The 51,883-nt window shown below is 45.6% G+C and carries 81 protein-coding genes (2 of these 81 only partly in view); 61 read left to right on the top strand and 20 right to left on the bottom strand.

Annotation, left to right across the window (positions count from 1 at the left end):
* Positions 1-2: a 2-nt sliver of a nucleotidyltransferase domain-containing protein gene (locus DLD82_RS08235; RefSeq protein WP_109940636.1), read on the top strand. The gene continues 319 nt to the left of window position 1, outside the view; only 2 of the gene's 321 nt are visible here; its start codon lies off the left edge, out of view; the stop codon is cut by the window's left edge — 2 of its three bases fall inside, at positions 1-2.
* Between the two features lie 686 nt (positions 3-688).
* On the opposite strand, the gene DLD82_RS18545 is transcribed toward DLD82_RS08235, so the two are convergent.
* A complete protein-coding gene (locus DLD82_RS18545; RefSeq protein ID WP_181391325.1) occupies positions 689-844 on the bottom strand; it encodes a hypothetical protein in 156 nt (51 codons plus the stop codon).
* A gap of 52 nt (positions 845-896) precedes the next feature.
* On the opposite strand from DLD82_RS18545, the gene DLD82_RS08225 reads away from it, so the two are divergent.
* Entirely contained in the window at positions 897-1,469 is a 573-nt protein-coding gene (locus DLD82_RS08225; protein WP_109940634.1) for a hypothetical protein, read from the top strand.
* Between the two features lie 716 nt (positions 1,470-2,185).
* Complete coding sequence (locus DLD82_RS08220; RefSeq protein ID WP_109940633.1) at positions 2,186-2,740, top strand: hypothetical protein; 555 nt, start codon at positions 2,186-2,188, stop codon at positions 2,738-2,740.
* Positions 2,741-2,765: 25 nt separating this feature from the next.
* Here DLD82_RS08220 and DLD82_RS08215 read toward each other — a convergent pair whose 3' ends face one another.
* The 6 genes from DLD82_RS08215 to DLD82_RS08190 all read right to left on the bottom strand — a co-directional run bounded on the left by DLD82_RS08215 (position 2,766) and on the right by DLD82_RS08190 (position 6,794).
* Complete coding sequence (locus tag DLD82_RS08215; protein WP_109940632.1) at positions 2,766-3,509, bottom strand: MIP/aquaporin family protein; 744 nt, start codon at positions 3,507-3,509, stop codon at positions 2,766-2,768.
* A 4-nt stretch (positions 3,510-3,513) separates the two neighbouring features.
* The gene (locus DLD82_RS08210; protein ID WP_109940648.1) at positions 3,514-3,720 is read right to left on the bottom strand and encodes a DUF2180 family protein; all 207 of its coding nucleotides are present in this window, start codon (positions 3,718-3,720) and stop codon (positions 3,514-3,516) included.
* Between the two features lie 10 nt (positions 3,721-3,730).
* Complete coding sequence (locus DLD82_RS08205) at positions 3,731-5,230, bottom strand: DUF2193 domain-containing protein (protein WP_109940647.1); 1,500 nt, start codon at positions 5,228-5,230, stop codon at positions 3,731-3,733.
* A 208-nt stretch (positions 5,231-5,438) separates the two neighbouring features.
* Positions 5,439-6,137, bottom strand: coding sequence for an ABC transporter substrate-binding protein (locus DLD82_RS08200; RefSeq protein WP_109940631.1), 699 nt, complete (start codon positions 6,135-6,137; stop codon positions 5,439-5,441).
* Between the two features lie 52 nt (positions 6,138-6,189).
* Positions 6,190-6,543 (bottom strand): hypothetical protein, encoded by a 354-nt coding sequence (locus DLD82_RS08195; RefSeq protein ID WP_109940630.1) that lies wholly within the window; start codon positions 6,541-6,543, stop codon positions 6,190-6,192.
* A 47-nt stretch (positions 6,544-6,590) separates the two neighbouring features.
* Entirely contained in the window at positions 6,591-6,794 is a 204-nt protein-coding gene (locus tag DLD82_RS08190; protein ID WP_109940646.1) for a hypothetical protein, read from the bottom strand.
* 108 nt (positions 6,795-6,902) lie between these two features.
* Here DLD82_RS08190 and DLD82_RS08185 point away from each other — a divergent pair, with 108 nt between their 5' ends.
* Together DLD82_RS08185 and DLD82_RS08180 are read left to right on the top strand one after the other, a co-directional pair.
* Entirely contained in the window at positions 6,903-7,718 is an 816-nt protein-coding gene (locus DLD82_RS08185; RefSeq protein WP_109940629.1) for an amino acid kinase family protein, read from the top strand.
* 64 nt (positions 7,719-7,782) lie between these two features.
* Entirely contained in the window at positions 7,783-8,052 is a 270-nt protein-coding gene (locus tag DLD82_RS08180; protein ID WP_109940628.1) for a SemiSWEET family sugar transporter, read from the top strand.
* Between the two features lie 9 nt (positions 8,053-8,061).
* On the opposite strand, the gene DLD82_RS08175 is transcribed toward DLD82_RS08180, so the two are convergent.
* From DLD82_RS08175 to DLD82_RS08160, 4 genes are read right to left on the bottom strand one after another with little or no spacing between them, the layout of a single operon-like run.
* The gene (locus tag DLD82_RS08175) at positions 8,062-9,177 is read right to left on the bottom strand and encodes a putative sulfate/molybdate transporter (RefSeq protein WP_109940627.1); all 1,116 of its coding nucleotides are present in this window, start codon (positions 9,175-9,177) and stop codon (positions 8,062-8,064) included.
* Positions 9,167-10,258 (bottom strand): ABC transporter ATP-binding protein, encoded by a 1,092-nt coding sequence (locus DLD82_RS08170; RefSeq protein ID WP_109940626.1) that lies wholly within the window; start codon positions 10,256-10,258, stop codon positions 9,167-9,169. Before DLD82_RS08170 ends, DLD82_RS08175 begins: the two co-directional genes overlap by 11 nt.
* Before the next feature lie 8 nt (positions 10,259-10,266).
* Positions 10,267-10,953, bottom strand: coding sequence for an ABC transporter permease (locus tag DLD82_RS08165; protein ID WP_109940625.1), 687 nt, complete (start codon positions 10,951-10,953; stop codon positions 10,267-10,269).
* Between the two features lie 37 nt (positions 10,954-10,990).
* Positions 10,991-11,914, bottom strand: a complete 924-nt coding sequence (locus DLD82_RS08160) for a substrate-binding domain-containing protein (RefSeq protein ID WP_109940624.1) — start codon at positions 11,912-11,914, stop codon at positions 10,991-10,993.
* Between the two features lie 285 nt (positions 11,915-12,199).
* On the opposite strand from DLD82_RS08160, the gene DLD82_RS08155 reads away from it, so the two are divergent.
* On the top strand, positions 12,200-13,930 hold the full coding sequence (locus DLD82_RS08155) for an ATP-binding protein (protein WP_109940623.1): 1,731 nt from the start codon (positions 12,200-12,202) through the stop codon (positions 13,928-13,930).
* 115 nt (positions 13,931-14,045) lie between these two features.
* Positions 14,046-15,770, top strand: a complete 1,725-nt coding sequence (locus DLD82_RS08150) for an ATP-binding protein (protein WP_109940622.1) — start codon at positions 14,046-14,048, stop codon at positions 15,768-15,770.
* Between the two features lie 442 nt (positions 15,771-16,212).
* Here DLD82_RS08150 and DLD82_RS08140 read toward each other — a convergent pair whose 3' ends face one another.
* Complete coding sequence (locus DLD82_RS08140; protein ID WP_109940620.1) at positions 16,213-16,818, bottom strand: hypothetical protein; 606 nt, start codon at positions 16,816-16,818, stop codon at positions 16,213-16,215.
* A gap of 17 nt (positions 16,819-16,835) precedes the next feature.
* On the opposite strand from DLD82_RS08140, the gene DLD82_RS08135 reads away from it, so the two are divergent.
* Both DLD82_RS08135 and DLD82_RS08130 read left to right on the top strand, forming a co-directional pair.
* Positions 16,836-17,177 (top strand): PD-(D/E)XK nuclease domain-containing protein, encoded by a 342-nt coding sequence (locus DLD82_RS08135; protein ID WP_109940619.1) that lies wholly within the window; start codon positions 16,836-16,838, stop codon positions 17,175-17,177.
* 153 nt (positions 17,178-17,330) lie between these two features.
* Positions 17,331-18,491 (top strand): tyrosine-type recombinase/integrase, encoded by a 1,161-nt coding sequence (locus DLD82_RS08130; RefSeq protein ID WP_109940618.1) that lies wholly within the window; start codon positions 17,331-17,333, stop codon positions 18,489-18,491.
* Here the strand turns inward: DLD82_RS08130 and DLD82_RS08125 are convergent.
* Genes DLD82_RS08125 through DLD82_RS08120 form a run of 4 tightly spaced genes read right to left on the bottom strand, consistent with a single transcriptional unit; the run spans position 18,488 to position 19,216 of the window.
* Positions 18,488-18,658 carry a DUF2080 family transposase-associated protein gene (locus tag DLD82_RS08125; RefSeq protein WP_219968318.1) on the bottom strand — a complete coding sequence of 57 codons (171 nt, stop codon included), beginning with the start codon at positions 18,656-18,658 and terminating at the stop codon, positions 18,488-18,490. The two genes, DLD82_RS08130 and DLD82_RS08125, sit on opposite strands and share 4 nt — an antisense overlap.
* A gap of 13 nt (positions 18,659-18,671) precedes the next feature.
* A complete protein-coding gene (locus DLD82_RS19325) occupies positions 18,672-18,806 on the bottom strand; it encodes a hypothetical protein (protein WP_281267995.1) in 135 nt (44 codons plus the stop codon).
* A 51-nt stretch (positions 18,807-18,857) separates the two neighbouring features.
* On the bottom strand, positions 18,858-19,004 hold the full coding sequence (locus tag DLD82_RS18540; RefSeq protein ID WP_181391324.1) for a hypothetical protein: 147 nt from the start codon (positions 19,002-19,004) through the stop codon (positions 18,858-18,860).
* Between the two features lie 20 nt (positions 19,005-19,024).
* The gene (locus DLD82_RS08120; protein WP_109940616.1) at positions 19,025-19,216 is read right to left on the bottom strand and encodes a hypothetical protein; all 192 of its coding nucleotides are present in this window, start codon (positions 19,214-19,216) and stop codon (positions 19,025-19,027) included.
* A gap of 220 nt (positions 19,217-19,436) precedes the next feature.
* On the opposite strand from DLD82_RS08120, the gene DLD82_RS08115 reads away from it, so the two are divergent.
* Both DLD82_RS08115 and DLD82_RS18925 read left to right on the top strand, forming a co-directional pair.
* Positions 19,437-20,573 carry a tetratricopeptide repeat protein gene (locus DLD82_RS08115; protein ID WP_181391323.1) on the top strand — a complete coding sequence of 379 codons (1,137 nt, stop codon included), beginning with the start codon at positions 19,437-19,439 and terminating at the stop codon, positions 20,571-20,573.
* A gap of 1 nt (position 20,574) precedes the next feature.
* Entirely contained in the window at positions 20,575-20,817 is a 243-nt protein-coding gene (locus DLD82_RS18925) for a hypothetical protein (RefSeq protein WP_109940614.1), read from the top strand.
* 6 nt (positions 20,818-20,823) lie between these two features.
* Here the strand turns inward: DLD82_RS18925 and DLD82_RS08105 are convergent, their stop codons facing one another.
* Positions 20,824-21,033, bottom strand: coding sequence for a hypothetical protein (locus tag DLD82_RS08105; protein WP_109940613.1), 210 nt, complete (start codon positions 21,031-21,033; stop codon positions 20,824-20,826).
* A 265-nt stretch (positions 21,034-21,298) separates the two neighbouring features.
* On the opposite strand from DLD82_RS08105, the gene DLD82_RS08100 reads away from it, so the two are divergent.
* Both DLD82_RS08100 and DLD82_RS08095 read left to right on the top strand, forming a co-directional pair.
* Entirely contained in the window at positions 21,299-21,571 is a 273-nt protein-coding gene (locus tag DLD82_RS08100; protein ID WP_109940612.1) for a ribbon-helix-helix domain-containing protein, read from the top strand.
* Between the two features lie 75 nt (positions 21,572-21,646).
* A complete protein-coding gene (locus tag DLD82_RS08095) occupies positions 21,647-21,844 on the top strand; it encodes a ribbon-helix-helix domain-containing protein (protein WP_109940611.1) in 198 nt (65 codons plus the stop codon).
* Between the two features lies 1 nt (position 21,845).
* Here DLD82_RS08095 and DLD82_RS08090 read toward each other — a convergent pair whose 3' ends face one another.
* The gene (locus tag DLD82_RS08090; RefSeq protein ID WP_109940610.1) at positions 21,846-22,775 is read right to left on the bottom strand and encodes a zinc-binding metallopeptidase family protein; all 930 of its coding nucleotides are present in this window, start codon (positions 22,773-22,775) and stop codon (positions 21,846-21,848) included.
* Positions 22,776-23,222: 447 nt separating this feature from the next.
* Positions 23,223-23,486, bottom strand: coding sequence for a ribbon-helix-helix domain-containing protein (locus DLD82_RS08080; protein WP_109940608.1), 264 nt, complete (start codon positions 23,484-23,486; stop codon positions 23,223-23,225).
* 260 nt (positions 23,487-23,746) lie between these two features.
* Here DLD82_RS08080 and DLD82_RS08070 point away from each other — a divergent pair, with 260 nt between their 5' ends.
* From DLD82_RS08070 to DLD82_RS07935, 32 genes are all read left to right on the top strand, one after another.
* The gene (locus tag DLD82_RS08070) at positions 23,747-23,986 is read left to right on the top strand and encodes a hypothetical protein (protein ID WP_109940606.1); all 240 of its coding nucleotides are present in this window, start codon (positions 23,747-23,749) and stop codon (positions 23,984-23,986) included.
* Positions 23,980-24,135 carry a hypothetical protein gene (locus DLD82_RS18530; RefSeq protein ID WP_181391320.1) on the top strand — a complete coding sequence of 52 codons (156 nt, stop codon included), beginning with the start codon at positions 23,980-23,982 and terminating at the stop codon, positions 24,133-24,135. Before DLD82_RS08070 ends, DLD82_RS18530 begins: the two co-directional genes overlap by 7 nt.
* Positions 24,136-24,450, top strand: a complete 315-nt coding sequence (locus DLD82_RS08065; protein ID WP_109940605.1) for a hypothetical protein — start codon at positions 24,136-24,138, stop codon at positions 24,448-24,450. It begins immediately after the preceding gene.
* Positions 24,447-24,989: a hypothetical protein gene (locus DLD82_RS08060; RefSeq protein ID WP_109940604.1), complete on the top strand. Its 543-nt coding sequence runs from the start codon at positions 24,447-24,449 to the stop codon at positions 24,987-24,989. Before DLD82_RS08065 ends, DLD82_RS08060 begins: the two co-directional genes overlap by 4 nt.
* Positions 24,986-25,276: a hypothetical protein gene (locus tag DLD82_RS08055; RefSeq protein ID WP_109940603.1), complete on the top strand. Its 291-nt coding sequence runs from the start codon at positions 24,986-24,988 to the stop codon at positions 25,274-25,276. Before DLD82_RS08060 ends, DLD82_RS08055 begins: the two co-directional genes overlap by 4 nt.
* Positions 25,239-25,598, top strand: a complete 360-nt coding sequence (locus DLD82_RS18235) for a hypothetical protein (protein WP_146199731.1) — start codon at positions 25,239-25,241, stop codon at positions 25,596-25,598. The genes DLD82_RS08055 and DLD82_RS18235 overlap by 38 nt, the downstream gene beginning before the upstream one ends.
* Positions 25,595-26,467 carry a hypothetical protein gene (locus DLD82_RS08045; protein ID WP_109940601.1) on the top strand — a complete coding sequence of 291 codons (873 nt, stop codon included), beginning with the start codon at positions 25,595-25,597 and terminating at the stop codon, positions 26,465-26,467. Before DLD82_RS18235 ends, DLD82_RS08045 begins: the two co-directional genes overlap by 4 nt.
* Before the next feature lie 201 nt (positions 26,468-26,668).
* Positions 26,669-27,115, top strand: a complete 447-nt coding sequence (locus tag DLD82_RS08040) for a hypothetical protein (protein WP_109940600.1) — start codon at positions 26,669-26,671, stop codon at positions 27,113-27,115.
* Complete coding sequence (locus DLD82_RS08035) at positions 27,112-27,351, top strand: hypothetical protein (protein WP_109940599.1); 240 nt, start codon at positions 27,112-27,114, stop codon at positions 27,349-27,351. Before DLD82_RS08040 ends, DLD82_RS08035 begins: the two co-directional genes overlap by 4 nt.
* Positions 27,341-27,652 (top strand): hypothetical protein, encoded by a 312-nt coding sequence (locus DLD82_RS08030; protein WP_109940598.1) that lies wholly within the window; start codon positions 27,341-27,343, stop codon positions 27,650-27,652. The genes DLD82_RS08035 and DLD82_RS08030 overlap by 11 nt, the downstream gene beginning before the upstream one ends.
* Complete coding sequence (locus DLD82_RS18525) at positions 27,649-27,807, top strand: hypothetical protein (protein WP_181391319.1); 159 nt, start codon at positions 27,649-27,651, stop codon at positions 27,805-27,807. Before DLD82_RS08030 ends, DLD82_RS18525 begins: the two co-directional genes overlap by 4 nt.
* 57 nt (positions 27,808-27,864) lie before the next feature.
* Positions 27,865-28,200 (top strand): hypothetical protein, encoded by a 336-nt coding sequence (locus DLD82_RS08025; RefSeq protein ID WP_109940597.1) that lies wholly within the window; start codon positions 27,865-27,867, stop codon positions 28,198-28,200.
* Positions 28,197-28,766: a hypothetical protein gene (locus DLD82_RS08020; protein WP_109940596.1), complete on the top strand. Its 570-nt coding sequence runs from the start codon at positions 28,197-28,199 to the stop codon at positions 28,764-28,766. The genes DLD82_RS08025 and DLD82_RS08020 overlap by 4 nt, the downstream gene beginning before the upstream one ends.
* On the top strand, positions 28,763-28,987 hold the full coding sequence (locus DLD82_RS08015) for a hypothetical protein (RefSeq protein WP_109940595.1): 225 nt from the start codon (positions 28,763-28,765) through the stop codon (positions 28,985-28,987). Before DLD82_RS08020 ends, DLD82_RS08015 begins: the two co-directional genes overlap by 4 nt.
* Positions 28,988-28,992: 5 nt before the next feature.
* Complete coding sequence (locus DLD82_RS08010; RefSeq protein ID WP_146199730.1) at positions 28,993-29,244, top strand: hypothetical protein; 252 nt, start codon at positions 28,993-28,995, stop codon at positions 29,242-29,244.
* Complete coding sequence (locus DLD82_RS08005; protein WP_109940593.1) at positions 29,241-29,462, top strand: hypothetical protein; 222 nt, start codon at positions 29,241-29,243, stop codon at positions 29,460-29,462. The genes DLD82_RS08010 and DLD82_RS08005 overlap by 4 nt, the downstream gene beginning before the upstream one ends.
* Before the next feature lie 248 nt (positions 29,463-29,710).
* Complete coding sequence (locus DLD82_RS08000; protein WP_109940592.1) at positions 29,711-30,154, top strand: hypothetical protein; 444 nt, start codon at positions 29,711-29,713, stop codon at positions 30,152-30,154.
* On the top strand, positions 30,151-30,405 hold the full coding sequence (locus DLD82_RS18520) for a hypothetical protein (protein ID WP_181391318.1): 255 nt from the start codon (positions 30,151-30,153) through the stop codon (positions 30,403-30,405). Before DLD82_RS08000 ends, DLD82_RS18520 begins: the two co-directional genes overlap by 4 nt.
* Positions 30,402-30,851 carry an HAD family hydrolase gene (locus DLD82_RS07995; protein ID WP_109940591.1) on the top strand — a complete coding sequence of 150 codons (450 nt, stop codon included), beginning with the start codon at positions 30,402-30,404 and terminating at the stop codon, positions 30,849-30,851. Before DLD82_RS18520 ends, DLD82_RS07995 begins: the two co-directional genes overlap by 4 nt.
* Positions 30,851-31,039 carry a hypothetical protein gene (locus tag DLD82_RS07990; RefSeq protein WP_109940590.1) on the top strand — a complete coding sequence of 63 codons (189 nt, stop codon included), beginning with the start codon at positions 30,851-30,853 and terminating at the stop codon, positions 31,037-31,039. Before DLD82_RS07995 ends, DLD82_RS07990 begins: the two co-directional genes overlap by 1 nt.
* Positions 31,036-31,434, top strand: coding sequence for a DUF1064 domain-containing protein (locus DLD82_RS07985; RefSeq protein WP_109940589.1), 399 nt, complete (start codon positions 31,036-31,038; stop codon positions 31,432-31,434). The genes DLD82_RS07990 and DLD82_RS07985 overlap by 4 nt, the downstream gene beginning before the upstream one ends.
* A complete protein-coding gene (locus DLD82_RS19550) occupies positions 31,428-31,613 on the top strand; it encodes a winged helix-turn-helix domain-containing protein (protein ID WP_109940588.1) in 186 nt (61 codons plus the stop codon). Before DLD82_RS07985 ends, DLD82_RS19550 begins: the two co-directional genes overlap by 7 nt.
* A gap of 61 nt (positions 31,614-31,674) precedes the next feature.
* Positions 31,675-31,815: a hypothetical protein gene (locus tag DLD82_RS18515; RefSeq protein ID WP_181391317.1), complete on the top strand. Its 141-nt coding sequence runs from the start codon at positions 31,675-31,677 to the stop codon at positions 31,813-31,815.
* A 1-nt stretch (position 31,816) separates the two neighbouring features.
* On the top strand, positions 31,817-32,557 hold the full coding sequence (locus DLD82_RS07975; RefSeq protein WP_109940587.1) for a hypothetical protein: 741 nt from the start codon (positions 31,817-31,819) through the stop codon (positions 32,555-32,557).
* Positions 32,558-32,561: 4 nt separating this feature from the next.
* Positions 32,562-32,882: a hypothetical protein gene (locus tag DLD82_RS07970; protein WP_109940586.1), complete on the top strand. Its 321-nt coding sequence runs from the start codon at positions 32,562-32,564 to the stop codon at positions 32,880-32,882.
* Entirely contained in the window at positions 32,879-33,136 is a 258-nt protein-coding gene (locus DLD82_RS07965) for a hypothetical protein (protein ID WP_109940585.1), read from the top strand. Before DLD82_RS07970 ends, DLD82_RS07965 begins: the two co-directional genes overlap by 4 nt.
* 340 nt (positions 33,137-33,476) lie before the next feature.
* Positions 33,477-33,659 carry a hypothetical protein gene (locus tag DLD82_RS07960; protein ID WP_109940584.1) on the top strand — a complete coding sequence of 61 codons (183 nt, stop codon included), beginning with the start codon at positions 33,477-33,479 and terminating at the stop codon, positions 33,657-33,659.
* Positions 33,659-34,135 (top strand): helix-turn-helix domain-containing protein, encoded by a 477-nt coding sequence (locus DLD82_RS07955; protein WP_109940583.1) that lies wholly within the window; start codon positions 33,659-33,661, stop codon positions 34,133-34,135. The genes DLD82_RS07960 and DLD82_RS07955 overlap by 1 nt, the downstream gene beginning before the upstream one ends.
* A complete protein-coding gene (locus DLD82_RS07950; RefSeq protein ID WP_109940582.1) occupies positions 34,122-35,408 on the top strand; it encodes a phage terminase large subunit in 1,287 nt (428 codons plus the stop codon). The genes DLD82_RS07955 and DLD82_RS07950 overlap by 14 nt, the downstream gene beginning before the upstream one ends.
* Positions 35,408-36,913: a hypothetical protein gene (locus tag DLD82_RS07945; RefSeq protein ID WP_109940581.1), complete on the top strand. Its 1,506-nt coding sequence runs from the start codon at positions 35,408-35,410 to the stop codon at positions 36,911-36,913. Before DLD82_RS07950 ends, DLD82_RS07945 begins: the two co-directional genes overlap by 1 nt.
* Positions 36,914-37,591 carry a minor capsid protein gene (locus DLD82_RS07940; RefSeq protein WP_109940580.1) on the top strand — a complete coding sequence of 226 codons (678 nt, stop codon included), beginning with the start codon at positions 36,914-36,916 and terminating at the stop codon, positions 37,589-37,591.
* On the top strand, positions 37,588-37,881 hold the full coding sequence (locus tag DLD82_RS07935; protein WP_109940579.1) for a hypothetical protein: 294 nt from the start codon (positions 37,588-37,590) through the stop codon (positions 37,879-37,881). Before DLD82_RS07940 ends, DLD82_RS07935 begins: the two co-directional genes overlap by 4 nt.
* 2 nt (positions 37,882-37,883) lie before the next feature.
* Here DLD82_RS07935 and DLD82_RS18510 read toward each other — a convergent pair whose 3' ends face one another.
* On the bottom strand, positions 37,884-38,054 hold the full coding sequence (locus tag DLD82_RS18510; protein WP_219968317.1) for a hypothetical protein: 171 nt from the start codon (positions 38,052-38,054) through the stop codon (positions 37,884-37,886).
* Positions 38,055-38,162: 108 nt separating this feature from the next.
* On the opposite strand from DLD82_RS18510, the gene DLD82_RS07930 reads away from it, so the two are divergent.
* From DLD82_RS07930 to DLD82_RS07855, 16 genes are all read left to right on the top strand, one after another.
* On the top strand, positions 38,163-39,260 hold the full coding sequence (locus DLD82_RS07930; protein ID WP_109940578.1) for a hypothetical protein: 1,098 nt from the start codon (positions 38,163-38,165) through the stop codon (positions 39,258-39,260).
* Positions 39,260-39,703 carry a hypothetical protein gene (locus DLD82_RS07925; RefSeq protein WP_109940577.1) on the top strand — a complete coding sequence of 148 codons (444 nt, stop codon included), beginning with the start codon at positions 39,260-39,262 and terminating at the stop codon, positions 39,701-39,703. The genes DLD82_RS07930 and DLD82_RS07925 overlap by 1 nt, the downstream gene beginning before the upstream one ends.
* Position 39,704: 1 nt before the next feature.
* Positions 39,705-40,553 carry a hypothetical protein gene (locus DLD82_RS07920; RefSeq protein ID WP_109940576.1) on the top strand — a complete coding sequence of 283 codons (849 nt, stop codon included), beginning with the start codon at positions 39,705-39,707 and terminating at the stop codon, positions 40,551-40,553.
* Positions 40,554-40,561: 8 nt separating this feature from the next.
* Positions 40,562-40,975, top strand: a complete 414-nt coding sequence (locus DLD82_RS07915) for a hypothetical protein (RefSeq protein ID WP_109940575.1) — start codon at positions 40,562-40,564, stop codon at positions 40,973-40,975.
* Entirely contained in the window at positions 40,972-41,544 is a 573-nt protein-coding gene (locus tag DLD82_RS07910) for a hypothetical protein (RefSeq protein WP_109940574.1), read from the top strand. Before DLD82_RS07915 ends, DLD82_RS07910 begins: the two co-directional genes overlap by 4 nt.
* Positions 41,544-41,858, top strand: coding sequence for a hypothetical protein (locus DLD82_RS07905; RefSeq protein WP_109940573.1), 315 nt, complete (start codon positions 41,544-41,546; stop codon positions 41,856-41,858). Before DLD82_RS07910 ends, DLD82_RS07905 begins: the two co-directional genes overlap by 1 nt.
* Entirely contained in the window at positions 41,859-42,404 is a 546-nt protein-coding gene (locus tag DLD82_RS07900; RefSeq protein ID WP_109940572.1) for a hypothetical protein, read from the top strand.
* A complete protein-coding gene (locus tag DLD82_RS07895; RefSeq protein ID WP_109940571.1) occupies positions 42,401-42,832 on the top strand; it encodes a hypothetical protein in 432 nt (143 codons plus the stop codon). The genes DLD82_RS07900 and DLD82_RS07895 overlap by 4 nt, the downstream gene beginning before the upstream one ends.
* 9 nt (positions 42,833-42,841) lie before the next feature.
* On the top strand, positions 42,842-43,621 hold the full coding sequence (locus tag DLD82_RS07890) for a hypothetical protein (RefSeq protein WP_109940570.1): 780 nt from the start codon (positions 42,842-42,844) through the stop codon (positions 43,619-43,621).
* Positions 43,618-44,082, top strand: a complete 465-nt coding sequence (locus DLD82_RS07885) for a hypothetical protein (RefSeq protein ID WP_109940569.1) — start codon at positions 43,618-43,620, stop codon at positions 44,080-44,082. Before DLD82_RS07890 ends, DLD82_RS07885 begins: the two co-directional genes overlap by 4 nt.
* Positions 44,083-44,248: 166 nt before the next feature.
* Positions 44,249-46,891, top strand: a complete 2,643-nt coding sequence (locus DLD82_RS07880) for a phage tail tape measure protein (RefSeq protein WP_109940568.1) — start codon at positions 44,249-44,251, stop codon at positions 46,889-46,891.
* Complete coding sequence (locus tag DLD82_RS07875; RefSeq protein ID WP_109940567.1) at positions 46,888-47,208, top strand: hypothetical protein; 321 nt, start codon at positions 46,888-46,890, stop codon at positions 47,206-47,208. The genes DLD82_RS07880 and DLD82_RS07875 overlap by 4 nt, the downstream gene beginning before the upstream one ends.
* A gap of 99 nt (positions 47,209-47,307) precedes the next feature.
* Complete coding sequence (locus DLD82_RS07870) at positions 47,308-47,670, top strand: hypothetical protein (protein WP_109940566.1); 363 nt, start codon at positions 47,308-47,310, stop codon at positions 47,668-47,670.
* Entirely contained in the window at positions 47,667-48,047 is a 381-nt protein-coding gene (locus DLD82_RS07865; protein ID WP_109940565.1) for a hypothetical protein, read from the top strand. Before DLD82_RS07870 ends, DLD82_RS07865 begins: the two co-directional genes overlap by 4 nt.
* A gap of 12 nt (positions 48,048-48,059) precedes the next feature.
* The gene (locus DLD82_RS07860; RefSeq protein ID WP_109940564.1) at positions 48,060-50,777 is read left to right on the top strand and encodes a DUF2341 domain-containing protein; all 2,718 of its coding nucleotides are present in this window, start codon (positions 48,060-48,062) and stop codon (positions 50,775-50,777) included.
* Positions 50,778-51,883, top strand: partial view of a hypothetical protein gene (locus DLD82_RS07855; protein ID WP_109940563.1) — the 5' portion only. It continues 316 nt past the right edge of the window; 1,106 of the gene's 1,422 nt are visible here — the first part of the coding sequence; its start codon is at positions 50,778-50,780; its stop codon lies beyond the right edge, outside the window.

Genomic DNA, 51,883 nt, shown 5'->3' with positions numbered 1-51,883 from the left:
GAAGCAATTTTTTTAGATGTCCAGCATCAAGGATAATGATGATTTTCGTAACTCGGGCCTCTGTAACACTTGTAACAGTTGTAACAGTTCTAAGGAAGAGACCCCTGATATTTTTTTTATTTTGAATGATAATTTCTCTCCATCCGGATTAGAAAAAATACCTTTCATTCTCATTCTTCTGTATTAGAATAGAAAAATTATTAGATTTAAATTCTATCTCAAAATGTCTTTTTTCGGTCTGAATACTATTATTTGCATGTATTTGAAAATTACTCTTTACTATTTACCGGATTGCTATAGATGATAAATAAAAAAACCCCGGGTGTGTTCACTAGAACTGTTACAAGTGTTACAACTGCTAAAAATCATCAAAATCAAATATTGGGCACAATTATCAAACTATTTCCATATTGGGGGGTATATTGTAAATTTATTCGTAGACCGGGTCCGGAAAAGATCCAGATGTCACTCTTTTTTGATATACTTCAAATGGAATATTCCTTAAACTGATTCACTCCATTCAATAATTTGTGCTGCAATATCTATCGCTACTTCCGGAGATGTCTATCCGGAATAGTGTCATCATATAGTGCCCTCCCTTCAGACATTGCCTGGGATAATACTGTTTCCGAAACCTTGTCTTGGGTCCCCCGTAGCATATACCATACTATCAATTCCATGTCCGGAGTTATTCTTCTGGCAGCTGGAGCCCGATCATTTCCATTCCCAGATGTTTCACGGTATCATCAATAACCATGATATCAACAAAAAAATCCGGTGTCTCTTCCCCATTTGCAATCCTTCTATCCTCAACTAACCTGGGAATTTCATGATATACCTGCATTCTCCATCAGGATAGTAGATTTATTATCTCCCCTTATCTAATTGTTAATTATATGGCTACCAGAGGTTTTTTGATTATTCTATATATTAGTCTTATTACTCTCATATCTGTCTGTTATGCGGATGAATCTCCCGGGTATAAGATACTAATAGAGGGAGGAGAGAGCGTCCTGACAGAGAATAAAGATGGGAGTATGAATCTCACGATACAGAATGTAATCCCGTATGCAGCAATTTTTGATGAACCGGGATACATTGTTCTCTTGGAAATGGTATTACCTGAAAAAAATACTACTATGAATGCCGGGGTGATTTTTAGTAATCCGGATGGGGACAACATTTCACTTGTTAAAGTTTCAAATCCGGATTATTCTGCTGATACGATGAATCTGTCCTTTGTCATTCATCCTCTGGAATTTTATGAGGGAAATATTCTTGCTGATCTGAAAGGACAGTCAGATAGTCTGAACCCTGATATCCCCGAAAAAGAACACACCACCAGAATTTTTATTGAAAAAGAAATTACTGTCTCTGAAAATTATCATAATCCTGATAGGTGTATGGATGATTGTGAAAGATATAATGAAAAATCTACCCGGATCTTTTGTGAGATGAACTGTATGTAATAGGTACCGAAATTCCGGATTACTTTTTTTCTCTCATATTTTTAGGCGTTTTGTATGTTTCCATGGGTAACTACCTTTATTCTCTTCTGAATAATATTTTTGGCCGACTTACAAAGAAAGCAATCTCTATTTGAAATAATTGCAGATAGTGGGGAGTGAAAACCATCCACAAATCGTTATAAATGCCGCCTAATCATAAATTATCCTGTATTTTGGCCTCTATGTGGGTCTCCGGGCGGTTTAACGGTAGTATCAACGGCAAAAATCATTAAACTCCCCAATTCTACCGAATTATTACGTTATTTTTCGATTGTGGGTCATAATGTGGATTTATTGGGTTTCATGGTCCGGAAAAAATCCTTTCATAGAAGGCCTGTATTGCTAGATCTTTTAAAAGATGATACTTTATATGGATAAGATTTATAGATCAATAGCGGCCATTGGCTGAATTCGTTTACTTTTGATTTAGACAAATTCAAGTGTAATTTGGCCTTATTTTTTGAGATGAGTTCTGTCTCATCCTGATATTGATTATATGAGGTTTAAATGTAAAAATACCCGAAATATGGATGGATAAATGAGGGTAACGTTAGGGTTCTTTGTTCCCAATTGATAGAATCATATTAACCTGTGAAACTCCCCTGTATCGATCCATCGATTATGATAATAAGTCCATAACATCAGATTTTTGACCTTTCACAATCATAGTAAAGGCAATGAGTGAATACTGGCTGAAAGGACTATTTGGCTTATTTCTTCTGATTTCTTTCATATGTTTCTCCGGTGCTGCTGAACCCACCGGATACCTGGTTTATGTGCAGGGTGGGGAGAGTAGTATTGTGGAAGGGACAGATGGCATGTATGAGATAACCGTTCAGGATATCATTCCATTTTGCACAATCATTGATGAAGATGAACATTTTTTGGCTGGGACAAAGCATCTTGTCAATGAATCGTTCCCGATGGATGCAGCACTTATCCTGAGAGGTTCTGATGGAAAGGTGGCATCAATGGTTGAGATAGTCAATCTCTCTATTGATACAAAAGTAAATACCATTACCTTCCGTGCACACCCCCTGGAGTATTATTCCGGAGAACTTCTCAAACCCTTCTCCAGTGAACAGGGAGAGCTTGATGCAGCAATTGAAAGAAAAACAAACCTGACTGCTCTCTATCTTGAAATAATGGATAAAACTCCTGAAAATTTTTGGAGTCCACCTTTTCAGTGTTGTTATGAAGGCCCTCAAGGCCAATGCTATATAAAATGTTAATTTTTTTGTTCATCCGAAAAAAAAATTATTCTTCTTTAGACACCCAGTCATAAAAAAGAGCCGCACAAACTGCACCAAGGACCGGACCAATTACATAAATCGGGAAAAATCCCCAGAGATTTGAACCGCCAAGAAGCAGATCTCCCAGGTACGGACCAAAGGTTCTTGCCGGATTCAGAGATGCACCTGAAATATTCCCTAAAGTAGTTATGATCCCGGCAACGGTCAGACCAATCACAATTCCGGCAAATCCAGGTGTTGCATTCCGGTCAACTGCTGCTCCCATGATGGCGGTCATCAGGAGAAATGTTCCGATGAATTCAACTCCAATTGCCTGCAGGTAGGATATTCCCGGAAAAGGAGTTGTTGCTCCAAGACCTCCGATGGTTACTGCATCCATACCGACCGAGGCGGCAAAGAGAAGACTTCCAAGCGATGCACCGATAATCTGGGCAAATACGTAATAGACCATGTCTCCGGTTGGAAACCTTTTCGTCGCCCAGAGGGCGATACTGACCGCCGGATTGATGTGTGCTCCTGAAACCCTTCCAAGTCCGTAGATAACCGCTGCGATGGTAATACCAAATGCAAGCCCGATGGCAATCCAGTCTCCAAGACCCCCAAGAGCTCCGATGCCTACATTAAATGGTGTGGATGTCTTCTCCCCGGAGGCAATCATAAGGGTAATAACCGCTGCTCCGGCACCAAAATAAACCAGAAACAAGGTCCCGATACATTCAGCAACTGCCCGTTTTACTAGAGTTACCATCTCTTTACCTCTTTAGTGCTGTCCTGCACTCTTCGCACAAAATCCGGGGAATTTTTCCTTTCGTCTTTGTAGCCGGGAAGGGATATCCCCCCTCCCAGACCTGGGTATCTTCGCGGATAGCATGCTCCATACAAAGACCCATACCACAGACGATGCAGATTCCTACCGCTTCTGTATCTTTTCCGGCTTTTGCACAGACATAACATTTCATACCTGCTACCTCATACCGCTTCACGGTACTGACAGTATTCATGTCTGAAATCTACACAGGAGGCCGATGCACAGCCTTTACATATCCTGGCCGGAGCTGCCGCAACATCTTTTTTCAGAGCTATGATGTTTGTCATGAGCGTTGCGGTGATTGGTTCACTGGTCAGCAGACAGGGATAATCGGATAATCTCATAAGAGCAGACATCCGGACAGTGATGGCACAGGCAGGATATGCATACCACTGGGGATTATTAATAATCTCATGGGTGAGTACCGGTGAAAGATCCACTGGAAGCCCGGAGACGGTGACTTTCATCTCTTTTCCGCTTCCATTCCGGAGTTTTCGAGCCCGGTCCATGATATTCCATCCACGGAAGATCATATCCATAAAGTCACAATTATGAAGTTCAGCTGCTGCTCCACGTTTTGGATAGAGCTGGACATAATTATGGTACCTCTTTGTCAGGAGATCAATTATCATCAGGGCATTAAACCCGTCAAGTTCAAGAATATACTCGGTTGCTGCAGCACTTGCTCCGGTTGCAAGAGACAGAAGTTGTTCGGGAGTCTTGAATTTGGTGACAGATGCAAGCAGACTCTTTTCGATTACATCGGTGACTGCCTCGATAATTCCCATGACCATGTCATCCTTGCACATATTATAGGTAGACTGGGCGATATGATGGGCAACATCTCCGACACAATAAGCAGGAATGGTCACAATGTTTGCATAATGGACCTTGTCCTTGATTGCTGCTTCAACCACCGGAAGCATGGCTGTTTTATATTCATCCATATATTTACGGACATCAAATGAGGACTGGCCTACACTGTCCATGAGGTCTGCCTGTGCCTTGACCGGGTGGTCATAAATGGCACTGAGCATCTCTATCTCTTTTTTTACCGCGGTTGTAAGAGTTTCTCCACCTTCGATGGCATGGGCAAATACATCACCGACACCATAACTGGTGTTCATACCCCATGATTTTGCAGCAAGGATAGCCTTTTTATGATCATCCGGAATGTTAGTCTTACGTAAAATCTGGTTCACGACATTACTGGTACTTCCGGGAACTAATGCAAAGTCCACAACACAGGTAGGTCCGTAAAATCCCCCATACCTCCGGGTAGATTCAAGACCGATAATGCTCTCACTCTTTTTTATCTGGGCGATAAATTCGGTGACACTCTTTTTAAACGAAGGATCTTTTTCATACAAAATTTCCAGAATTACCGGGGTCTGGTAATGCTCGACAAAGGGATCATCTTCAGGCCGGACAGTTTTTGCAAGTTTTGACAGAATAGTATAATGCGCTTTTACTGATTCCTTATGTAAGTCGATGACTGACTGACTTTGTTTTCCAATTGCTTTCATTTCCGAAACTGCATCAAGGTATACTTTTGCATCGGTAAGTTTGAATGCAGTTCCGCGTTTCTTCTTAATCGTTTCAACATCAGCTTTCTGGGCAGCCATTGCTTCCCGAATCATCTTCTCATACAGGTCTTTCATACTCTTCTCACCTATGTCTCCAAAAGACTTGGAAATAATCCTGTATTTCACAGGAATATTTACATCTGATCTTTGAATTCGCCGGCCTGGATTATGATGATCTTCTACATTACCGAAGCAGTCAGTCTTCATGATCACCAGCAGACCAGACCATACATAGGAGAGATTGTGCTGGTTCTATTTAAGGATGTAAGAATTGAAAAAAGGGTTAATCTCTTCGTTCTACAATCCAGGATCCCTCATTCTCCCTGACAAGAAGAACAGGACTTCCCTGGATTCTTACCGGCTGAGGAAATTTTCTGAATAGAATTTTACCACTTTGAACAGGTTTTCCATCAACTGAGATAATATCGGGTATGCCTGCTGCCTTGATATCAGAAATTTCTGCCTCACCATGCAGGTTTCTGATAGTGCCGATATGGATATACCTGCCATCGGATCCACTTGCAGCAAGTCCGACTGCAGCAAGAGCTCCGATAATGCCCCCTTTTGTACCATCAAGTCCGACCAGACGAATATTGGAATATTCTGCGATGGATAATGCCTGCTCCTGTGTTAAAATCATGGACTTTGCATCTTTTCCAAACAGGACAACTGCAGGATTTATCTGACTGACATGAGCCATACAAACGCCGGGATCACTCCCTTTGGCGGCCTCGCTTTTTACAATAAAAGTAACTTCTTCAAACAAATTCTCCAGAGTATCTTCCGGAACATCATGTATCGAAATTGCCGCTGCACTGTTATGAGATGTGTATGGTATATCCGGATGAACAAAGAGTTGATGTCGGGTTATTGCGGTAATTTTATATTTTTTTCCTAATTGCTCAACAATCTGTCTGGCAAGCCGTCCGGTCCCCGGGCTGTCCGGCATGTCGGTGTCATCGATGGAAATGTATAATGTCATGGTATTTCCTGCTTGGAAAAGTTATGGAATGTAAAAAAAATTTTTCCTCGTCCTATTCCTGCTGTTTTGTTATTCTTATTATCTCATCAAAAATAGTCTTTCCAAGAATTCCTGAACTTTCTTCCGGATGAAGGGTCTGCATGACCTCAACAATTTTACATGTTCCTTTGTTGGTCGTTAGGATACCAATACGCTCTGCCCTTGTCACTAGTTCCTGTTCTTCCATCATGGCAAAGTACGGGAGGATATAATAATGGGGAACTTCGAGATATTCAGCAAGCCTTCTGGTTGTTGGAAACCTGATATGTACTCCGTCTTTAGAAAATGTGATATTTACTGCATTATCTTCGAATAGAAAAATTTTTACTGCAGATTCAAAAAGGCCTTCTATTGAAAGCGATACCATAGAAACAGCGTTAGTTTTCAGAACAGATAAGGATACATGAAAAAGAATTAGTGTTTTTTCTTCTGGTCGTCAGGTACCGGTGAAAGCCAGACGATTTCTGCCCCGACTTCCGCTGCAATCATCTCAAGTTCGGTCTTTCTGAAATGAGTTGCTACGATTTGGATTTGGCCTCCGGTCACTGCGACGATTCGATATTTGGGTTGTTTTACGCCAGCCCCTACTTTTTGTCTTTCACGAACAAAGATTTTCATTCTTACCACCTCGCAACCAGTTGGTATAAGATCCATCTGATATACCAATTGGTTTTCAACAACATATCTATACACTCTTCACGTATATATATGTTATTCTGGTGACCCATGCTCGAAAGACACGAAATAGCAAACAAACTTCAGGGAGAAACCCTGGTAAGAAAAGGCTTATTTGACCGATATACAAGCCGTCCCCTGATGCGCATTGTTCCTGAACTGAATGTAGTAAAAATTGGCGGGCATGGAATCATAGATTATGGTCGTGATGTTGTCCTTCCTTTGGTGGAAGAACTTGGTGCCCTCTCAAATAATCATAAGTTATTACTCATCACCGGAGGTGGTGTCAGGGTCAGGCATATCATGGATATCGGGCTTGATCTTGGGATGCCAACCGGTGTACTTGCAGAGTTGACCAGCAAAATATCTGAACAAAATGCTATCATGATGGCAACCCTGCTCGCTCCCTTTAAAGCAAAACGGATTCATACCAGCGATCTCCTTGAAATTCCGACCCTCCTTGGAATGGGCGCTCTTCCGGTTACCCATGGGACTCCTCCCTATAGTTTGTATGAGCATCCGTCAGAGCGGACCAATGGAGGTATCCCGCCGCACCGGACAGATACTGGAGCCTTTTTAGCTGCTGAGGTGCTCGGTGCTCGAAGCTGTATTCTTGCGAAAAATGTAGACGGACTCTATGACAAGCACCCATTCAAATATCCTGACGCAAAACTGATTCCGGATATCTCCGCAAGTGAACTTATTGCAATGAACATGGAGGATCTGGTAATTGAACGCAAACTCATCGAGTTGATGCTTGAATGCCGGAATGTGAAACAGATTCAGATTGTGAATGGTCACAAACCCGGTATGATAACCCGTGCAATCAACGGAGAAAAGATTGGTACGATTATCCGGGCAGAATAATCATTTTTTTGATTACAATAAAAAGAATCTCCTATCTTTTTTGTAGATGGGTGCGATTAATAATATGGATATGCTTCTTTACATCGGATATATTGCCGGATTTTGCACCACTCTTGCATTCCTTCCCCAGGTTTTAAAGACATGGAAATGCCGATCTGCTCATGACCTCTCATGGGGGCTGTTATTTTTACTTCTCGTCGGGGTATTTCTCTGGATGATCTATGGACTTATTAATCATGATATTCCGGTAACTTGTGCCAATGGCGTTACCGGATTATTTATTGTCTCTATTGTCGGGATGAAATGGTGGTTTGACCATAAATGCCGGATATAGTGATAATCATCAATTTTTCAACCCTTTTTTGTGGTACTGTAATCCCCAGGCAAAGACAAATCCGGCAACAAAGGCAATGGCAAGACCAAAAGGAATGGAAAGGACGGCGATTATTCCGGATACAATCCGGTCAGTTGTCTTCAGACCATGTCGTGCCAGTTCAATCGCAACCACAACAAGCAGGATACCGAACATACCTTTTGGGAGTGCTGATACAATATCCGGAAAGGTACAGATACCTGCTATGACGATGAGTAATAGCCCGCCAAATACCAGTGACAGTCCGGTCCTGGCTCCAAAACGGTAATGTGCTGCAAGTCCCCCTGCTCCATGACACATCGGAAATCCGCCAAACAGCGAAGAGCTCACACTCATAATGCCGACAGTTTTACAAAGTCTGTCCGGATTGACATCCTTTTTAAAAAGGTCTGTGATAAGAAGTGATGTTGCAAGGATTGCATTGGTCAGGGTAAGAGGGATTTGGGGGGGTATAAGCACTATAAGTGCAGTGTAAAAATCATGTATCTCTGGGATAACCAGTTCCGGCACCGGAAATGATGGAGTTCCATGAAAACCGGTGGTAAATACGGCCAGAACAAATCCGGCTGTAATAATGATAAGTGCTGAAAAATCTGTCGTTCTGTAATGCCTGGCGGCCAGAAAGAAAAGTACCACGATTATTCCCGATACAATTGCAAATGGGATGTCTGGTATAATAAATCCGGGGATTGCACTTTTTACCAGGATTAGGGCAAGTCCGAGCTGCACACCCCGGATAACCGGTCCAGGGATAATTTTCTGAATCCGGTTCATGAATCCGCACATACCTATAACCAGACAGATGGCTCCGGTAAGAATTCCGGATGCAGCTATCATCTGGGGAGTGATGTGTTCGGCGATGGCAATTGCACCAACCGCTTTTAATGGCTCTATCGGGACTGGAATCCGGTAATAGAGTCCGCTGATGATATACCAAATCCCGGCAGAGAGAAGCATCAGTGAGAGGTGCATCCCGCTTGCTACAGATACGGCAAAAAGAAGAGGGAGAACAGTTCCGAAATTCCCTGCACACCCTGCAAGTTCGGAGAGGATATGTGTCCGGAAAGGTATATCACTAACAGGCATGAGAATTCTCGTCCGGCATGATATGAACTGAAGGGGCTTTAAATGACAGGGTAACCTGGACTCCTGGTTTAAGGTCAAGTTCTTTTATTGACTGCCATGTCACCTGGACTGACAGGATTAAATCTCCGGTTTTTACACTGATAAGACTGATAATACCAAATGGTCTGACCGCTTCAACAACTCCAAAGAGGATATTTCTGGCACTACTCCACCGGTCAGGGCCGGTATGAAGAGTAATCTCCTCCGGTCTAATTGCAATCTTTACCCGTGTCCCGACAGCCTCTTCTGCAATAGCATGAATCTCTATCCCATCAACCAGAATGACCGACATACCCTCTTCTTTTCTGATGATTTTTCCGGAAAGAACATTACTAATCCCGATGAATTTAGCCACATCCTCTGAACAGGGCCGGGTAAATACATCAAAAATTGGTCCGGACTGGATAAACCGCCCGTTCATCATGACCGCGACCCGGTCAGCCAGCCGTTGTCCCTGCATCAGATCGTGTGTGGATAAAATAACCGTAGTTCCAAGTTTTTTATTGTAATGCCTGATGAGATCTTCGATGACTTCAGTCGAGACCGGGTCCAGGTTGGCAGTCGGCTCGTCAAGGATGAGGACATCTGGTCCGGTGACCATCACCCGTGCCAGAGATACCCGTTGCTTTTCACCGCCGGAAAGTGTGGTGGCCTTCCGGTTTTCATATCCGGTAAGACCAATCTCATCAAGTTTTTGTAGGACTTTTTCCCGAATCACTTCTTTTGAAAACCCCCGATATCGAAGGCCAAGTGCAATATTATGATATACCGAGTCCTTAAATGCAACCGGACTTTGAAAGACCATCCCGAACCTTCTTCTGATGGGGTCTGAATCAGAAATCTGCGAAATGGGTTTACCCTCAAAGAGAATCCGGCCAGATGTCTGTTTCAGAAGAAGTCCCAGGATACGAAGCAGAGTTGTCTTACCCTGTCCGGAAGGGCCGATAATGGCAAATATCTCTCCCCTTTGGATGGTCTCGGTAACGCCGGTAAGCACCATATTGCCATCAAAATCCTTTACGATATCCTGAATTTCAATCATATCTACATCTACCTGTTCTGAACAAATCCCATTATCAGATTGATTATGAGTGCAATGGCGAGGAGAATGATGCCAAGGGCCAGGGAAAGATTGAAATTTCCCATTGATGTCTGAAGTGAGATTGCGGTCGTCAACACCCGGGTGTGACCCTTAATATTACCGCCTATCATGATGGCAGTTCCGACCTCCGAGATGGCTCGTGAAAACCCTACGATAATTGCTGCCATTATGGCGAACCGTGCCTCACGAAGATGACTTTTTAAAAACTGAAACCGGGTGGCACCAAGAGATCTGATGGTGTCGGTAATAATCGGATCAATCGCCTGAAGGGCTGCAATGGTAAGACCTGCCATTATTGGTATGATAAGAATCGTCTGGCCGAAGATCATCCCATTAGGGGTAAAAAGCCATTTTAAATCTCCAAGAGGGCCCGAACGAGAAAGAATCATGTAACAGAGCAGACCCACAATGACCGTCGGTAATGCATACAGGGTTTGAATAATACTAATCAGAGTTTTTTTACCCCAAAATTCCCTGAAGGTAATAGCAGCCCCAAGGGGAATTGAAATAAGGGTGCCGATGAGGACTGATGTGAATGTAATCCGGAGCGTTGTAAGCGTTATTGTGAGAACTTCAGGATCTGCTGCAAGAATCAAATTAAATGCGGTCTCGACTCCGGTGAGCAGATCATTCATATTAGAATATTATTGAGAAAAGAAAAGAATGTGTGGGTTATACCACAGGGTCCTTTGTCTCTTCGTCAGTTACACCCATGACCTCTGCACTTCCGCGTCCTGGGCTGAAGTATGGAACGCCGTTCTTTTCCACACCGTACGTAGAGAGAATATCCTGGACTTCATCACTGATCATGAAGTTTATCCACTTCTTTGCAGCATCAGTGTTTACATCCGGGCATTTCTCGTCAGATACACGCATGACTGCGTAGACATTCAGGAATTTCTCGTCATTCTCAACCAGCGGTACTAGTGAGAGGTTGCTCTCGTAGGTTCCCCATGATGCAGAATCTGAAAGGGTGTATCCCTGAAGCTCTTCTGTCATGGTCAGGGTTTCGCCCATTCCTAAACCTGCTTCACGGTACCATTCTGATGAGTTGATATCTGCATAGTCATATCCGCCCCATTTCCAGAGAAGTTTCTCACGTGAATGGGTTCCGGAGTTATCTCCACGGGATACGAAAACAACGCTAGGATCCTCTGCAGTTGCCTTCTCTATGGCCATAAAGGCAGCTGTTCCATTCAGTCCGGTAACCTTTGCCGGGTCATTTTCCGGTCCAACAAGAAGGAAGTAGTTGTACCCGAAGACACGGCGGTCTGCTCCGAATCCCTCATCAATAAAGGCATCTTCTGCGACCCGGTCATGGACCATGACGATGTCAGCATTGCAGTCCCGTGCTATTTGAAGAGATATTCCTGTCCCTTTTGCAACATGTTCTGCGGTTACACCAGTATCTTCCTTGAATTTCTCTTCGAGAAGATCAAGAAGCCCGGTTGCATCAAGACTGGTGGTTGTCGCGATAAGAAGGCGGTCTGCACTGTGTTCTCCAAGAGTATCAACCTTTTCTGCTGATACTACCCCACATAGAAGTATTGCTCCCAGCACAAGAGCAATGACTCCAATAGATAATCTACCGATCATGCAATACGAGGTAGTCTTGTGATTATAAATATTTGTTTATGAGGTTTTTTTAAGTAAAGCAGACTATACATTGGATATTTTAACGTAAATGCAATTGGTGTACAGCAAGGTTTAGGTAAATATATTTAATTAATGTTAATAAATATTAATAATTAAATATTCGGGATTTTTTATTGGGCTCTATTATGTCTGTTGCATAAGTGGGGATGAGAAACCTCTCTTCATTTTCAATCATGGCTGCTAAATATCTTAAAGACGAAAGATTATCAATCCGGGTGAAAGAGAATGGAGAGACGAGTCCCCTATGGGATCATGAATTATGCTGAACTGGTGATGGAAAATGGATATTTCATCGATAAAACTCCGTTTATTGCCCGGTTGGAGCGGGTAAAAAACCCTGTGTTCCTTCGTCCCCGTAGGTTTGGCAAGTCCCTGCTTTGCTCGATGCTTGCATATTATTATGATCTCAAAAAAGCTTATCGGTTTGATGAGCTGTTCGGGCATACCTGGATTGGAAAGAATCCAACACAGAATCATAATCAGTATATTGTTTTAAAGTTTGATTTCTCTGTTATAGCGGTATCAGATGATCTCAACGATACTGAATATGCATTTAACCGCCATTGTACCGGCCGGATTCTGGAGTCATGGTACTCATATCCTGATTATATGCAGTCCGCACCTGGATTCGCCCCTGATGAAAAAGCCTCAACTGCTCTCTCCCTCTGGCTTGGTTATCTTCAGAAAACCGGTGCTCCCCAGGTATATGTTATCATCGATGAATATGACAACTTTGTAAACCAGTATATTACCTCTCACCAGGATCATCTGTATGAGGAGATAACATCAGGGGACAGTTTTCTCCGGACTTTCTTTAAAGTTCTCAAGGAAGGACGACAAACCGGTGCTGTTGCGAATGTATTCATCACCGGGGTGCTTCCGATAGCTATCGATGATCTGACTTCGAGTTATAATATTGCATCTTTTCTAACACTTGATCCGAGCTTTGAGCACATGCTTGGGTTTACCCAGGCTGAAGTATCTGAACTGGTCGATACGATATATCAGGATTTTTATATTGATCAAGTCACACGGGGGGAGGTGAATGATCTGATAAAGAATCAGTATGATGGGTATCATTTTGTGAATCCTGATTCTGAAGCGGTGTATAATCCGACCATGCTCATGTTCTTTCTTCGCCAGCTCAGTGAGAACAAAACCATTCCTGCGGATCTCTTTGACCTGAATATGAGGACTGACCTCACATGGATACGAAGACTGACCGGAGGTAATGAGGAGAATACCCGTGAGCTGGTCTTTCAGCTGACAACTGATGAATCAATTCCTTTTAACCGGAAGGCACTCGTTTCACAATTTAATATGCATGAATTCTTCGAACCTGCTTTTTATCCGGTCTCGCTCTTTTACCTTGGTCTCCTTACCAGAAAGGATGAGTTTGATCTGAAGGTTCCAAATCTCTCGATGAAAGAGATAGCAGTTGAGTACTTTAATGAGGTCTTCCATATTGACCCTGGACAGGAGAGATATAAGGAGATGATGCAGGGTTTCATCAGGAAACCAGATCTTTCCCGGCTCTTCTCCGATTACTGGCGTCTCTACGTGAGTCAGCTGCCTGAAGCGATTTTTTCCCAGGTGAATGAGAATTTTTACCGGACGACTTTTTTTGAGCTCTGCAGCCGGTACCTCTCCACCTGGTTTGTCTGGAATGTGAAGCGGTCTTATCCAAAAGGCCGGACAGATCTAGAATTTGTCGGTAAGTTCAATGAGAAGTTTGCCGGGCTTCGATGGATTATTGAGTTCAAATATTTCTCAAATACTGAATGGGCCGGGATGAAGACATCTCTGGAAGAGTTCACAGTCCGGGAAGAAGATACCCTTCAGATCCGGGGGTATGCAGAAGGACTCAGGCATGAGTATCCGGAAGCGGACATCCGGCTGTTTGTAATATACTGTATCGTGAACCAGGGTTTTTCTGTGTTTGAGGTGACCGGGTGAGTTTCTCATTTGGATTGAGAGATCTGATGGCATTCTTTCAGTCTCTTCATTAACTAAACGATAGGGCAGGTGATTTATTATTCAGGAGAAGGATACAAAACACAGGGAGAAAGGAATGGAGAGACGAGTCCCCTATGGGATCATGAATTATGCAGAGATGGTCCAGAAGAAAGGATATTTCATCGACAAAACCAGATATATTGAGCGGCTTGAGGGGGTGCAAAATCCTGTTTTTCTTCGTCCCCGTAGGTTTGGAAAGTCCCTATTCTGCTCGATGCTGCAGTATTATTATGATCTTCATGAGGGTTATCGGTTTGATGAGTTGTTCGGGCATACCTGGATTGGAAAGAATCCAACCGAAACACATAACCAATATATTGTTTTAAAATTTGATTTCTCTGTTATAGCGGTATCAGATGATCTCAATGATACAGAATATGCATTTAACCGCCATTGCACCGGCCGGATTCTGGAGACAAAGTACTTATATCCTGATTATATGCAGTCCACACCTGAATTCGCCGCTGATGAAAAAGCCTCAACTGCCCTCTCCCTCTGGCTTGGGTATCTGCAGAAAACCGGTTCTCCACAGGTGTATGTAATCATCGATGAGTATGACAATTTTGTCAACCAATATATTACCTCTCACCAGGATCATCTGTATGAGGAGATAACATCAGGGGATAGTTTTCTCCGGACTTTCTTTAAGGTTCTCAAGGAAGGACGACAGACCGGTGCTGTTGCGAATGTATTCATCACCGGAGTGCTTCCGATAGCTATCGATGATCTGACTTCGAGTTATAATATTGCTTCATTTATCACTCTGGATCCGGTCTTTGAACATATGCTTGGGTTTACTGATACTGAGGTTTCCGTTCTTCTTGATATGTTATATGAGGATTATCAGTTTGATCTGGAAACGCAAAAACAGGTCCATGAAGTTGTAAAGAGTCAGTACAATGGCTACCATTTCGTCTCCACAAAGACAGAAGCGGTCTATAACTCAACGATGCTCATGTTCTTCCTCACTCAGTTCTGCTCCCAGGGCATTATTCCTAAGACCCTGACTGACCTAAATTTGAGGACTGATCTCTCATGGATTCAGCGGATAACAAGCAGACGCGAAACAACTGAAGAGATGGTATCCACCCTTCTGACATCTGGGGATGTCTCATATGATGACGAATATCTTGTCTCAAAGTTTAATCTCAACCAGTTCTTTAATCCGCAGTATTATCCGATATCCCTGTATTATCTTGGTATTCTTACCCGGAAAGATCAATTCCTACTCACCCTTCCAAATTTGAATATTCGAAAGATAGTAACTGAGTATTTTAATGAACTGAACACGATTGATGTATCGACCAGGTATGCCTCTATGATGCAGGGATTTGTAAATAAACCGGATCTTTCCCGGCTCTTCTCCGATTACTGGCGTCTCTACGTGAGTCAGCTGCCTGAAGCGATTTTTTCCCAGGTGAATGAGAACTTTTACCGGACGACTTTTTTTGAGCTCTGCAGCCGGTACCTCTCCACCTGGTTTGTCTGGAATGTCGAACGATCTTATCCAAAAGGCCGGACAGATCTAGAATTTGTCGGTAAGTTCAATGAGAAGTTTGCCGGGCTTCGATGGATTATTGAGTTCAAATATTTCTCAAATACTGAATGGGCCGGGATGAAAACGTCTCTGGAAGAGTTCACCGTCCGGGAAGAGGATACCCTTCAGATCCGGGGATATGCAGAAGGACTCCGGCATGAATATCCGGAAGCGGATATCCGGCTGTTTGTAATATACTGTATCGGGAATCAGGGTTTTTCTGTGTTTGAGGTGACCGGGTGAGGCTGATTAGGATCACTTATCAATGTGTCAACCAGTTTCAACGTACATTACTGCCCTGTGATACAAAAGCAATAGAAAAATGAAGATATAAGGAGAGAATTGTAAGTTTACCTAACGCGATATATTGTACTGATTATTTATTGGGAAAGCTTTGGTTATATGGTTTGATAGATTTCCTGTAGGGAAAGAGTATCTTTTGAGAGAGTTATGCAATCTTCATCAATGGGCGGGAAAAGATGGGAGATATTAGTGAGTAATTCGGTGTTTATTCCGGAACTGATCAACTTCATCTTTCGAGAGGATTTTACCATATTTTTCTTGTAAATCTGCTCGCATAAGTTCGACTAATTTTTTGTCCTCTTCGGTAATCTTAATTCTTCTCCCAGTAAGCCGCAGCGCCCCGGGAGGTGAAACAAAACGATACCCATCACGTCTCATTTTTTCATTCCTTTATAAAAGCGATATCAATATAATGGACAAGTCGTTCACGACCGGTCTCATCAGTTATTACCACAATATCTTCTTCAACAATATAATAACTACTTCCCTTCTGCAGAAGTATATCTGATTCTACTCGTTTGGTGAAATCATTATGATTCCCGATAAATAACGCCTTACTTCCCTTCACTAAATAAGACTTTAGAATATAATATTCTTCATTATCATCAGGTTCAGAGTAATCAAGTGAAACTTTATCGTCGAAAGTTACTGCAATAAACCCTGCATCTGATATTAAGGGAGAGTACCCTAGTTTCTCTTTTTCTTTCAGAGCAGTTTTAACCTGGTCAACATCATATTGCCCCAACCCACGAGTAACGGGATACGCTTGTTGTAATTCTGACTTATCGATAATTTCTGAAAGTATTCCTGCAGACACCAGGGCAGCATCAATCGCCTTTTGATCTCCATTGAAAAACGGATGCTCAGTGATCCCTCTTAATGCAAAGTTGAAAGGATCCGAGTTATCGACCCATGATTTTACCGTAGCTTTCTCAGTACCACTGAGGTCGGTTCTGAAAGATGGAGGGATATCTTTAGTCTCGAACACCTGTTCCTCACAATTGTTTGTACAGAAAGAGTATCATTTTTTGGTTTCTCTCCACCTGGTTTGTCTGGAATGTGAAGCGGTCTTATCCAAAAGGCCGGACAGATCTAGAATTTGTCGGTAAGTTCAATGAGAAGTTTGCCGGGCTTCGATGGATTATTGAGTTCAAATATTTCTCAAATACTGAATGGGCCGGGATGAAGACGTCTCTTAAAGAGTTCACCGTCCGGGAAGAAGATACCCTTCAGATCCGGGGGTATGCAGAAGGACTCAGGCATGAGTATCCGGAAGCGGATATCCGGCTTTTTGTTATATACTGTATCGGAAACCAGGGTTTTTCAGTGTTCGAGGTGACCGGGTGAGTTCTTTTTTTAACATATAAACATAGAGATCCTGGTTCTCTTTATCTATCTGAAGATCTCTCCTGACAATACTATTTCAATATCAGAAAGGGTGATATGATATCCATGGATGTGAAAACTTCGATTTTAATGAAGTCGACGTTGTGATGTTACATGGGATCAGACAAACTTACGCTTCTTCAATTTACCAACTCCCGAAGGACTCCGGGGACACAACGACAGTATCGTCAGTCAGTATGTCTGTTCTTCGAGTGCCTGTCTGGCAGGCCATACACGGGGCAGAGCAGATCTGCTGAACACCTCAATGAGATGGATCGTATGAGTAGTGAATACATCAGCACTGACCAAAATTATTTTTCGGATCTGCTCCGGTTCGCTTCATTCGTTGCTGACTCATTCAGCCCGAACACGATGAACACACATCTGTCGGTTGTGATCATGTGGCTTGAACTCAATGACATTGTCATCTCAAAACGAAAACTTGAGGCCATTAAAGGGTCAATCGAGAAGAGGCGGGTAATAACTAAAGATCATATTCTCACTCATGAAGAAATAAAAAAATGGTATGAACACTTAACCCGAATCGGTCGGGTCGCTCTGGTCATCCAGATGGCAACCGGTATGAGACTCGGGGAGGTCCTCGGACTGTTGCCAGAAGATGTCGATCTTGAGAACCGGATTGTCTATGTCAGGCGGTCAAATCAGAAACGAAAGACCACGAAGAACCAGAAAGAGAGAATAACGTTTCTTACAGAAGAGGCGTTATTTATTTTGAATGAGTGGCTTGCATACCGTGACACGTTTCTGGAAATTGCCTGCAAAAAGAGCAACACAGTCAGACCAAAGACCAGGGACGATGCCCGGCTGGTCCCGGTGACAAACAGCAATATACAGGAGGTGTACACCAGGGCACTTGAGAAAGCCGGACTGCTGGTTCGTGATCCTGACACACACCGGGCAACTATAACGTCTCATTCCATACGGCGGTATTTTATTTCGCAGCTAAAAACGGCCATGCCTGCCGAGATGGTCGAAGCCCTGGCCGGCCATGAAGGCTACCTGTCCGGGGCATACCGGCGGTACTCGGTTGAACAACTGCAGGCAGAATATGACAAAGCCTGCCACCTGGTTTCTTTGTCGTCGCCTGAAAACCTGCCTGCCATCAAAGCCGACCTACAGAGCCAGGCTGAGTTTAGCAGGTCGTTGGCATCTGAAAATATGAGGTTGCAGCAGCAATTACAATCAGAGATGAGAGAGAGAGAAGAGCAGGCTCGTCGGATATCTGCAATAGAAGCGGCGATGTCCAAACGCTAATCCAGGAGTGTGACCCGGACCCGGTGGCCTACCCACGATGCCGGGAGATAAACTCCTCCTGAGGTCTTGCCCTGGGTTTTTACAACAGACTCAATATATTTATTGCCCTGGTCATCGGTCAGGACTGGGTTTTTTCGGGGTCGTCCCATTGGTTTGTCTGATGTCATAATTCTCAAAAATTTAGTATTGTTTTAATTCAATCTTTTTCCACATCATGTTCACGATAGTTATGTGCCCCCATCCCTCAGATTCGAGCAACTCCCAGGTATCTTCTAACAATGCCGTGTTCATGCCCTGTTCCTTTGCAGCGTTCATAATTTTATTGAATTCGTTTGTGAACATTATTTTTACTTCCTAAGAATTTATTCAGGGGTTTTCTGCCCTGACTTTCATCATTTTATCCCAGTCCTGGTATGTCCATCCTTCTTTTTCGAATGTTTCCCAGCTTGCTTGGAGGTTTTTCATTGTGAATCCCTGTGCTTCGAGTTTCTTCATTGTTGTTTTTGTTACCATTTTTTCCACTTCCTAAAAAATTAGATGAGTTCGAGAAGTTCTCCGTTTTCAATCATTTCCTGCTGTTCTTTCTGGAACTTCCGGACTGCTGCCCATGCTGCTCTCTTTGATTTGATGTGTTGTTTCAGGAACACTCTCATTGTTCCATCGTATACCCGTGCTGTCCATTCTCCGCTTGCATCCTCGTTGATTACAATTTTTTCCTGGCTCATCTCTCTCACCTGTTACAAGTTATACTTACACGTATAAGTATATAATAATTACTTATAATAATTGTGAACTTTACATATCGAGGGAAAATCAGAGTTCAAATTGAAGAGATTGAGAAATTCACAATGTGAATTCTCCGGAGGTGCGACCGGAAGCAGGTTCACGCACCTGGTCCGGGGGATGGTGCCGCAGCTTTATGCTGACTGCAGTCGATTGAAACATATGTCATTCGATGAGGGCATGAGACTGTTCAGGTCCGGCGACATTCCCGGAGCTTGTGAACAGTTTCACCAGGCGGTTGAGCAGGATGAGAATAATCATAAAGCCTGGAATGCCCTGGGAATCTGCCTGTCAAAGACCGGAGAGTATGAAGACGCTGAAACCTGTTTTGAAAATGCCCTGATGCTGGATCCGGGCAATGCTACGTATGAGAAGAACCGGGAGAAGAACGATCAGAAGAGACCTGTAGGGTGGAAAATCCGGGAAAATGAGAAACCTGCTCCGGAACCGAAACAAACTCAAAAACGCGAATATTCCGGGTATCAGCGGAATTGGTTACAAATTCCACTATATATCATTCCGATGATTCTTGCAATTGCAAACCCTGTTGTAGGATTCCTCGCAGTTATTGTCTGTGCATATTACATCAAGCGGGATGCAGAATCCATCAACGCCGGGATGAATCCAGACGCTTCCCTATGGGGTAAAATGAAAGGGTGGGAATGGATGCTTCTGTTAATCCTATTCTGGATCCTTCTTCCGCTGTATTCCTGGAAGCGTCAGCAGATTTATGAGGAGAATCTTGGTTATGGATCTCCCAATTATGTTTCTCAATCATCTGAATTACCCCTCGGGAAAATTGTTGTTGGAACATTCGCAGTTTTTTTCATTATTTTCATACTAATATTTGCAGCAGGGATGAGTGGTTCAACAACATCGTCTGGGAGTTACCAATCCTCAAACAGTAATTCTATTTCAACTTCAAAAGCGCCTGTTGTCACTCCAACGGTCAACGCAATCAATATCATGACTGCGGCAAAAATGATTTCCTATGAAGAACTAGCACGGTATCCTGAAAAATATAAAGGGCAACCTGTAAAAATTACAGGGAAAGTTAGTCAGGTTATCAGTGGGTTTGGAAGTACTGATTTGAGGATGTTTACTAAGCAATCAGAATATTCTGAAGATTCATGGTTTGAAGATGATATTTACGTTGACTATAAATCTCCGAATGAACGAATCCTCGAAGATGATATTATAACAGTTTACGGATATGCTGATGGTATACAGGATTACACCACTGTTTTAGGTGCAGAGCGTTCTATTCCAAAAATAAAAGCAGTTACTCATACCAGATAATATGAACATCATCCAACCATCACGGAAAACACGGGGCTGCTCCTGGGACGGGGGTGAATGCGTTTTTCTCAACATAGACACCGGAGACTGCAATTTGTACGACCCTATAGACTGGATTAAAGCCAAATGTGCCCGTGACCTGAAAATGTGTGATGCGAATTACACGGCAGAAGAAATGCTGGAAAAACTAGGGATTAAATTCACTCCTTCCGGAGTGGACCCGAAACATAAGATCCTCTTTTAATCAAAATTATACTTTTTTAACTCTCAAATCAAGTAAAAAATCTTCTGTTTTGAAATTTGCTCGTAATTCTCTAACCTTTCGTTTTTCTTTAATCTTTGCACGAGAAGTTAATTTTCTCAATTTTTTGTAATATTGCCGTGATGCAATATCAAATGTGGATTCAAACATTGGGATATCAAACGTCCCCATATCAAGACAAACTACCAACGATTTCATCAGACCCCTTCATAAATTGGATGATAAATAATACGTGCACCACAATATAAACTCATCGAAATTAATCAGTAAATATTAGGTAAAATTTAAAATTAGGGTAAAATTAGACCTTAATTTGGTCTTTAAGTGTCCCTCATATGTCCCATATATGGCCCTATTGTGTCCCTTGAATGGGACAGATTTTACCCATGTAAAATTAAACCTAAATTTTTGAACATAACTCAAAAAACAGACATTTATACAGATAATAAAAAAAGTAATACTAATGTCAGGGAAACAGATCAAAATCACCCTGGCCGAAGCACTAATAAAATATTTAGATGAGCAGGTCGCGAATGGAAACGGAATTTCCCGGTCGGATGTTATTTCACAGGCAATACAATATCAGAGATTCAAGGATGAATTAAGGAGAGATACGGTAGATGAAGCGGTTAATAAGATATTTGCACTGGTCGAAAGCCATGAGATATCAGATAAACAAAAGGCGACCTTAAGGGAGATTATATTTGAAGTATTGGGGGACTTGAAAAAAGTATAATTATATGCGCAGCCCTATAAGGCCCTTATGGGGGGGCACAGCAGGATAAAGAACAAACTCTTAGATTTAATCGGAATGTCAAAACCAAAGATCAATGTTCGTTTTTCACAGGCGATATTTGATAAAATGGATGAATTAATTAATTCCGGCCAATATGAATCTAAAGCAGACATAATAAATCAGGCAGTAATTGAATTCTTACACCGTGACGGGATGCGGGCTGTTATCCGAGAAGAAATCAGGAAAGAAAAAGAAAATCAGAAATCGGATTAAATTATACAGACACTTCTCCCATAAACAGGCCGGTTTGTCCCTTCTGCTCATAAAACATTTTTTCCCGCACTTTTTCAATAACTGCCGGAATCCATTTCAGTTGCATGTGCCGGAGCATGCCCCTGTTATGCTGGATCTCCTGAGGGACAAACCGGGCATACATCTTACCTATCTGCGAGGGCACCCATTCAGATCCTATCTTCTTTTGAAATCCAAGTTTTACCAGGATCTGATTAACAGTTCTTGCTGACATACCTCCAAGGTCCTTTCCGATATCTGTCGGTGTTAAAAGAGCAGGTTCAGATAAGAAAGGGTCTGCAGCAATTAGTGGTCTCCAGGGAGTGAGGGCATTACCACAATGAGTGATCTCCTCAGTTACAGAAATTGCCATAGACTTTGCAACAGCAGGTTCAACACCTTCCTTTATCATAATGTTAGCAATTGCCATTTGATCTTCTAGGACCGTAGCGACCGGAGCATAAACATCAAGAATATCTCCTGGTAAAGTCGGTTGTTCAGTTGCTTTCGAGAGGGTTTCACCTGATTGATACCGAGTATAGATGTTAGCGATTAAATCTTTCTTCTCATCAATTTTCGCTGCGATGAATTTATCATCCATCTCATTGGTCCGGATCTCAATTATCGCCCTGTTTAATCCTTCAGCAGTTAAAAACACAAACGATTTCGCCCGATGGTCAACTGGTAACACGGTGTTACCTGTTTCAGATAACTGGATTATATCCTCTTTAGAGAATTTCCTGAAATGAATACCTTCTGTTAGTCGTGATATGACTTTTTGGGCATGGTGGCGCTCAAGTCCTAAAGCCTGGTAAACCCTGAGCCAATAAAGATAAGACTTACTCTCAATAACTAGCCCAGTTAAATTGTCTTCGGTCTGTGCGTTAATTACTTGAATCTGTGAATCTGACATTTATTGATCACCTACTTCGTGATTGGCGGTCCCTTCGCTTCCAGGCTTGGACCGGGATTCCTTCTTAAGATGTTTTTCTATTAATTTTTCCAAAACATGGCTTTGCTTTTCGTCAGCCAATTTACATTGATCAATAAACCTGGTTTTCAGATCATGGTCTAAAGAAAAAGTAAGATTTGACTTCACAATATTACATATGTAATACTGTTATAAAAGCATTACATAAGTAATTTTAAATTGAAACTAAATAATCAGATTGAAGGTTGAGGGTAAAATTCTGTATAAAATAAATCTCCAATTCTTTGGGAAATGTATTGACGTCCTTCTTTAGAATCAAAAAAAGAAATCAATTTTTCAGCGGTAATGGTGGGGTCATTCTCGCTCATAAAAAAAGAATGTTCTCAAGGTAAATAAGGAATGGGATTTGCGCAGGGCGAAAGTGAAAAATTAATGTTTATCAGTAAAAACCTGTGCAAAGGTCTCTTTACAAATTTGTTGAATCTTCTTTTTTACTTCGGGGTCATCCATCCTTTCTAATAATAATTCATTGGAATTTGATAATTCTTTAATCACTAACTGATTAATGAAATCAGAGCGCGACGAATATTTCCCGTCATTTATGAGGGAATCTATCTTCTCGATTGATTCAACAGGCAAACGAATTTGAATTGTATCTTTAATTACGCCTTTTGGTGCTGGAGTCTTCCCCATATTACAAAAGTAATTGTGTTTCAACTTTATGTAGGTATTTAATACTTATGTAATTACGTATGTGACGCATATTTTATATATTACAATTACATATGTAATGACATGGAACGGATGAAACAAGAACAGTTCCGATTACCTAAGAGGCACATAGCAATCTTAGATTCAGCCGTACAAAGCGGCGAGTATAGCACAAAGAGTGATGTCGTAAGGGCGGGCATTGAAAAGATCGGCCTAGAGTTATCCCAAAAGGGTGTAACAGCATGAAAAAAATTAACGAGTCCTGCCCCGGAACTACCACGAACCAGACGGCAGGAAACACCAGTCAGACTGGTACTAATGTATTGGACCGAACCCTGAAAAACTCTCCGGAGAATGAAGCCAGGATACGCGGGGTTCAAATTTACCCTGACGATCTCGAATGGCTCACCAGAGTCGTAGGAAAGCCACTTGCAGACGAATGTGTCGCGGACGGCACCTGGGTGGTGATGTCTGAATGTTAACCGTCCAGGACCATCACGACATGCAGGTCATGTGCCACACGTTCTGCTTTGCTGGCCGGAAGGGTAAGTGTGCATCTGCCGGAAAAGATTATTTACAGACCCGTGACTGCCTCCGGATGTACCGGAAGAGCCTGCAGGAGGGGGAATAGATGGAGCACCGTGTCATATCCGTTGCCACCAGGGATGAACTTGCTCACCGGTTCGGGAAGCATATCGTTGATGCAGCAGAGGAAGAGGGGCTCATCACAGTTATTGCCTCTGATTATGAGCGTGGACGGCTATTCGGGGAATGGTCAGCCCTCCATGAAGCCTGGGAGATTATCGAAAAATCCGAGAAAAAATCAGAGATGCTGGACAAAATGCTCCTGCTGTTCCAACGCAACAAGGAACAAAGCCAGCATGAACAGGAAGCATACACGGAATTTATCACGAAATGCCACCAGCTCCGGGAGGCAATGGCATGAGCCAGTCAGCATTAACCGGACTGTTTGCAGAATGCCGGGCTGCAGTCGCCGAAAACAAGGCGATGAAACAACCCTCGATAGAAATTTATGAGGACCTCCAGCACGCGTTCAGACTGAAAATAAAAATCGGTGAAATAGAGCAGGATATCAAAGACCGACACCAGGCACTAGACGCTGAACTCGCCGGACTCTACGAAGAGATAAAGCAACTCAACGATGCAAAAGATAGAATAATTCAGGAGCATGTAGACGCCGGAACCCTGGAAGAGGCCGGATACAAGGTAAAGTCAATAATCCAAAAACAGAACCGGAAACCGGACATGGACAAGATCCGGCGACATGAGGACGACTGGAATATGCTGGTTGCTCTCGAGGTCAAGAAGGTCAAAGAAAACTATGTACCGAATCAGACCGCACTCAAAGCCGTCTTCGGAAAACAATATGAAGCGTTCCTGATTCCGGCACAGGAAGTTGTCACGGGTTACGATGTCGAACCGGTTGCACAGCCTCCGGAGAAAGCAGCAGAGGTGGAACTATGATCAGGCACACGGTGCTCCGGTCGGACCCGGACCACTACCTGGTTGAAATCCCACTCAGGAGAGAACAGATCCAGTCAGTGATTAATGTCCTGAACCTCATCGGAGTTCCGGCAGTCCGGCCACCAGGAGGACCTGGCTGGCTCCTGGAAGAGGGGTGCATCTCTATCGCCGGGAACCAGACTGCAGTCGAGAAAGCCCTTGCTGAAATTAGTAGGAAACTGATAGGTCCGGGATTCGAAACCGGTCTCGATGTGGCAAACCGCCACAAGCAGGGGGCATTACTATGAGACGCGAGGAGGACCTCCTGAACCTCCGGCACCGGATGGTAAAGGCAGAAGTACCAACCGACGACCTCGACCGGGTGATGTCCCGGGCGAACCCGGACAAAAAACAGTCTCGTCTGTTCCGGAGGGATGCATCATGACCGATGACAGGATCTGTCCGTTCTCCCTGGCGTCCGGAACCCCTATGGAATGCCTGGCCGACCGGTGCAGGGCTCACCGGAACCTCTACGAAGAGAGATTCGGTTGTGATGCTGATGGGAATAACTGCACGGTCACGAAAATCAAGGGTGTTTGCCTGCTCATTCCGGGGGATGATGCCCGATGACCGAGGCTGCAGCAGTCCCACAGCAGGAACGGCCAAGAGTCACGGACCAGGTAAAGATTGCATACCTCGACCGGGGCCGGTGCATGGTCCGGCTGATATTCCTGACAGGATTTGACAAGGACCACAATTTAGAGTACAGTTACAAAAACGCTGATGTTGACCCGGATATCAGGACAAACGATGCACCGGTGAATTGTGTCCGGCAGGGTGAGAGACTTATCAGTCTTCAGTTTCCTCCGGACCAGAAACCTGTCACATCTGCACCAACTCAGAACCCGGTCAGTCAGGCTAAAGCCGCTGAACAACCTGCAAAACCTCCGGCAGAGAAACCAAAGCAGGAGGAGAAACCTGCCGAACAGAAACCCACTGCACCTCCGGTGGATGATGGGAAATATAAAATTCAACTCATCCGGAGAGATGGAAATAAGGCTCTCATTCGGACCAACAATGGGAAAGAGGAATGGTTCTCCGTATCTGGAAAAGCCGTTGAGAAAATCAGTAACCTGAAAGACGGTCAACTGGTCAAACTGAGATTTGAGACCTCAACAACTTTCAACGATATCAATCCCGTCGACGAGAATGGAGAGTATGATAAGTCCGGATGGGGTGGAGGAGGAAACAAAGGGGGAAAAGGTGGAGGAGGATACCGACAGGATCCGGTCATTGACCTCATCCGGAATTACTCGATACTTCACGAAGCGGTATTGGACAAAGCGGAGAAATTCGCAGAGTTTTGTATTGCGAACGATGTAACGGATGAGAAACGAGGCAAGTCCTGGGACTGGATTCTTGAGACAACAATTGTCTCATCTGAAACGATTTACAGGAAAATAGAGGAGAAATACAAGTATCAGGGAGGTCAACAATGACCTCTTTTAATTACTGTAGTACAGTGTTATCTATTATTATTTCTCCTTTATCAAAAACAAACCAAAACTGCATAGATAGTATATTGGACTATATATACAGTTCAAAAAAACCTCTCTCTGGCATGAACACTCTACGTACTGTACTAGCTAGTACAGTACGTATAGTAGTAGTAGTAGTAGTAGGTATAGGAGGGATTTTGAATGTCTCTCCGTAAGTTCAAAAATCCTAAAACTAACTCTGTTAGAGAGGAGGGAGATTTATTTGAATTTATTAAAGAGTTAGGATTTGAATACGGATCAGTACTCCGGATAGGTGGACAGATCACAGGGCAAGTACTCATGGAAAGCGGGCAATTGTCCGAAGATTTAATCCATAAATATCAATCCCTGTTTGATGGGGACATCACTTATTATCTCGAAAAGAGGCGGTTGAGTTCTAAGGCTGCTGATATTGTAGTTTCATATTCTCACCACCTGGAAGAAGTTCATTCAGAACAAGACCTGATGAATGAACTCATGTCTGTGTATGACTCTCTCGATGAAATAAAGCGGAAAATAACCCGTGCACAATTCGAAGCAGAGTCATGGCGATATAAAATAATCGTTCAGAAACCCTCTGGGGATGATGAACAGGAGGATTCTGAATGACTCTCCTTTCAGAAGTCCGGGAAATCAAAGGATCTCTTGAACTTGTCCCTGCCTCAACGGTCTGGAGAAAGGTTGAGGAAAATCCCGGAAAATTCTCTGTCCTTTATAATCTTTTCACTGCTCACCCCTTCGGGCGGAGAAATCAGATTGTTTCCCGTGAACTGAAGAAATCCGGATGGGTCCGGCTTGGAAGTAGAAATTCTGTTCCGTTATGGGGTGAGTCTGATGCCGAATGAGATAGGGAGAGCAACCCGGCTGGTAGGCTCTGACGATTTTTGTATCAAGTGTCGTGGCCGGCATTTCCGGATTAGAGAATCTGACGCCAGGCGGTTATTATCCGGACAGCGTGAGACTGACATTTATTCGTTGCAGGGTTACACCAGGCAGGGAACTATCCAGGCTGGTAAAGACTTCTACCGGCTGAAACTGAATTATGAGCCTGTTTTCTCACATATGAACCGGTTCAACCTGCTCATCTCCGGGGCGTACTGGTTTTCGCCCCTGATTGATCATTGCCGGGAGGTAGCGAAATTATGACTCTCCAATCTGTTTTTGAGCAGTACAAACATTTCGATCACCTGCTATCAGACCATGAATGGCTCACTGGTCCGGACGAAGAAGGACACAGAGATATCCGAATGATAATTCTGTATGACTGCTGGCAGGCAATTAAAGAGGCGGTGCAGGAATGAATGCAGACATCGAACATGCAGAACTCGTCTGGATCAACGGGGAATTGATGTGGGTGTATGATGGCGAGTGATATTCTATCAATGCTTCGTGACCTGCTCATTGCACAACGTGACTCTCCGGAACTCTGCACCGTTCCGTCCGGACTGCTGGAACAGGCAGAAACCACATTGGCTACACTCAAAAAAGAGCATCTACAAACCGGCGATGAATCCATCATCCAAAAACATGAGGCTCTGGTAACAGTCCTGGATGACCTGCAGGAGGAACGGGCGGAACGGATCTGGCTCATGGCATATCATCAGGCTGATGATGTCCGGGCCATGAACCAGCAGGAACGATTTATTTTTGATATCCTAACAGAGAACGCGGCAAAGCTCCGGGGGATTGCATGAACTATCATCAGCATTATCCCGGAACAATTCCAGCGTTTCAGGAATTGAAAAATACAGATAAAGCATATTTTCCTCCTGATGATAAAATTAATTTATCTGAATCTGATAGACTGCTTTTTCTCTCTCATTTTACAGCGATCGGTAAAATGTGGGATTATTTGGATAAATATTACAAAAAACGAGAAAAATCCTTTGAAGAGAAATGGAATATTTGTTCTATTATTTGGGAAGATTGCGGAGATTATTGCACAATTTCTCTTAAAGTTGATGAAAAAGAGTACTATATTGAAACAGATACTCTTGGAGATTTGTATGATACTGATCTTCCTGATGATGACGATGATAGCGATAGTTACCCTAAATTAGCCTATGATATTTGCCATGAATATTATCTCATTTGGAAAGACGTTGAATCCAGAATAAAATCATTTTGTCATGCATTAGGATATAATGCAATTTGGGACGAATGTTCTCTTAAATTAGAAGGAAACTGGATTAAAACCGAAGGATATGCATGGTCTGATGATTTAGATCCTTACTTTGAAAATATGAGGGTTATTTCATGAGTTCCTTGCTCAAAGACCCGGACGGATTCCAGGAACGGCCTCTGTATATCAGCGTCAATATCTCAAAAATTGTAATAATGAACTCTCAACGGGTTCATTCACAAAAAGAACGCGACCAGTTTTTTAAACGTGCTGCATTCGACGCCTCTTCAGTCCCCGAACAAAAATACGAAATAATCCGGGTGGATTCATCCGGAGTGATGATAATCAAACCGGAGTGAATGAAATGGTACAGTTAATCCCTTTAATAATCTTGGAACGGTTCACTGACTACCTTGCACGAATTACCCTCGGGTATGGGTACTCAGTCCCGAGCAAAGTCCGGAAAGCACACCTGCAGGAGTTGCTCGACAAGATAGATTCAGACGAAATTTACGTGTCTCAAATCGAGACATCCGGCTGGCCTCTGGTGGTCCGGCCAGTGTCAACCACATCACCGGAATGGTTCTGCCTTTGCGAAAACGAGGTGCAGGAATGATACCTGTTACCCTCGTTTCACCCGACCGGATAGATACCTTGCCAGTAAGCCAAAAAGCCCTTGTTGTAGTCGAACATATCGCCAGGAGTTCCGGGACCGCTGACCAGGGGTACGAGGTCGCATGGTCCGAACATGGCCGGATGATAACCATCCAGAATATATCGGCTAAAGCGATGCACCACATTCAGACACTGTGGTCCGGGGGGCATTTCGTATGATAAAATACCGGTGTAATAAATGCCTTAAATTCGGGGGTGATCCCGACCCATGTTTTCTCAAAGTGATGTGTGACTATGATTCACCTGAGTATTGCCCGTATGACGGACAACCTACGAAATGGGAGAGGATGAAAAAATGAGTTCTGATATGTATTGTAGTAAAGAACACTCAAAATGTCCGTGGTATCCTTACGACTGTCAGGACTGTGAACATTTCAGCCAGGAAATATTTGATTCTGAAGGAGGGTATGAATGATACGGGAAACGCTCTGCATGTGGTTTTTGTGGCTGCTCCTGAAAATATTCGGACAGGAAACCGTTTGCATATCGGCGGTATGTGTCCTTCCGGACCCGGCACTTCAAGTCCTCGAAAACTATCTCCGGGAGGTTCCGGTATGATTTGTCATTTCATTACAGGGTGCATATCTAACAGAACTTGGAATGGTTTAAAAAACGCTGCATCATATGGGCAGAATGGGATGTGGGCTTGTTATCTTGAGAATGATATTATATCAGGTTGCCCTGTGTTGATTGGGGTTATATTCCCCTCATGGAAACGATTTCAACTAATCCGGGGGCAATATGGACTTACAATATATGGAGAAGATGAGCAAACTATCTCTGATGTGAAAACATCTCTCTTCAACATGCTCTCTTTTACAAATGAACAAATCAACGGGGTGCCGGCATGAGCAATACTCGATGCATAAATTGTGGAGAATATTACTCCGGAGTTGGTCCATGTCTAGAATGTGGCGTTAGTCAATATACCGAACATGTAGGAATTATCGAATGCCCATGGTGCCACAATCACACCCTCTCTCCTACAAACAAAATCGAATTCGAAGATTACCTCTCAAAATGCAAAAAATGCGGTAAAATGATATCAATAGATGCGGAAATGCATTATTTCGCTAGGCCATACCTGGAGAAGAAGAAATGACCGTCATATCCGTGGATTACGATGGCATCATTGTCACTGATGGCAACTGGCCGGAACCCGGTCAAGTCATTCCGGAAGCGGTTGAATCAATCAACCGGCTCCATGATTCCGGGTTTTGCATCATTATCAATTCCTGCCGGATAGGAAAAGCCGAAGAGGCCATGGTCCGGAAACTGAACGAACTCGGGATAAATTATTGCAGGGTAAATGAGAACTGCCCTGAGAGGATAAAAAAATACGAAACTGACACCCGGAAGATTTCTGCAGATCTGTACATAGATGATCGGTCTGTGTTTAATCCTCTCAAGCATATGTCATGGCCGGACCTGACGGATCACATAATCCGGCGGTTTGAAGGGCCACAAAAGCGGCAATGCAATCATTCTGGTGCTCATGAATTCCTAGCGTATAATGCATTTTTACAAATGCTTAAGGAGTCTGAATAATGACTCAACAAACTTTGTTTTCAAACGAACCTGAAACCAGGCAGGTGAAACGTGAACGGCACCAGTTTGACCATTTTGAGCATGCAACCCGATTTGCAGCGGAAGCGAACGGTTCCGGAAAATATACGGATGTTTTTATCATTACGCAGTTTGGAAGACCGGTTGTGATAACGGAGCGTGAAATATGAGATTCAGCAAAAACCACCGGGCAAAAACAACAACTGTCGATGGTATAAAATTTGCCTCATTAGGTGAAGCACGACGATACCAGGAATTAAAACTCCTGAAACAGGCTCACGTTATTAAAGATTTTAAAATGCAACCGGAGTTTGAACTGATACCTGCATACAAAGACGAATATGGCAAAACTGTGAGAAAATCCAAATATGTAGGGGATTTCCTCGTATATTATCCGGACGGCAGAATCATCTGTGAGGATGTCAAGGGGGACATCTTAACACCAGAGTTTAAACAAAAATGGAAACAATTCGGTCTCAATTTAATCGAAGGGAAGTATTCTGAACAGTACCCAAATTTGTTAAGAGAAATTGTTAAGATGACAGGGAAGAGGGCAAAATGTTAGAGATAGACGTGAACATTATCGAGTATGTGCGTGAAAACCCGAAAAGCAGCCAGAACCAGGTAATATCTGCTATGGATTATTCTTATTCTTATTGTTACCAACGAATAAAACGCCTTGTAAAATCAAAAAAGCTGCAAGAACAAAGAGAACAACAACGAGTATTATTGTCTATCGTGTAGTTATTGTTCTTATCTCTATTCTCACAAAAACTCTATTTCAGCCCTCGATTAATAAAACAGTATGACATCAGGCGGCTTACTCGAAGCCGACTATTCAGAGATTGAATTAACGGCAGCTCAAAAAGCAGCGGAAAAAAAGAACAAAAAACTACACCAGAAGGCACTTGATTTCATCAAACGGGTGTGCCCGTTCGGGAAATAACATGTCAAAACTGCTAATCCTCGTTTTCGTTTCCCTGCTGTTTCTCGTCATCCTTGCTGCTCTCCCGGCAAATGCCACCATCTCATCATCACTTTACCACAATGGCGGCTCAATCATTATCAACACGAAAGAATGTTCTGAAACATCAGATAATCTCTTTCATTTCGGCACTACAAACGATTTCTACAAACAGACCGGAAAATCACAAACTATCCTCTCGCTTGGTAGAACGGGTATAAAAAAGAGTGATTCAACACAGGTTGAGACCCTTGGAATGCTCAACGCGTTTGACTCTGTCGGAATGTATTCAACTCAAACAAATATCCCGGAATCAATCTGTGATGCTACAAATTTCCTAGCCGGATATGGAAACACGTCTTCCAGTAGATACCCGGAAACTCAATCAGTGGAGGGATTATGGGGGCTCATGGGCTCCGGACCAGGAACATCATACGAGAGTCAGGTAGTTGTCGATGATACTGTGGTAGGTGTTTCAGTCAGTGGCACAACCCCGTCAGGATATCTGTATGAGGATGTCAAGGGCTCAATCCATTCCGGGTTCGATGTCAACTCCACCGATATGCAGTATGCATACAGCAGACATGACCACGGACTCCTGACCAGTGACGATAACAAATCACTTGGTGCCGGCTTTGACTGGCTCTGGGATACATCAGCAGAGGAAACCGTCAACGAATCAGCCAATGAATCTGTGTCAAACGAGACAGAGGAGGAGGGTTAACCCCATGAATGAAATTGTTGAATTTTTAAAACTGGCTTTTGCAATCCTGCTTCCAATTGCACTGTATATCCTGGCCGGGTACTATGCATCAAATGCACAATGGTGCACCCGGAAAATCCTAGTCGCAGTTGTCACAGGGCTTGTAATCGGGGTATACGGACTAACTCAAGGCATTGACGTGAATGAGTCCTGGATAACTCTGGCATTTGCATCAGCCCCGGCTCTTGGAGCCATGTATCTGATTGACCGGGCCGCAAAAGGATTTGCAAAACGAGCAGGTATCGAGTGGCTTTACACTGACGAACCGATAGGAGAAGAAATATGACTGAAACTATCATGGCGTTCGAAAAGAACGTCACAAAAGAACTTCCTGTGGTTGAACGTCTCGAAAATGGGTACATTGTTGTCCAGGATGCAACTCTCACCGATGGCGGAACCTTCCTCCGGAATGAGGATTACTGCCTGGTGAATCCGGACGGAAAGATCCTGATTCATGCAAATGATGCAGCATCACTCATTAAGTATGGCAGCAATCCGGAAACACTTGAGAAAATCGAAAAGAGCGGGTCTGTTGCATAATCACAACTCTCATTTTTGCTGATTAACTCGGTTCAGGTCCGGGATGAGAGTATCCCGCATGTTAGGCCTAGGATCCAATCTCGCGGGCGTATCGACAGTTGAACATCACAAAGGGCTCATGGTCCGGGTCAAATCCGGATTGTGAGATTTCCCGGTATGCAAAACACGTCTAATCCTTACGGAAAAATGCCATGCAATGCTGGTACAACCATCAGATGACCGGAATTAATCATATTAATAACCCATCCTGTAAAATGCCTTTCATGCATACCGGCACTTGGAAAGGATTGCAAGCGAGGAGCAGCACAATAGAGGGTTCGATTCCCTCACCAGGTGTACAATGATAAAATACACTCCTGACCAGGAATCCCCATTGGCTAAACTCTGGCCGGACGGGGTAACTGGTGAACTGGCGACCGTGCAACCGACACAGGCTCACCTTCGGGTAAAACTCGGGGAAGGGAAAAACACCCGGCACTTGTCATTACTGGTGCCTTGGCAGCGGTGTGAGGTTGTCAGGTAATGGCCGGGAAAAAGAAACCGGTTAAACCAAAGGCGAAATGTGGCCCACGTACGAAATACGATCCAGATATTCATCCGGATCATGCAAAAGCCCTTGCAATGAGAGGATTCACGAATAAAGAGATATCAGAATCTTTCGGAATATCGCTCTCTACGCTTCAGGAATGGATAAAGAAGATACCGGAATTATCGGAAGCCATAAAGACCGGCAAAGAGCCGGCAAACGCCAAAGTTGAGAATGCCATATTCAAGAGCTGCATGGGGTACTATGTTGAGGAAACCCGTGCGGTAGTTGTCGGTACCGGGGAATCAGCACATGTCCAGAAAGTGAAAGAGACTCGGTTTATCCCTCCCAATTTCCAGGCTCAACGGTTCTGGTCAAAGAACCGGATGGGGGACCGGTGGAGAGATGTGCAGGAAGTAGAGCACTCCGGGAACATTCAGATAAATATCGACCAGGACGATGCAGAGCTTTAAGAAAACTCCGGACCAGGTGAAAGCAACTCAATTACTTGCAGGACCCTGTAAATGGATAATGCTGCATGGGGGTAGCAGGTCCGGGAAAACCTTAATTCTTATCAGGGCGATGTGTATCCGAGCCATAAAAGCGGCCGGAAGCAGACATATAATCTTCCGGTTCAGGTTCAATCACGTCAAACAGTCGATATTCATGGAAACCCTGCCGAAGGTCCTGCAGGTGTGTTTTCCGGAAGTTCCGGTAAAGTGGAACAGAGAGGATTATTTCATTACCTTTCCGAACGGTTCAGAAATCTGGATCTCCGGACTGGATGATAAGGACCGGGTTGAGAAAGTCCTCGGAAAAGAATACACTACCATCTATTTTAACGAATCATCCCAGATTCCTTACCATTCGGTCAGCATGGCAGAGACCCGTCTGGCACAGAAGACCGAACTCGTCAATAAAGTATATTTTGACTGCAACCCTCCGACAAAAACGCATTGGCTCTATGCATACTTCTTCTTAAAAATCAACCCTGAAACAAAAGTTCCTCATCCAAAACCTGAACTCTATGCAGAAATGCAGATGAACCCGGACGGAAATGCAGAGAACTTACCTGATGATTATATCGAGACCGTTCTGGGGTCATTATCAGAACGAAAGATGCGGAGGTTCAAAAACGGGGAATGGCTCGATGATAACCCGAATGCCCTCTGGAGTCATGACCTGATTGAGAACCAGCGGGTTACAGTAGCCCCTACCCTAATCAGAATTGTAACCGGAGTTGACCCGGCCGTAACGTCCGGAGAATCCAGTGCAGACACCGGAATAGTCACAGCCGGTGTCGATGCTGCCGGTCATTACTATGTCCTGGGAGACAATTCGAGTCATGGGTCCCCTCACACCTGGGGAACGGAAGTCATCAAGGCATACCACAAGCACCAGGGCGACCGGATAATAGGTGAAGTCAACAACGGCGGGGACCTCGTGGAGGCAAACCTCCGAAGCATCGACCGAAACATCCCATATACCGGAGTCAGGGCAACCAGAGGTAAAGCGATTCGGGCCGAACCAATCGCAGCTCTGTACGAACAGGGTAAAGTACACCATGTTGGAATCTTCCCGGAACTTGAAGATCAGATGTGTTCGTGGCAACCCGGAGAGAAATCTCCTGACCGGATGGATGCCCTTGTCTGGGCACTCTGGGAACTTGGAGGATCTGAATATGGGGCTGATACCGTTGATGAACCGACAGCCGGGGATTATGTAGATGAAGGAGGCTGGTTATAATGGCAGCACAAAAACAAAAACCACAAGAGAAACCCTCTGAAGGGGTTGTATGGGTCTCATCAACCGGAGGAATCTGGAAAGAGACGGATGTCACGGTTGAGAAACTCAAGAAATATTCATCGAACATATACGGCGACGGGGTAGCAATCAAACAGAGGAATCTCATCTTCCCGGGAAAACTCGAGATCGAAATCCTCAACGACCAGGGCGAAAAGGATCCGGACCTGACAAACCGGGCACAACGGATGTCAAAGGATGTTAAACTTAATGCCCGGATACAACAGGCATGGTATGATTCGTTCTGGTATGGCCTTGGTATCTTTAACCCGGTCTTCGAATGGGTAGACAACGAGTTCATCCTGACCGACCTTCGGCACCTTCCGGCATGGTCATTCTACCAGATACCCTCAAAACAGTATGCTGCCTGTAACCCGCTCCTGCAGGGCATTATTCTGACGAAAGAAAACGAGATAGAATACTGGCAGATTCAGTCTGACACTTCCGGCTCACCGGTCCAGGTCCGGAACATCTTCACGGTACAGGACCCGGTCATCTCCGACCTCGGGGGCAAACCTACCATTCAGTCATGTATTCCGGTCCTGGGGATGCTTGACTACCTCTGGAATGCACAGATGCAGCGGGGCCGGAGAGTAGGATCACCACTCCTGTTCATCCGGATTACCAGCCCGAAAACAGCACAACAGAGAGGCGGGAAATTATCAGACGTTGAGTATGCCAAACTGTTCCTGAAGAAATGGGGTAAGGACACCGGGTTCACGCTCCGCGACAATATGGAGCTGGTCGACCCTCATATCACTGACCAGGCTGACAACCTGGCAACCATCGAAGCCCTGAACAAAATGATCACGGAACATTTCAGCCCGGCATCATGGATATCAACATCAGACAACAGGCTCGGAGGCTCTGACACTGCAGGCTTTGACCTCATGACCGCTTACGTCTCCGGCATTCATACCTGGCTGGAGGAAGCATTCGAATCTCTTTTCCAGGTCTGGCTCGATGAAACCGGATACCTCGGATACCATGTAGATATCACACTCCCGGTCCTGCAGCAGGATAAAACCGCTCAAAACATCCAGATAGTAGAGAAAGGGCACGATGACCTGACCCTGAACGAACGGCGGGCACTCCTGAACCATAACCCTGCAGACGATGCAACCAGGGCAGAGATAGAAGCAGAGAGGGTATCAAGACCCGTCTCAACTTTCGGAAACGTCACTGACCCGGACCTCGGGAAAGCCGACTCTATTATCTCAAAATACACCGCTGACATTGAAGATATCACAAATTCGTATGCCCGGAGAATGGCAGCACTAGCGAAAGAAGGAAAGTCAAAGAATGAAATGATTGTCGAGTCCGGGACGCTCCGGCAGGAAATGATCAATAAGAAAGCAGAATCCATCAGGGCATACATGAAACGGGCATTTGAAGCAGGTGATAGCATGGCCGACCAATACCTGAAAGAGTATCCTCGGGGGGCATAAGTGGCCGGGCATTTTGAGAACGGAGTATGGATCGAAGACCCTCCGGGGTATGAAAAACCCGATATCTATATCGACCCAAACAAGGCCGCCATAGATGCATTGGTTAAACGAAACTTGGATCTTATAGACGGGCTTGAAGACGATGTTAAAAATAAAATGCTAACAATCCTCTCCGACGGGCTGATGAAAGGTCAGGGAATAGATGAGATAATCCAGAATATGGAGTCTGATGGTGTTGCTCTCGGATATGCAGCCGAACGGATAGCCAGAACCGAGATCATGTACGCTCTCAACCAGGGGGCACTCAACCGATACAAGAACGACGGAATTGAGTATGTCCAATGGTTAGCCGGACCAGATGACCGCTGTTGTCCGGTCTGTCTTGGGTATCACCTGCAGGTGTTTCCGATTAATGATGCTCCTGACATTCCTGCTCATCCGTCATGTAGATGCACACTTGGCCCTCATTTCGCAGAATACAACGGCAGAGCCGACCGCGAGCGGGAACAGTTTGAGGAAGATGTTGAATCAGGAAAAGCCCCGTATAATAGTAACAAATGGTCAGATGAAGATATCAGGAAATGGAAGGAAGCAGGGAGCAAATACGAGAATGCACCTGATGAACCGATTCTGATTCAGAAAGAGAAGAAGAAACGGAGAGGTGAGAAAATACCATGACAGTAAAAGAATATTCAGACCGTGAACAGGATTACATCCGGACGAATGCAGGTGATATGAGTTGGTCAGAGATTGCAAACAACCTAAATAAACTGTTTCCGGAGGACAACGAAGGGAAGCGGACCAGGTCCGGTGTGGTAGCCTGGAATGCACAGGACAAAAACCCGCTGGTCCGGAGACAGGTCATGATACCGAAAGATCTCTATGACCAGGTGAAAGAGATCGACCTGTCAGAGTTCATCTGCAAAGGGCTCGAGCGAACCGTTAAAAAATCAAAACCATCCGAATAAATCTATTTTTTCTTCCCCTTCTTCTCTTCCAGTGCCCGATTTAATAACGCGGTCATATTTACTCCCTGCTCTTTTGCCCACTCATGGAGGTCCTCCCTGACCTCGACTGACGTACGCCTGAACCGGATGCCGTCCCTCTCAATCACCACTACCATAAACATATCATATGTCATGCTATGTTACATCAAACATACCATAGCATATGCTATGTTTATAAACTCCTGAAATATATTGACAGATTTCCTCCCCTTAATAAATACTCGTTCAGCAAACGATAGAGTATGCCCGATACACACCCGGATTCTATTCATCCGGAAGCACAATTCGGGAACATCGAACATCTCCCAGAAACAACCCAAGGGCATGAAACAATCCTGCAGGGGCTAGACCAGTGGGTCCCTACAGATCTTCCGTGGATACCCGGGAAGAAGGCCTATTACGGGGTCCCTAATTTTGAAGGAACTGAAAACGAATGGGACAACGTCCCGCTCATTTTCACAACCGACGACCGACCGAAACACCCAAGTGACAAAGCACTCCGTGAGAACGCTGCTGCAGAACTTGCGAGGATTAACGGCAGGCTGGCCGGAAAACTCACCGAGTCAACGGTCCATACGTCCGGAACACCCCGGCTGACTTCCCGGATTCAGTTCTCTGATCCTAAAGTGCAGGAATACTACAATCTCGGGAAACTGGCTCACTCGACTGGGTTCTCTGCTGCATCGTTGGAAACAGGGCACCTGGTAGGGAAGGTCAAACCCAGTCATGTCCTGTTGTTTGTCCGGGGTGAACATGCAGAACCGAACGACCCAAAAGCCATGTTCCTCAACACAAAGCCGGACCAGTCCGGCATATGGTCAGAGATTCACAACACGCTGAAATCTCTCGTATCGCTCTTTGAAAAAGCCGGGCAGCCTGCTGAAATGAACAACCTGCAGGCACCTGAAGACAAGAAGATGACACCAGATCCAGAACTCACCAAACAACTGGAGTTTGCAAACCTCAAACTCCAGGAGAAGGATTCTCTCATCTCTGCAAAAGACAAGGAGATCACCGATCTCAAGGCAAAGGTCACAGAGTTTGAGAACCTCAAAAAGAGTATCGAAGAAGAGAAGAAGAATGCACGATGGGCGGAAATGAAAAACTGTCTGCCGAAAGGTCTCACCCATTCCGAAGATGAGGAAAAGAAACTCCGGACAGAGTTTGAGACAGACTCCGGAGCATTTGCAATCAAGATGCTGCAGCATGGAAACACCAAAGCACAGCCGAAAGGCAAAGACGGTGCAGAGTTTGTCAACACCAAACAGATGGCATCAGATGAAGACCGGCTCCGGAAACTCGGGATTCCGAGTATCACGATATCAGGAGGTGCTGAATAATGGCAGTTGGAGACATCAAAGGAGAAGAGGCAATTGTCCAGGTCCTGACGGCTGGAGCTGCAGTAGCCAAGGGCGACGTGGTCCACCTGGAATCTGACGGGAAATGGGATCCGGTTGTTGCGACCGACAAAGGGAAGTTTGCAGTAGCCATTGAAGCCGCTAGCGGGGACGCTGTAGAGTTCCGGGCGGTTGTATGGGGCCGGGTCGAGGTTACTGCAACTGCAGCAACCATTGCAGCATGGCAGAACGTTATCGCTGGGTCAACCGGGAAGATTGCAAAGGCAGTTGACATGGTAGCTCTCGATGCTCCTGCATCGTATGCAGAGGCCGGAGTACAGACTGAACTTGATAAGATCCAGGATCCGCGGATCTTCGTTGGAACCGTGACCGAAGCATTCGGATCAGGTGCAACAGGTACCCTTTGGGTAGGACTGGTGGCTTAAAATGCCAGGAATTATAACTGCAGCCGATATCTCCGGCTCACTCGACGCAAAGAACATCGTTCTTGGTGTTCTCGAACAGGCAAACGCTCAGCTCAACCTGGGCAGTCTGTTCACCCATGCACAGGTCCTAGAACTCACGGCAACCATACCAATCAGCAAACCGGGGTCTGTCCATGAAGACCTTGACGAACTTGAAGTTGTGGACGTCGAAACCGGCAGTTTCACCTATGTGGATTTCTCCCTGAAGAAAGACCGGGTGTACCTGGCACGAACTGATGAAGCTCAATATAAGAGCAAGGCAGGCGACCCGCTTGCAATCCAGAAACAGTCTGCAGCAAATGAACTGAACCGGACCCTTGACAAGAAGATTATCACCGCTCTGCAGACATCACCACAGACCGCTGATGCTTCTGCCGTCTGGTCAACTGCAACCAACAGCCCGCTCAAGGACATAGCAACAGCGGTTGCAGCAATCTATCCAAACAAACCGGACTTCTGTCTCATGACCGGAGAGGTCCATGCTGCATACCTGGCAACCGACGCAATCAAGGCAGTCGGCACCGGGAACCCGGCAGCACTTGCAGGCTGTGTCGGAACCATTCCGGGATACAACATTCCGATCTTCATCGACTCAACCACAGTTACCGATGAATCTTGTACCATTGGTAGTGCTGCAGGTCTTGCCTGTGTCATCGGTGATGGTCCGGTGAAGGTCCGGGAATGGGACTCCAACCAGTCCGGGGCAACTATGTATCAGATTGATGTCTGGAGACAGGTTAAAGCACCTATCTTCAAGAATGGAAGCAACCTGAACACAGCGGTATACAAGCTGACAAACTGTGTTGCATAAGGTGACAAATGACGGTCACGGCAGACATGATCGCTCAGGTGTCCTCGTATGAGGTAGCCGAAGCCGGGCCGTTCACCCCTGCTCTTTTTACTCTGTATTCGGGTGTTGCAGCTGCCAGGTTATCCAGATTGGATCCGGGGCTTGATTCGGATACCTATGACCTCTGTCATGCTCTCCTTATCTGTCATTTTTACGAAGTGTTCAAGGTAGGCGGCTCGGATCTGAAATCTGAATCCATAGGTGATTATTCATACACTCGGGCTGCAGGAGTTGGTGAGACGTCCCATATGGCACAATGCCTGCAGATTATCGCAGACTTCCAGGGGGGCGAAGTGCCGAACGAAGCAGTTGAGACCGATGACCGGGAGATGATGACCCTTGACCAGAACCCAATGGAGTATGAGGAGGATTACGACTCATGAACTCCCGGCTATTGGCTCATACTTGTAACATCCTGAAACGAGAAAAGAAGCAGAAACTGAGCTTTGACACCGGGACGGGGACATTCACCAAAGGGCTCATGGTCTCCGGTGCAACCAGCAAAGCCACGGCAGTGATAGACAAGGTCAGTGGTTCAACATCCGGCTACCTGGTTCTGAAGAATGTAACCGGCACGTTTCAGAACGATGAGGCACTGACCGATACCGGAACCGGTGCAGCTGTCGCAAACGGAGTTTGTAGCGACTATCAGAACTCATACGGGGAATATGAGTATTACTGGCCGATTGACCAGAGTTCTGTTGACTGCCGGTTCTATTACGCCGGGAACAAAGGGCAGGGGAAAACCCGAGTCATCCATGAGACAGGTCAGATGATTGATCTTCCGTTGTCTGTGATCCTTCCCGGCACAGTCACCGTCGCATCGGCAGAATACCGGATAGATGGGACCTCCGGACCATTTCAAGAGGTGTATAGTATAGAAACATGTTATTCCGTCTCCGGGCGGTCTGCGGTTGACCATTACGAAGCGGTTCTCAAGGCGGTGCAGTGATGCCTGATGATGATATCATCACGGATCTGCGGATCGATATGGCAGAACTCAGAAAGGATGTTGCACACGTTTCAAAGACTTTGGACCAGGTGAAACGGGAACTGAGTCAATGCATGGTAGGACAGGAGGAACGGATCCGGACTCTTGAGCAGACCAGACCAACCTGGTCAGACCATGCAATTCTTGCAAACAGGATCTCGATGATTCAGTCGGAATCTGACCAGAGAAAAACGCTTGACAAGATTCTTATGGTTGCTCTGACTGCTGGAGTTTCGACCGTTGTATCCTGGGTTGTTTCGTTAAGGGGGTCATAAATGGCAACAATCTGCACTCCTGAACAGATGGCACAGCGGATTCTTGGAATCAAAAAGGGCTGTGAAGACGGTATCCGGAAAGGTCTTGTGAGATCTGCAGCAATCGCAGAAACACAGGCAAAAAAGAACCTGACACCCGGGTCAACTCCATACACAAACGCACCTTTCGATACCGGACTTCTCCGGGGTCATATTGGGTATTCGGTCGAGGTTGTATCGACTGATGAATGGATTGCACGGGTCGGCGTCGAAGCGGATGTCAAGAACTCTGATGGGGTTGAGGTTGATACCTATGCCCTTTACGTCCATGAAGGAACCCGGCCACATTACGCACCGATGGAAGCGATACAGAAATGGGCGGAACGAAAGAGCCGGGGTGGTTCTGATTTCCCTTGGTTTGCGATCTGGCTCAAGATCGCTAAAGAAGGCACAGAACCAAAACCATTTCTCATGGATGCGATTGAGGCAACACAGGACCAGTATAAGGCGATTATTGACCAGGAGTATGCTAAAGCCCTGGTTCAATATGCAGCGAGGTATGGATGAACCCAACCGTCTTTTCATCGGTTCTCGACCTGCTCCGGGAGAATGCAGACCTGCAGGCTCTCCTGGGTGGTCCGTATGTGTACCGGGCTCACGGGGTGCAGCCTGCTCATATTCCTAGCGTCACCCTGCTTGAAAACAACGAGAGCAGCAAACTCCGGGCCGGATACAACATTCACCGGAACCGGGACAACTCACCGACCCTGCAGGTGGACATCTGGATCGATACCAACCAGGAGGATCCACCATGCACCGGTGAGGATGCTGACCTCATTGCTGAACAGATAGACGAAATCCTATTCGCTCCGGGTGCTGTTACCGGAACGTATGGGTGGACCAGAAACAGCAGCACAACCCAGAACGATTCCGATATCGGCGGGATTCACATTGCCCGGCGGTATTCGTTCGCGTACGTAGTAAACGATTCATAAGGAGGAAAAATGACAACTGTCGCAGATTTTGGCGAATACACCGGAGCAATGGGGACCATCACCGTTGGTGGCGTTCCTCTTGCGGACGTGCAGTATGACGTAAAATGGGAGAGAGCAACCGTGAGTCATTCTCGGGGCGGGAAACATTCGGACATCAACATTCCGGGCAAACTCTCTGTGACCACGAAGATCACAAAAGCTCTCGTGTACGGAGACATTGAGAAAACCCTCGGGTATTCCCTGACCGATACCCCGATTACAGGGACTGCAGAGACTCTGCTTGCATCTTCTCACGTCCTCGATGGCACGGATAATTACGAGGATATGACCGATGACACTATCGCAACCGCTTCACGGATCCGGTATACTCTGCAGACCAATGCAATCACAACCGGAGGAACCATCACAATTATCGGTGAGGACAAGGATGAGAACCCGATGGAAGAACTCATCGAGGTCGAACCCTCTGCAATCGGTACTACTTGGACCTCAACCAAGGTATTTAAGAAAGTCTTTGGGCATGTGCTCCGGGGGATGGACTCAACCAGCGACCTCGGGACGTTTGCCGTGGCATCAATTGCAGGTTCTTCTACCTATACCGTAGGAGATCCGAAAATATTCGATCTTGTCGGCACCCTGACCAAAGGAGGTCACACGATTGTCATCACTCAGCCTGACTGCTGGTTCAAGGCCGGTGGAATCGCCTGGGAAGATGCAGGCAAAATAATTGACGTTGAGGGCGATGTCGAGATGAGAGATCCTGATACCCTGTCTGTGAGTGTGACATGAGCCGGACCATCGACCCGAAAGAGGCAGCGGTGATGCTCAAAGAGCATCAATCCAATTTTGACCGGATACGAGCAGCAGAAACCGCTGATACGTACCGATGGCAGAATGAGATCGCGATGCTCGAACGCCGGGTCAAAGACTGCTATGAGGATGTGGATCTCGGGAACGGGGATAAAATCGCTGTTCGGACAGCACTGTCAGAGGAAGAGATGCAGGAGATGGGGGCTCTCGAACTCCGGAAGGCAGAACTCGAAAAAGGCAACCCGGAGATGTCTGATATCACTTATCGACAGCTCGAGCTCATGACCGCTAATCCCTTTCTGACTGCAGACTGGTTCAGGGACAATAAAGATAAATGGCCGGTGGATGTCGCTCTTCAGGTCCTGGCAGCATTCCTGGAACATCAAATCAGCAAACGAATCAACCGGGTGAAAGACCTCCAGTCCTTTCGGACAGAGTAAACAGGGCCAGAACTACGGGGACTTTCTCCGGTACCTCGGAATTCTCGACCCTCGGGAATATGCAAACCTTCCGGCAGACATCCGGCTGTTCTGGAAGTCCTGGTATAATCAGAAGATGAAATCCATGCACGAAAAAGAGCAGGCACAGAAACGGAGGCGGTAAACTATGGGATTGTTAGGATCCTTAGGGTCCGTCGCCTATGATATTCTTTGTAACGACAAAACCGGGGACGGATCGAAAAAATCTCAGGCCAATCTCATGGCAGTCGGAGCGGCGTTTACCGGGGTCGGGGTCGCCTCCAAACTCATGGTCGATGATGTCAACCGGTCGTTTCTTGATTTCGATGAGGCAATGACTGCCGTTGAAGCTCTTGGGGGCACATCTGAAGAAGAGTTCAACCGGATGAAAGATGCAGCACTCGAACTTTCTTCTCAGGTGCCTATCTCTGCAACATCAGTTGCAGATGCTATGTATTCCATGATATCAGTCGGATACGATTTCGATACCATGATGAACACCATCCCAGAGGCTACAAAACTAGCAGTCGGCGGAAATATGGAGCTTAAAGATTCCGTTGACGCGGTCATTAACGTATTTGGGGCATATGGGGAAGGCGTTTATTCCGCTGCAGATGTGACCAATATTCTCGCTAAGGCTGTCGGTGTCGGTAAGTGGGAACTAGGCGATTTCACAAGCGAAATAATGCGAAACATCGGGGCAGGCGCCAACCTCGGAATTTCATTTAATGAACTGGCAGCGGCGAACGTGCTTTTACAAAACCGGTTCACCAGTGCGGAAGTAGCTGGAACATCCATGAATGCCATGCTGACCCGGCTTGTAAATCCCTCTGTTATTCAGAAACTTGAGGAAATGGGGGTTCACGTCAAGGACAACGAGGGGAACTTTGTAGGTCTTGAATCGGTGCTGAATCAGTTGGATGATGCTCTTTCCAGTACTGGCGGGAATGTTGACCGGATGAGTGCCCTCCAGGAGATATTCGGACAGGAAGGCGTTAAGGCCGCAATGGCGCTACTCGATGAAAAAGACAAACTCGGAGAGTTATCTGGACAAATGAACGACGCTTCCTTCAAAAACGAAGCATTCAACACAGTAGTCGAGTCAACCGGGTCAAAACTGGAGATTGCGACTAACAAGATGGATGCTGCGAAAATTGCCCTTGGGGAAGGCATGGCACCGGCAACGGAGATTGCAGCTGATGCTATGGGAGGATTAGCAAACGCTCTGAAAGAGTTGCCTGAACCGTTACAAGGAGTGGCCGGTATGGCCCTCTATGCCGCTCAGGGGTTCGCGGTTCTTGGTCCGGCTCTCATGGGACTGGCAGCTCTGAAAAGCCTTGGACTGGGTGCAGTATTCGCCGGAATCGCTCAAGGGCTTGCAGGGCTCGGGTCAACCATTGCCGGACTATCCGGGACCCTGGTATCCGGATTAACAGCAGCGTTCTCATCCGCCATTGTTGCAGTAGGGGCCGGTGTTGCCCTTGGTTTGGCAGGTGTCTGGATACTCCTCGAAACCGGAGTCCTTGACTGGATATCCGGAATCGGGCGGCTCGTTGAACAGTCAGATCTTGGAAACATGATTATGCGTATTCTCAAGGTGGTCCTGGCTCCGATTGGGGCAATAGGAAACCTGATTATTGACATCGTGTCCGGCCAATGGGATTTGTCGGTAATCGCAGAGGATATGGCCGCTCCGTTCCGTGACGCGGTGGGCATCATCGGTGAGACGGTAGGAGGATTAGCCGACGGGTTATCATCTGCATTTTCCAGCATCACCTCAGCGATCACATCCGGACTTGGGGGTCTGCCTGGTGCAGTATCGGGGATTCTATCCGGGATACCTGGGACCATCTCCGGGATATTCTCCGGTCTTACATCAACCATCGGATCTGCTCTTTCCGGAATTCCAAACGCAATCAAAGCCGCTTTTACCGGTATCGGGGGTATTGTCAGTGCAGCAGTTGGAGAGGCGGCAAGTGCCATTACCGAAGCCTTCGGTGGCGTAGTTGAAGGAATCGCTGAAGCACTCGCAACCGTTCCGGATGTCATTGCAGATGCCTTCTCCGGAGTGGGGGATTTAATCGGGTCGGTATTTGCTGAAATTCCGGCCATAGTCGGGGACATCTTTTCCGGGCTCTCCGGAGTGATAGGATCAGCTCTGTCCGATGTATCCGGGACTATCGCATCAGCATTCTCCGGAGTAACATCAGCGGTCGAGTCAGCCCTCTCCGGAGTTCCGGGGGCATTGACTAGCTCTTTTGGCACTATCACATCTGCATTCTCTGCACTCGGGGGAAGTGTGCAACAGGCATTTACCGCACTGTTCACAGGCATTTCAGACTTTATTGTTACGATGGGTCAGGGATTCATCGCAGCGGGTTACAATATCATCATGTATATTGTCCAGGGTATGCAGTCTGCTGCCGGTGCAATTGCATCAACCATTGGCAACATATTCAACATCATCGGTCAGTTTATCCCGCATTCTCCGGCAGAGACCGGACCATTATCTCAACTACCGAACTTCGGGGCATACTTTGTTGACCCGCTCCTGGCAACCGTTCCGGCCGTGCAGGCTGCCTCTCTCCAGGTTGCTGAGGCTGCTGCTGCTCCGGTTGCTCAACCGGCCAGTATATCAGGCGGTACACAGATCGGATACCAGGACAACTCTGCACCGATTGATATCGGCAGCATCACCGCCAGTAAGGACTATTCTATCACTGATATCATGGCCGAAATTGCAACGATGCAGGCACAGAAACGGGCACAGCGGGGGGTGACGTCCGGATGACCGTTACATTCGACAGTCTGACTCTCAAAGAGCCGGATGTAAAACCACAGCCGAAACCTCAGGTAAACGAGACCGAACTCGTGTCCGGGAAAACCAAACTCACCGTATCATCGACAGTGAAAAAATCCTGGCAGATTTCATGCATCACAGAGTCATTGGCGGAATACTCCGCTCTATTAGCAAAATTAACGGTGGTTGGTTCTCTGGTCATCAACGGAGCAACCAATACAAAATGTGTGATAAAATCGTGGAGAGAGAAGGAGATGAACCCGAGCACTAAGGAAATCACTATGCAATTTGTGCAGGACACAACATGACCGAAGAAGCCAAATCCGGATTTAAGGAGGTAGAGGTTGAGATGATAATCAGAGACAAAGACGGAAAAATAAAGAGCATCGACAACGAGGTGACAAAACTTGGCAAAAATCGCTGATACCGGACTTATCAGAGCTGCAAAACTCCTGGGAGGAGTGGACTCAGTAACACCGTTTACGAAGATAGCAGTAGGCACCGGGACCGATGCAGAATCGGCAGCACATACAGCACTTATCACAGAGGTAGGAGAACAGAGTTGCACACCAACGTACGAAGCGACTAACAAATGTGTGTGGACTGCAACAATCACCGGGTTTGCGTCCTCATATTCGCTGGCAGAGGTCGCAGTATTGTCAGCGGATGAATGTTTGCTGCTCCGGCATCTCTGGTCAGTGGTCCGGGGTGTTGATCCGGGGGATTCAGTGACAGTGACAGTAAAAGTGACAACAGGAGAAGCAACATGAGTCTTCAAAAAATAGTGACAAAGGTAGTTGACAATCAGACCGTTCAGGAATCAGCCAGCCTCGACCTAGCAAACTCGACAGCAATCGGACCAACCAGCACAGATACTCTGATTAACCTGGCTATCGAATGCACGGTAACGTATGCATCCGGAGCAACAGCAGGATGTACTGTCAAATTATTTGCCAGTTACGACGGGACGAACTACGATACTGATCCATATGACCAGTTTGATATGCCGTTCACCGCGAACACTACCAAGTCGCAAACGTTCGCTGTCAATCCGGCACCGAAGTTCTTGAAAGTCGGGGTTACGAATCTGGACACTGCACAGGATATTACAGCGTTTTCTGCCTGGGCACACACACAGGCCGCGTGAGGTTAGTACCTCATGCCTCTCAATTATTCCCGGTGGAAACACCGGATTACTTTTTCTTTATCACCTGTCACAACCGTAAATGACCGGTGGGTTTCATTATTGTTACCCTGGCGGATAGGAATCAATCCGGATTATTCTGACATCCGGTTTACTGACACGAAAGGAAATTCACTGGATTACAATATTGCCTCGAAAACTGACCGGATAACAGCGACAGTCAAAATCGAGATACCAATTGCAGGAATACGGCTCATCCATCTTTATTCCGGCAACAGTCAGGCAGAGAGCGAGTCAACTGCTGCAGGAACCGAAGATGCTAATCCGGTCCTGACTGCAGTCTCCGGGACGATGAATCCGGGGTACTCAGGAGTGTGGACTCTCCGGCAGGGAGGGAGGTTAAATCAACAGAAATATGCTCGGAGTTTTGGGACCGGACCATATCCGGAATGGAAATACAAAACCCTGATCCAGATCACCAATCCAGTCAGCCAGGCAAACTATCAGCACAAACTTACGCTGAAATGGCATCCGGGGATGAGGTCGGATTTCCGGGATATCCGGTTTGCCCAGTTCAACGGGAAAAGGTGTGATTATTGGATAGAATCTTATACCTCCCGTACCTCTGCAGTTGTTTGGATCGAAGTCCCTACTGCTGGTCAACGATGGTTGAATTTGTTTTATGGGAATGGGAGAGCGGGTTCAGAATCATCAGGTGCAAATACATTTGATTTTTTTGATGATTTCACAGGTAGTAATATTGACACGTCAAAATGGACTGCAACATCAGGTGTGTCCGTATCCTCTGGAATATGTACAATTACTCGGGGGGCCAGTGCAGCCTATATCTATGGCAAAACAGATTTTGGGGCAGGGTATAATTTACGATACAAAGTAAAATATGGAGCATCTGGCACCCTGTGGTCTGGTCATGAAAGTAGTGCAGCAACTACCAGCAATGCCTTGATGGATGAACTGGACGCAACATACTGTTACCCGGGTTCAGGTACAACGAGCGGGCAAACTGCTCATAGTGTCAGTATGTCCGCAGCGTACAGGATCATAGAGATTACTAGAACGGGAGGGGGTTCAAACGCAACGCAATTTAGCATCGACGGAGTTCAAAAGGTTAATTCGGCACCATATGCGTCAGTATCCAACCGCCATCCCGTATTCCATGCGTATGGATCCGGTGCAGTGATCTATGTTGATTTTGTAGCAATCCGGAAATATGCAGCCACTGAACCGACTCTCAATCTTATTTCCCATCAACCAAACTCTACCCGGATAACCCCATACGAAACCATCGGAACACAACAGACCGGCGGCAACACCTACATCATGGATCCAATCGAGGCAACCCTCTCCCTCTCTGGGTCCATGGGTGCAACGATTCTCCAGCCCCTGGTATCGGCAGGGCTTGATCTCACTCCATCTGCACCAATCACGATATTATTCCCGCTCATCGAAGCCGACCTCTCATTATCCGGGTCAGTCGTCACGAAAAACTATATCCCGCTCGATACCTTGGACCTAACCCAGATCAGCGTATCCAAAGCGGTGACTGATGATATTTGGGCCATGAATGCAACAATCGACGGGTATACCGAACTTAACACTGATGTTTTGCGACATGCAACATTTTCAACAACTGACCATCTGGGTGTCACCCAATCCATATTCGCCGGAATACTCCCGAAAGGATCATACACCATCAAGGATGCAGCAAACAAGACAGTCATATCCGGATACGATTATGCTTGGTATCTTGCAAGACAGCAGGTACAGTCAACATACCAGCACAATGTTGCATCTGTCAACCCGGCAGATATCATCACCGGACTCCTCGGAGGCGACGATTGGGAAGAAACGACTGGTATCATGCCATACAAGATCAACCAGGTCACAGCATGGGGCGATACGCTCAACAACAAGGTGTTTGATTTTGCTATTGGCACAACCAAAAAACAGGCTATAGAGAAGATCTGTGCCTATTGCCGGTTTGTATTCCTCGTTAAATGGATTGTAGTTGAAGGGATTGCAACCGCTGCAGCATATTTCATCAGTGAAGACGATATCGACACAGAACTCGATTTACCTACTCCAGTGACGTTTACGTATCCGGATCCATACCTAGCAGACTCAATCAAACCCGTGGTCCGGGGTGATGAGCGATACAACCGGGTGACGGTTATCGGCCGAAACAACGCCGGCGGGGTGTTTTTCTGCACCGTTGAGAGTCCTGCTGTTACAGCCGGAGACGAACTTCCGATTGAAAAAATTGAGAACTCTGGGTCATGGACCACACAGGAACAGGTGAACGCTCGGGCACAGGAACTGTTTGAATACTATTCAGAGACTGCATACACATTTACCGCAAAGGCAATTGACCGAATGGATCTCGAACTGTTACAGAAAATAAAAATAACTGGATACACAGGTGTCTCTGAAAACTGGATGAGAATAACGCGAATAAAAAAGACCGTTCGGGCAACAAAAGACGGGGTTGAAAAAACAGTTGATATTGAATTCACTGAGAATGTAAAATGGTCCGCTCTCCGGAGGATGTACCGGTATTCGTCCGACGATATGACTAGCGAAGTCGAAACCATTGTTGATGATAAAATCGCTCAAATTCCTGGGATGCAGGTTGGAACATGCACAGCGATTGACGGTCAGGCCGGGACCGTGGTTTTGGAGTCCGGTGAGATCGTAACGACAAGGGTGGTCTGATTGGTTGTCCAGGTTGGTGATAAAGTGCTCGTGTATGGGGCCGGAACTCCGTGGGCGTTTGCAAAAAAAATTGAGCCAGTCCAGGTTGGTGACAAGGTTGATGTCCTGACATTATCAGACGGAACGAAACTAGCCATGCCCCGGATTGATTTGGATCTTCATGATTATGTCTGGACGTATCCGGTCTGGGATACCCCATTCCATTTAGATGGCATGCCGTTTTCGTGGGAGATGATGCCACTCGGGGCTGCTGTGTTCACGTTGACAGGGGTGAGTGACTGTTATAAACTAGAGGATATTTTACGAGAATGGGATCCTGAAGATATTATTGGGAAACAATTAATTGAGTTCCGGCCTGTTGGGAGAGGATATAATACTATAATATACACCATTACCGGGTGGGATTACCCAAATTATACTGTGGTGTTGAATTATACCGATCTATCGTATGATTTGTGGACTGATATGGGAATTGACGGGCCTCATCCTGATTGGTATTACCCTGCGAAATCAATATCTAGTGGTCTTGTTGATTTGTCTGCCAGTTGGGATGGGGCACGATCCAATTCGACAAATCCAAGACTAGAAAGTCCTACTATTTCATTAGCCGGTATAAAAGAGATACAATTTCGGTATTTGTACAAATCTATATATGGATATCAGACGTGGGATTATCATACGGGTTACTGTTGCTGGAATCATTGCCCTGAAATTACGATCGGTGCACAAGTGTTACAGTACTGTGCAACTGAATCCAAAATATTTCGTGAGGGAGATATTGATGTTACTTATCGATGCAATCCAAATTATCCTAAATTTACTACAGTTACAATACCTGAGTCTGCTTGGGGGAGTTTTATAAATGCGGTGTTAGGGGTGGAGTTGGTAGGCCATGGGGTAGGATTATCCCGTTTTTATTGTCCAATAGAAGCACAATTTACAGGTTTAATGTTGATCCCGTCAGGTTGTCCAACCGAAGACAGTAGAGCAGGGGATAGATATATAATCTATGATCCGGAAACCGGTCGACTGATCCTAAACGACGGATCAAAAACAATTTTGGCATCCGCATACTGGAGAAACATCACCGGACCAGGCGATGAGAT

Origin of the sequence: Methanospirillum stamsii (assembly GCF_003173335.1) — an archaeon.
Taxonomy (GTDB): domain Archaea; phylum Halobacteriota; class Methanomicrobia; order Methanomicrobiales; family Methanospirillaceae; genus Methanospirillum; species Methanospirillum stamsii.
Note: the sequence above shows the minus strand (reverse complement) of the source record. Positions and strands in the feature narration are given on the sequence as shown.

Excerpts from the sequence above, each read along its gene's own strand:
- DLD82_RS08175 (WP_109940627.1), bottom strand. The coding sequence starts at position 9,177 with ATGCCTGTTAGTGATATACCTTTCCGGACACATATCCTCTCCGAACTT.
- DLD82_RS08155 (WP_109940623.1), top strand. The coding sequence starts at position 12,200 with ATGGAGAGACGAGTCCCCTATGGGATCATGAATTATGCTGAACTGGTG.
- DLD82_RS08070 (WP_109940606.1), top strand. The coding sequence starts at position 23,747 with ATGAAAAAAATTAACGAGTCCTGCCCCGGAACTACCACGAACCAGACG.
- DLD82_RS07990 (WP_109940590.1), top strand. The coding sequence starts at position 30,851 with ATGACTCAACAAACTTTGTTTTCAAACGAACCTGAAACCAGGCAGGTG.
- DLD82_RS08060 (WP_109940604.1), top strand. The coding sequence starts at position 24,447 with ATGAGCCAGTCAGCATTAACCGGACTGTTTGCAGAATGCCGGGCTGCA.
- DLD82_RS08200 (WP_109940631.1), bottom strand. The coding sequence starts at position 6,137 with ATGACATTATACATTTCCATCGATGACACCGACATGCCGGACAGCCCG.
- DLD82_RS07925 (WP_109940577.1), top strand. The coding sequence starts at position 39,260 with ATGGCAGTTGGAGACATCAAAGGAGAAGAGGCAATTGTCCAGGTCCTG.
- DLD82_RS08095 (WP_109940611.1), top strand. The coding sequence starts at position 21,647 with ATGTCAAAACCAAAGATCAATGTTCGTTTTTCACAGGCGATATTTGAT.
- DLD82_RS18525 (WP_181391319.1), top strand. The coding sequence starts at position 27,649 with ATGACTCTCCAATCTGTTTTTGAGCAGTACAAACATTTCGATCACCTG.
- DLD82_RS08210 (WP_109940648.1), bottom strand. The coding sequence starts at position 3,720 with ATGAAATGTTATGTCTGTGCAAAAGCCGGAAAAGATACAGAAGCGGTA.
- DLD82_RS07885 (WP_109940569.1), top strand. The coding sequence starts at position 43,618 with ATGAGCCGGACCATCGACCCGAAAGAGGCAGCGGTGATGCTCAAAGAG.
- DLD82_RS07945 (WP_109940581.1), top strand. The coding sequence starts at position 35,408 with ATGGCAGCACAAAAACAAAAACCACAAGAGAAACCCTCTGAAGGGGTT.
- DLD82_RS07995 (WP_109940591.1), top strand. The coding sequence starts at position 30,402 with ATGACCGTCATATCCGTGGATTACGATGGCATCATTGTCACTGATGGC.
- DLD82_RS08025 (WP_109940597.1), top strand. The coding sequence starts at position 27,865 with ATGATGGCGAGTGATATTCTATCAATGCTTCGTGACCTGCTCATTGCA.
- DLD82_RS07910 (WP_109940574.1), top strand. The coding sequence starts at position 40,972 with ATGAACTCCCGGCTATTGGCTCATACTTGTAACATCCTGAAACGAGAA.
- DLD82_RS08115 (WP_181391323.1), top strand. The coding sequence starts at position 19,437 with ATGTCATTCGATGAGGGCATGAGACTGTTCAGGTCCGGCGACATTCCC.
- DLD82_RS18520 (WP_181391318.1), top strand. The coding sequence starts at position 30,151 with ATGAGCAATACTCGATGCATAAATTGTGGAGAATATTACTCCGGAGTT.
- DLD82_RS08160 (WP_109940624.1), bottom strand. The coding sequence starts at position 11,914 with ATGATCGGTAGATTATCTATTGGAGTCATTGCTCTTGTGCTGGGAGCA.
- DLD82_RS19550 (WP_109940588.1), top strand. The coding sequence starts at position 31,428 with ATGTTAGAGATAGACGTGAACATTATCGAGTATGTGCGTGAAAACCCG.
- DLD82_RS07915 (WP_109940575.1), top strand. The coding sequence starts at position 40,562 with ATGACGGTCACGGCAGACATGATCGCTCAGGTGTCCTCGTATGAGGTA.
- DLD82_RS08015 (WP_109940595.1), top strand. The coding sequence starts at position 28,763 with ATGAGTTCCTTGCTCAAAGACCCGGACGGATTCCAGGAACGGCCTCTG.
- DLD82_RS07865 (WP_109940565.1), top strand. The coding sequence starts at position 47,667 with ATGAGTCTTCAAAAAATAGTGACAAAGGTAGTTGACAATCAGACCGTT.
- DLD82_RS08150 (WP_109940622.1), top strand. The coding sequence starts at position 14,046 with ATGGAGAGACGAGTCCCCTATGGGATCATGAATTATGCAGAGATGGTC.
- DLD82_RS07875 (WP_109940567.1), top strand. The coding sequence starts at position 46,888 with ATGACCGTTACATTCGACAGTCTGACTCTCAAAGAGCCGGATGTAAAA.
- DLD82_RS08185 (WP_109940629.1), top strand. The coding sequence starts at position 6,903 with ATGCTCGAAAGACACGAAATAGCAAACAAACTTCAGGGAGAAACCCTG.
- DLD82_RS07960 (WP_109940584.1), top strand. The coding sequence starts at position 33,477 with ATGATAAAATACACTCCTGACCAGGAATCCCCATTGGCTAAACTCTGG.
- DLD82_RS08220 (WP_109940633.1), top strand. The coding sequence starts at position 2,186 with ATGAGTGAATACTGGCTGAAAGGACTATTTGGCTTATTTCTTCTGATT.
- DLD82_RS08190 (WP_109940646.1), bottom strand. The coding sequence starts at position 6,794 with ATGAAAATCTTTGTTCGTGAAAGACAAAAAGTAGGGGCTGGCGTAAAA.
- DLD82_RS19325 (WP_281267995.1), bottom strand. The coding sequence starts at position 18,806 with ATGAACGCTGCAAAGGAACAGGGCATGAACACGGCATTGTTAGAAGAT.
- DLD82_RS08120 (WP_109940616.1), bottom strand. The coding sequence starts at position 19,216 with ATGAGCCAGGAAAAAATTGTAATCAACGAGGATGCAAGCGGAGAATGG.
- DLD82_RS08205 (WP_109940647.1), bottom strand. The coding sequence starts at position 5,230 with ATGAAAGACCTGTATGAGAAGATGATTCGGGAAGCAATGGCTGCCCAG.
- DLD82_RS08080 (WP_109940608.1), bottom strand. The coding sequence starts at position 23,486 with ATGGGGAAGACTCCAGCACCAAAAGGCGTAATTAAAGATACAATTCAA.
- DLD82_RS08040 (WP_109940600.1), top strand. The coding sequence starts at position 26,669 with ATGTCTCTCCGTAAGTTCAAAAATCCTAAAACTAACTCTGTTAGAGAG.
- DLD82_RS08100 (WP_109940612.1), top strand. The coding sequence starts at position 21,299 with ATGTCAGGGAAACAGATCAAAATCACCCTGGCCGAAGCACTAATAAAA.
- DLD82_RS07880 (WP_109940568.1), top strand. The coding sequence starts at position 44,249 with ATGGGATTGTTAGGATCCTTAGGGTCCGTCGCCTATGATATTCTTTGT.
- DLD82_RS08045 (WP_109940601.1), top strand. The coding sequence starts at position 25,595 with ATGACCGAGGCTGCAGCAGTCCCACAGCAGGAACGGCCAAGAGTCACG.
- DLD82_RS08020 (WP_109940596.1), top strand. The coding sequence starts at position 28,197 with ATGAACTATCATCAGCATTATCCCGGAACAATTCCAGCGTTTCAGGAA.
- DLD82_RS08090 (WP_109940610.1), bottom strand. The coding sequence starts at position 22,775 with ATGTCAGATTCACAGATTCAAGTAATTAACGCACAGACCGAAGACAAT.
- DLD82_RS07975 (WP_109940587.1), top strand. The coding sequence starts at position 31,817 with ATGTCAAAACTGCTAATCCTCGTTTTCGTTTCCCTGCTGTTTCTCGTC.
- DLD82_RS07985 (WP_109940589.1), top strand. The coding sequence starts at position 31,036 with ATGAGATTCAGCAAAAACCACCGGGCAAAAACAACAACTGTCGATGGT.
- DLD82_RS08065 (WP_109940605.1), top strand. The coding sequence starts at position 24,136 with ATGGAGCACCGTGTCATATCCGTTGCCACCAGGGATGAACTTGCTCAC.
- DLD82_RS18235 (WP_146199731.1), top strand. The coding sequence starts at position 25,239 with ATGTGGCAAACCGCCACAAGCAGGGGGCATTACTATGAGACGCGAGGA.
- DLD82_RS08130 (WP_109940618.1), top strand. The coding sequence starts at position 17,331 with ATGGGATCAGACAAACTTACGCTTCTTCAATTTACCAACTCCCGAAGG.
- DLD82_RS07965 (WP_109940585.1), top strand. The coding sequence starts at position 32,879 with ATGACTGAAACTATCATGGCGTTCGAAAAGAACGTCACAAAAGAACTT.
- DLD82_RS08170 (WP_109940626.1), bottom strand. The coding sequence starts at position 10,258 with ATGATTGAAATTCAGGATATCGTAAAGGATTTTGATGGCAATATGGTG.
- DLD82_RS08030 (WP_109940598.1), top strand. The coding sequence starts at position 27,341 with ATGCCGAATGAGATAGGGAGAGCAACCCGGCTGGTAGGCTCTGACGAT.
- DLD82_RS07890 (WP_109940570.1), top strand. The coding sequence starts at position 42,842 with ATGACAACTGTCGCAGATTTTGGCGAATACACCGGAGCAATGGGGACC.
- DLD82_RS08180 (WP_109940628.1), top strand. The coding sequence starts at position 7,783 with ATGGATATGCTTCTTTACATCGGATATATTGCCGGATTTTGCACCACT.
- DLD82_RS07920 (WP_109940576.1), top strand. The coding sequence starts at position 39,705 with ATGCCAGGAATTATAACTGCAGCCGATATCTCCGGCTCACTCGACGCA.
- DLD82_RS08000 (WP_109940592.1), top strand. The coding sequence starts at position 29,711 with ATGAATGATACGGGAAACGCTCTGCATGTGGTTTTTGTGGCTGCTCCT.
- DLD82_RS07930 (WP_109940578.1), top strand. The coding sequence starts at position 38,163 with ATGCCCGATACACACCCGGATTCTATTCATCCGGAAGCACAATTCGGG.
- DLD82_RS08165 (WP_109940625.1), bottom strand. The coding sequence starts at position 10,953 with ATGAATGATCTGCTCACCGGAGTCGAGACCGCATTTAATTTGATTCTT.
- DLD82_RS07860 (WP_109940564.1), top strand. The coding sequence starts at position 48,060 with ATGCCTCTCAATTATTCCCGGTGGAAACACCGGATTACTTTTTCTTTA.
- DLD82_RS08055 (WP_109940603.1), top strand. The coding sequence starts at position 24,986 with ATGATCAGGCACACGGTGCTCCGGTCGGACCCGGACCACTACCTGGTT.
- DLD82_RS08215 (WP_109940632.1), bottom strand. The coding sequence starts at position 3,509 with ATGGTAACTCTAGTAAAACGGGCAGTTGCTGAATGTATCGGGACCTTG.
- DLD82_RS18530 (WP_181391320.1), top strand. The coding sequence starts at position 23,980 with ATGTTAACCGTCCAGGACCATCACGACATGCAGGTCATGTGCCACACG.
- DLD82_RS08035 (WP_109940599.1), top strand. The coding sequence starts at position 27,112 with ATGACTCTCCTTTCAGAAGTCCGGGAAATCAAAGGATCTCTTGAACTT.
- DLD82_RS07935 (WP_109940579.1), top strand. The coding sequence starts at position 37,588 with ATGACAGTAAAAGAATATTCAGACCGTGAACAGGATTACATCCGGACG.
- DLD82_RS18925 (WP_109940614.1), top strand. The coding sequence starts at position 20,575 with ATGAACATCATCCAACCATCACGGAAAACACGGGGCTGCTCCTGGGAC.
- DLD82_RS08010 (WP_146199730.1), top strand. The coding sequence starts at position 28,993 with ATGGTACAGTTAATCCCTTTAATAATCTTGGAACGGTTCACTGACTAC.
- DLD82_RS18515 (WP_181391317.1), top strand. The coding sequence starts at position 31,675 with ATGACATCAGGCGGCTTACTCGAAGCCGACTATTCAGAGATTGAATTA.
- DLD82_RS18540 (WP_181391324.1), bottom strand. The coding sequence starts at position 19,004 with ATGGTAACAAAAACAACAATGAAGAAACTCGAAGCACAGGGATTCACA.
- DLD82_RS08005 (WP_109940593.1), top strand. The coding sequence starts at position 29,241 with ATGATACCTGTTACCCTCGTTTCACCCGACCGGATAGATACCTTGCCA.
- DLD82_RS18510 (WP_219968317.1), bottom strand. The coding sequence starts at position 38,054 with ATGACATATGATATGTTTATGGTAGTGGTGATTGAGAGGGACGGCATC.
- DLD82_RS07900 (WP_109940572.1), top strand. The coding sequence starts at position 41,859 with ATGGCAACAATCTGCACTCCTGAACAGATGGCACAGCGGATTCTTGGA.
- DLD82_RS18545 (WP_181391325.1), bottom strand. The coding sequence starts at position 844 with ATGCAGGTATATCATGAAATTCCCAGGTTAGTTGAGGATAGAAGGATT.
- DLD82_RS07970 (WP_109940586.1), top strand. The coding sequence starts at position 32,562 with ATGAATGAAATTGTTGAATTTTTAAAACTGGCTTTTGCAATCCTGCTT.
- DLD82_RS07895 (WP_109940571.1), top strand. The coding sequence starts at position 42,401 with ATGAACCCAACCGTCTTTTCATCGGTTCTCGACCTGCTCCGGGAGAAT.
- DLD82_RS07950 (WP_109940582.1), top strand. The coding sequence starts at position 34,122 with ATGCAGAGCTTTAAGAAAACTCCGGACCAGGTGAAAGCAACTCAATTA.
- DLD82_RS07905 (WP_109940573.1), top strand. The coding sequence starts at position 41,544 with ATGCCTGATGATGATATCATCACGGATCTGCGGATCGATATGGCAGAA.
- DLD82_RS08195 (WP_109940630.1), bottom strand. The coding sequence starts at position 6,543 with ATGGTATCGCTTTCAATAGAAGGCCTTTTTGAATCTGCAGTAAAAATT.
- DLD82_RS08225 (WP_109940634.1), top strand. The coding sequence starts at position 897 with ATGGCTACCAGAGGTTTTTTGATTATTCTATATATTAGTCTTATTACT.
- DLD82_RS08125 (WP_219968318.1), bottom strand. The coding sequence starts at position 18,658 with ATGACATCAGACAAACCAATGGGACGACCCCGAAAAAACCCAGTCCTG.
- DLD82_RS07955 (WP_109940583.1), top strand. The coding sequence starts at position 33,659 with ATGGCCGGGAAAAAGAAACCGGTTAAACCAAAGGCGAAATGTGGCCCA.
- DLD82_RS08105 (WP_109940613.1), bottom strand. The coding sequence starts at position 21,033 with ATGAAATCGTTGGTAGTTTGTCTTGATATGGGGACGTTTGATATCCCA.